Annotated in this window: 48 protein-coding genes (1 of these 48 running past the window's edge); 36 read left to right on the top strand and 12 right to left on the bottom strand. The window is 75.0% G+C overall.

The annotated features are described in order from the left end of the window. The 3 genes in view from ACFQ8Y_RS15555 to ACFQ8Y_RS15545 are tightly spaced (each overlapping or abutting the next) and all read left to right on the top strand, a layout consistent with a single transcriptional unit that may run on beyond the window. On the top strand, window positions 1–969 hold the 3' portion of the coding sequence (locus tag ACFQ8Y_RS15555) for an MFS transporter (RefSeq protein WP_430552063.1). Its footprint begins 390 nt before the window's first position; 969 of the gene's 1,359 nt are visible here — the last part of the coding sequence; its start codon lies off the left edge, out of view; it ends in the stop codon at window positions 967–969. Continuing rightward, window positions 966–3,230: a molybdopterin oxidoreductase family protein gene (locus ACFQ8Y_RS15550; RefSeq protein WP_430586070.1), complete on the top strand. Its 2,265-nt coding sequence runs from the start codon at window positions 966–968 to the stop codon at window positions 3,228–3,230. The genes ACFQ8Y_RS15555 and ACFQ8Y_RS15550 overlap by 4 nt, the downstream gene beginning before the upstream one ends. Further along, window positions 3,227–4,912, top strand: coding sequence for an FAD-dependent oxidoreductase (locus tag ACFQ8Y_RS15545; protein WP_430586069.1), 1,686 nt, complete (start codon window positions 3,227–3,229; stop codon window positions 4,910–4,912). Before ACFQ8Y_RS15550 ends, ACFQ8Y_RS15545 begins: the two co-directional genes overlap by 4 nt. Here ACFQ8Y_RS15545 and ACFQ8Y_RS15540 read toward each other — a convergent pair. Further along, window positions 4,879–5,604, bottom strand: a complete 726-nt coding sequence (locus ACFQ8Y_RS15540) for a class I SAM-dependent methyltransferase (RefSeq protein WP_430586068.1) — start codon at window positions 5,602–5,604, stop codon at window positions 4,879–4,881. The two genes, ACFQ8Y_RS15545 and ACFQ8Y_RS15540, sit on opposite strands and share 34 nt — an antisense overlap. Here ACFQ8Y_RS15540 and ACFQ8Y_RS15535 point away from each other — a divergent pair. From ACFQ8Y_RS15535 to ACFQ8Y_RS15515, 5 genes are all read left to right on the top strand, one after another. After that, entirely contained in the window at window positions 5,603–6,100 is a 498-nt protein-coding gene (locus tag ACFQ8Y_RS15535) for an AAA family ATPase (protein ID WP_430586067.1), read from the top strand. The genes ACFQ8Y_RS15540 and ACFQ8Y_RS15535 overlap by 2 nt on opposite strands. Window positions 6,101–6,204: 104 nt before the next feature. Next, complete coding sequence (gene nirB / locus ACFQ8Y_RS15530) at window positions 6,205–8,889, top strand: nitrite reductase large subunit NirB (RefSeq protein ID WP_430552068.1); 2,685 nt, start codon at window positions 6,205–6,207, stop codon at window positions 8,887–8,889. Then, window positions 8,886–9,308 (top strand): nitrite reductase small subunit NirD, encoded by a 423-nt coding sequence (nirD, locus tag ACFQ8Y_RS15525; RefSeq protein WP_430552069.1) that lies wholly within the window; start codon window positions 8,886–8,888, stop codon window positions 9,306–9,308. Before nirB ends, nirD begins: the two co-directional genes overlap by 4 nt. After that, window positions 9,305–10,108, top strand: a complete 804-nt coding sequence (cobA, locus tag ACFQ8Y_RS15520; protein WP_430586066.1) for a uroporphyrinogen-III C-methyltransferase — start codon at window positions 9,305–9,307, stop codon at window positions 10,106–10,108. Before nirD ends, cobA begins: the two co-directional genes overlap by 4 nt. A 37-nt stretch (window positions 10,109–10,145) precedes the next feature. Beyond that, the gene (locus ACFQ8Y_RS15515; protein WP_430586092.1) at window positions 10,146–11,252 is read left to right on the top strand and encodes a uroporphyrinogen-III synthase; all 1,107 of its coding nucleotides are present in this window, start codon (window positions 10,146–10,148) and stop codon (window positions 11,250–11,252) included. A gap of 3 nt (window positions 11,253–11,255) precedes the next feature. Here ACFQ8Y_RS15515 and ACFQ8Y_RS15510 read toward each other — a convergent pair whose 3' ends face one another. Genes ACFQ8Y_RS15510 through ACFQ8Y_RS15495 form a run of 4 tightly spaced genes read right to left on the bottom strand, consistent with a single transcriptional unit; the run spans window position 11,256 to window position 14,374 of the window. Beyond that, the gene (locus tag ACFQ8Y_RS15510) at window positions 11,256–12,308 is read right to left on the bottom strand and encodes a sulfate/molybdate ABC transporter ATP-binding protein (protein ID WP_430586065.1); all 1,053 of its coding nucleotides are present in this window, start codon (window positions 12,306–12,308) and stop codon (window positions 11,256–11,258) included. Beyond that, the gene (locus ACFQ8Y_RS15505; RefSeq protein ID WP_430586064.1) at window positions 12,305–13,135 is read right to left on the bottom strand and encodes an ABC transporter permease; all 831 of its coding nucleotides are present in this window, start codon (window positions 13,133–13,135) and stop codon (window positions 12,305–12,307) included. The genes ACFQ8Y_RS15510 and ACFQ8Y_RS15505 overlap by 4 nt, the downstream gene beginning before the upstream one ends. Window positions 13,136–13,172: 37 nt before the next feature. Then, window positions 13,173–13,955 carry a molybdate ABC transporter substrate-binding protein gene (modA, locus tag ACFQ8Y_RS15500; protein WP_430586063.1) on the bottom strand — a complete coding sequence of 261 codons (783 nt, stop codon included), beginning with the start codon at window positions 13,953–13,955 and terminating at the stop codon, window positions 13,173–13,175. Between the two features lie 23 nt (window positions 13,956–13,978). Beyond that, a complete protein-coding gene (locus ACFQ8Y_RS15495) occupies window positions 13,979–14,374 on the bottom strand; it encodes a TOBE domain-containing protein (RefSeq protein WP_380241837.1) in 396 nt (131 codons plus the stop codon). Between the two features lie 91 nt (window positions 14,375–14,465). Between ACFQ8Y_RS15495 and glp the strand changes: the two genes are divergently transcribed. The 6 genes from glp to mnmA all read left to right on the top strand — a co-directional run bounded on the left by glp (window position 14,466) and on the right by mnmA (window position 22,306). Then, window positions 14,466–15,749, top strand: a complete 1,284-nt coding sequence (gene glp / locus ACFQ8Y_RS15490) for a gephyrin-like molybdotransferase Glp (protein WP_430586062.1) — start codon at window positions 14,466–14,468, stop codon at window positions 15,747–15,749. Beyond that, a complete protein-coding gene (moaC, locus tag ACFQ8Y_RS15485; RefSeq protein ID WP_430586061.1) occupies window positions 15,746–16,291 on the top strand; it encodes a cyclic pyranopterin monophosphate synthase MoaC in 546 nt (181 codons plus the stop codon). Before glp ends, moaC begins: the two co-directional genes overlap by 4 nt. Beyond that, window positions 16,288–17,319 (top strand): molybdenum cofactor biosynthesis protein MoaE, encoded by a 1,032-nt coding sequence (locus tag ACFQ8Y_RS15480; protein WP_430586060.1) that lies wholly within the window; start codon window positions 16,288–16,290, stop codon window positions 17,317–17,319. The genes moaC and ACFQ8Y_RS15480 overlap by 4 nt, the downstream gene beginning before the upstream one ends. Before the next feature lie 154 nt (window positions 17,320–17,473). After that, window positions 17,474–19,729 carry a PhoX family protein gene (locus ACFQ8Y_RS15475; RefSeq protein WP_430586059.1) on the top strand — a complete coding sequence of 752 codons (2,256 nt, stop codon included), beginning with the start codon at window positions 17,474–17,476 and terminating at the stop codon, window positions 19,727–19,729. Window positions 19,730–19,955: 226 nt separating this feature from the next. Further along, on the top strand, window positions 19,956–21,194 hold the full coding sequence (locus ACFQ8Y_RS15470; protein ID WP_430586058.1) for a cysteine desulfurase family protein: 1,239 nt from the start codon (window positions 19,956–19,958) through the stop codon (window positions 21,192–21,194). After that, complete coding sequence (gene mnmA / locus ACFQ8Y_RS15465) at window positions 21,191–22,306, top strand: tRNA 2-thiouridine(34) synthase MnmA (protein WP_430586057.1); 1,116 nt, start codon at window positions 21,191–21,193, stop codon at window positions 22,304–22,306. The genes ACFQ8Y_RS15470 and mnmA overlap by 4 nt, the downstream gene beginning before the upstream one ends. 20 nt (window positions 22,307–22,326) lie before the next feature. On the opposite strand, the gene ACFQ8Y_RS15460 is transcribed toward mnmA, so the two are convergent. Then, window positions 22,327–23,139 carry a TrmH family RNA methyltransferase gene (locus ACFQ8Y_RS15460; RefSeq protein ID WP_430552079.1) on the bottom strand — a complete coding sequence of 271 codons (813 nt, stop codon included), beginning with the start codon at window positions 23,137–23,139 and terminating at the stop codon, window positions 22,327–22,329. A 51-nt stretch (window positions 23,140–23,190) separates the two neighbouring features. Further along, window positions 23,191–23,685 carry an ester cyclase gene (locus ACFQ8Y_RS15455; RefSeq protein WP_430586056.1) on the bottom strand — a complete coding sequence of 165 codons (495 nt, stop codon included), beginning with the start codon at window positions 23,683–23,685 and terminating at the stop codon, window positions 23,191–23,193. 155 nt (window positions 23,686–23,840) lie between these two features. On the opposite strand from ACFQ8Y_RS15455, the gene ACFQ8Y_RS15450 reads away from it, so the two are divergent. The 9 genes from ACFQ8Y_RS15450 to ACFQ8Y_RS15410 all read left to right on the top strand — a co-directional run bounded on the left by ACFQ8Y_RS15450 (window position 23,841) and on the right by ACFQ8Y_RS15410 (window position 34,532). Then, window positions 23,841–24,890 carry a hypothetical protein gene (locus ACFQ8Y_RS15450; RefSeq protein WP_430552081.1) on the top strand — a complete coding sequence of 350 codons (1,050 nt, stop codon included), beginning with the start codon at window positions 23,841–23,843 and terminating at the stop codon, window positions 24,888–24,890. A gap of 173 nt (window positions 24,891–25,063) precedes the next feature. Further along, window positions 25,064–25,810: an HAD family hydrolase gene (locus tag ACFQ8Y_RS15445; RefSeq protein WP_430552082.1), complete on the top strand. Its 747-nt coding sequence runs from the start codon at window positions 25,064–25,066 to the stop codon at window positions 25,808–25,810. After that, window positions 25,807–28,284, top strand: coding sequence for a glycoside hydrolase family 65 protein (locus tag ACFQ8Y_RS15440; protein ID WP_430586055.1), 2,478 nt, complete (start codon window positions 25,807–25,809; stop codon window positions 28,282–28,284). Before ACFQ8Y_RS15445 ends, ACFQ8Y_RS15440 begins: the two co-directional genes overlap by 4 nt. Window positions 28,285–28,426: 142 nt before the next feature. Next, window positions 28,427–29,437 (top strand): LacI family DNA-binding transcriptional regulator, encoded by a 1,011-nt coding sequence (locus ACFQ8Y_RS15435; protein WP_430586054.1) that lies wholly within the window; start codon window positions 28,427–28,429, stop codon window positions 29,435–29,437. Window positions 29,438–29,533: 96 nt separating this feature from the next. Then, window positions 29,534–30,784, top strand: a complete 1,251-nt coding sequence (locus tag ACFQ8Y_RS15430) for an extracellular solute-binding protein (RefSeq protein ID WP_430586053.1) — start codon at window positions 29,534–29,536, stop codon at window positions 30,782–30,784. Further along, window positions 30,781–31,740: a carbohydrate ABC transporter permease gene (locus ACFQ8Y_RS15425; protein WP_430552085.1), complete on the top strand. Its 960-nt coding sequence runs from the start codon at window positions 30,781–30,783 to the stop codon at window positions 31,738–31,740. Before ACFQ8Y_RS15430 ends, ACFQ8Y_RS15425 begins: the two co-directional genes overlap by 4 nt. A 5-nt stretch (window positions 31,741–31,745) precedes the next feature. Continuing rightward, window positions 31,746–32,558, top strand: coding sequence for a carbohydrate ABC transporter permease (locus tag ACFQ8Y_RS15420; RefSeq protein WP_430586052.1), 813 nt, complete (start codon window positions 31,746–31,748; stop codon window positions 32,556–32,558). 73 nt (window positions 32,559–32,631) lie between these two features. Then, window positions 32,632–33,444, top strand: a complete 813-nt coding sequence (locus tag ACFQ8Y_RS15415; protein WP_430586051.1) for a ThuA domain-containing protein — start codon at window positions 32,632–32,634, stop codon at window positions 33,442–33,444. 32 nt (window positions 33,445–33,476) lie between these two features. Then, on the top strand, window positions 33,477–34,532 hold the full coding sequence (locus ACFQ8Y_RS15410; RefSeq protein ID WP_430586091.1) for a Gfo/Idh/MocA family protein: 1,056 nt from the start codon (window positions 33,477–33,479) through the stop codon (window positions 34,530–34,532). A 39-nt stretch (window positions 34,533–34,571) separates the two neighbouring features. Here the strand turns inward: ACFQ8Y_RS15410 and ACFQ8Y_RS15405 are convergent, their stop codons facing one another. Further along, complete coding sequence (locus ACFQ8Y_RS15405) at window positions 34,572–36,818, bottom strand: prolyl oligopeptidase family protein (RefSeq protein WP_430586050.1); 2,247 nt, start codon at window positions 36,816–36,818, stop codon at window positions 34,572–34,574. Window positions 36,819–37,008: 190 nt separating this feature from the next. On the opposite strand from ACFQ8Y_RS15405, the gene ACFQ8Y_RS15400 reads away from it, so the two are divergent. The 5 genes from ACFQ8Y_RS15400 to ACFQ8Y_RS15380 are packed head-to-tail and all read left to right on the top strand — an operon-like array spanning window position 37,009 to window position 41,041. After that, the gene (locus tag ACFQ8Y_RS15400; RefSeq protein ID WP_430586049.1) at window positions 37,009–38,403 is read left to right on the top strand and encodes an ATP-binding protein; all 1,395 of its coding nucleotides are present in this window, start codon (window positions 37,009–37,011) and stop codon (window positions 38,401–38,403) included. Beyond that, on the top strand, window positions 38,400–38,870 hold the full coding sequence (locus ACFQ8Y_RS15395) for a roadblock/LC7 domain-containing protein (protein ID WP_430586048.1): 471 nt from the start codon (window positions 38,400–38,402) through the stop codon (window positions 38,868–38,870). Before ACFQ8Y_RS15400 ends, ACFQ8Y_RS15395 begins: the two co-directional genes overlap by 4 nt. Further along, the gene (locus tag ACFQ8Y_RS15390) at window positions 38,867–39,217 is read left to right on the top strand and encodes a DUF742 domain-containing protein (protein ID WP_430586047.1); all 351 of its coding nucleotides are present in this window, start codon (window positions 38,867–38,869) and stop codon (window positions 39,215–39,217) included. The genes ACFQ8Y_RS15395 and ACFQ8Y_RS15390 overlap by 4 nt, the downstream gene beginning before the upstream one ends. Further along, window positions 39,198–39,815, top strand: coding sequence for an ATP/GTP-binding protein (locus tag ACFQ8Y_RS15385; RefSeq protein ID WP_430552092.1), 618 nt, complete (start codon window positions 39,198–39,200; stop codon window positions 39,813–39,815). The genes ACFQ8Y_RS15390 and ACFQ8Y_RS15385 overlap by 20 nt, the downstream gene beginning before the upstream one ends. Further along, the gene (locus ACFQ8Y_RS15380; protein WP_430586046.1) at window positions 39,812–41,041 is read left to right on the top strand and encodes a hypothetical protein; all 1,230 of its coding nucleotides are present in this window, start codon (window positions 39,812–39,814) and stop codon (window positions 41,039–41,041) included. Before ACFQ8Y_RS15385 ends, ACFQ8Y_RS15380 begins: the two co-directional genes overlap by 4 nt. Before the next feature lie 9 nt (window positions 41,042–41,050). Here the strand turns inward: ACFQ8Y_RS15380 and ACFQ8Y_RS15375 are convergent, their stop codons facing one another. Further along, entirely contained in the window at window positions 41,051–42,538 is a 1,488-nt protein-coding gene (locus tag ACFQ8Y_RS15375) for a flavin-containing monooxygenase (RefSeq protein ID WP_430586045.1), read from the bottom strand. A 144-nt stretch (window positions 42,539–42,682) separates the two neighbouring features. Between ACFQ8Y_RS15375 and ligA the strand changes: the two genes are divergently transcribed. Together ligA and ACFQ8Y_RS15365 are read left to right on the top strand one after the other, a co-directional pair. Then, window positions 42,683–45,148, top strand: a complete 2,466-nt coding sequence (gene ligA, locus ACFQ8Y_RS15370; protein WP_430586044.1) for an NAD-dependent DNA ligase LigA — start codon at window positions 42,683–42,685, stop codon at window positions 45,146–45,148. Window positions 45,149–45,170: 22 nt separating this feature from the next. Then, on the top strand, window positions 45,171–46,283 hold the full coding sequence (locus ACFQ8Y_RS15365) for a hypothetical protein (RefSeq protein WP_430586043.1): 1,113 nt from the start codon (window positions 45,171–45,173) through the stop codon (window positions 46,281–46,283). Window positions 46,284–46,297: 14 nt separating this feature from the next. Here the strand turns inward: ACFQ8Y_RS15365 and ACFQ8Y_RS15360 are convergent, their stop codons facing one another. Both ACFQ8Y_RS15360 and ACFQ8Y_RS15355 read right to left on the bottom strand, forming a co-directional pair. Continuing rightward, the gene (locus ACFQ8Y_RS15360) at window positions 46,298–47,176 is read right to left on the bottom strand and encodes a dihydrodipicolinate synthase family protein (protein WP_430586042.1); all 879 of its coding nucleotides are present in this window, start codon (window positions 47,174–47,176) and stop codon (window positions 46,298–46,300) included. Between the two features lie 25 nt (window positions 47,177–47,201). Beyond that, entirely contained in the window at window positions 47,202–48,383 is a 1,182-nt protein-coding gene (locus ACFQ8Y_RS15355; protein WP_430586041.1) for an ROK family transcriptional regulator, read from the bottom strand. A 76-nt stretch (window positions 48,384–48,459) separates the two neighbouring features. On the opposite strand from ACFQ8Y_RS15355, the gene ACFQ8Y_RS15350 reads away from it, so the two are divergent. From ACFQ8Y_RS15350 to ACFQ8Y_RS15325, 6 genes are all read left to right on the top strand, one after another. Next, entirely contained in the window at window positions 48,460–50,013 is a 1,554-nt protein-coding gene (locus ACFQ8Y_RS15350) for a sugar ABC transporter ATP-binding protein (protein ID WP_430586040.1), read from the top strand. Then, window positions 50,010–51,014, top strand: coding sequence for an ABC transporter permease (locus ACFQ8Y_RS15345; protein WP_430552100.1), 1,005 nt, complete (start codon window positions 50,010–50,012; stop codon window positions 51,012–51,014). Before ACFQ8Y_RS15350 ends, ACFQ8Y_RS15345 begins: the two co-directional genes overlap by 4 nt. 94 nt (window positions 51,015–51,108) lie before the next feature. Further along, on the top strand, window positions 51,109–52,176 hold the full coding sequence (locus tag ACFQ8Y_RS15340; protein ID WP_430552101.1) for a substrate-binding domain-containing protein: 1,068 nt from the start codon (window positions 51,109–51,111) through the stop codon (window positions 52,174–52,176). Between the two features lie 67 nt (window positions 52,177–52,243). Beyond that, window positions 52,244–53,437: a Gfo/Idh/MocA family protein gene (locus ACFQ8Y_RS15335; protein WP_430552102.1), complete on the top strand. Its 1,194-nt coding sequence runs from the start codon at window positions 52,244–52,246 to the stop codon at window positions 53,435–53,437. A 72-nt stretch (window positions 53,438–53,509) separates the two neighbouring features. Continuing rightward, on the top strand, window positions 53,510–54,511 hold the full coding sequence (locus tag ACFQ8Y_RS15330) for a sugar phosphate isomerase/epimerase family protein (RefSeq protein WP_429766845.1): 1,002 nt from the start codon (window positions 53,510–53,512) through the stop codon (window positions 54,509–54,511). 66 nt (window positions 54,512–54,577) lie between these two features. Beyond that, a complete protein-coding gene (locus ACFQ8Y_RS15325) occupies window positions 54,578–55,555 on the top strand; it encodes a sugar phosphate isomerase/epimerase family protein (protein ID WP_430562864.1) in 978 nt (325 codons plus the stop codon). 80 nt (window positions 55,556–55,635) lie between these two features. Here ACFQ8Y_RS15325 and ACFQ8Y_RS15320 read toward each other — a convergent pair whose 3' ends face one another. After that, window positions 55,636–56,256, bottom strand: coding sequence for a GNAT family N-acetyltransferase (locus tag ACFQ8Y_RS15320; RefSeq protein WP_430552104.1), 621 nt, complete (start codon window positions 56,254–56,256; stop codon window positions 55,636–55,638). Between the last annotated feature and the right edge of the window lie 398 nt (window positions 56,257–56,654).

The following is a 56,654-nucleotide window of genomic DNA, read 5'->3' as shown; positions in this document are numbered from 1 at the left end:
GCGCTGGCGGTCGTCGTGCAGCGGCCGGAGACGTCGTTCGGCGTGCTGCTCGCCGTCGCGGCGCTCGCGGGCTTCGGCGGCGGCAACTTCGCGTCGTCGATGGCGAACATCTCCTTCTTCTTCCCGGAGAAGGAGAAGGGCGCGGCCCTCGGCTGGAACGCCGCGGGCGGGAACCTGGGCACCGCCGTCGTGCAGCTCGTCGTGCCGCTGGTGATCGTGACCGGCGCGGGCGTGGCGCTGGAGCGGGCGAGCCTCGTGTTCGTCCCGTTCATCGTGCTGGCGGCGTTCCTCGCCTGGCGGTTCATGGACAACCTCGCGGCGGCGAAGGCCGACCCGCGCTCGTTCGCGGTGGCCGTCCGCCAGCCGCACACGTGGGTCATCTCGTTCCTCTACATCGGCACGTTCGGGTCGTTCATCGGCTTCTCGGGTGCTTTCCCGACGCTCCTGGCGGGGCAGTTCCCGGAGGTGAGCCTGTCGCTCGCCTTCCTGGGCGCGCTCGTGGGGTCGGTGGCCCGCCCGCTGGGCGGCATCCTCGCCGACCGCGTCGGCGGCGCCGTGGTCACGGTGTGCTGCTACGCCGTGATGATCGTCGGGGCGCTCGGCGCCATCTCCGCGCTGGGGAGCCACCGGTTCGGGCTCTTCTTCGCGTCGTTCCTCGTGCTGTTCGTCGCGACCGGCGTCGGCAACGGGTCCGTGTACCGGATGATCCCGGCGGCCTTCCGGGTCGCCGGGGCGGGGCGGGAGGCGTCGGCGACGGCCCGAGCGGCGGCCGGCTGCATCGGCATCGCCGGGGCCGTCGGAGCGCTCGGCGGGTTCTTCGTGCCCCGCGGGTTCGCGATGTCGACGTCGCTGACGGGCTCGCTGGTCGCCGCGCTGTGGGTGTTCGTCGGCGCGTACGCCGTGATGGCCGTCGTCACCTGGGCGGTGTACGCGCGCCGCGGCACCGCGATGCGGGCGGCGCGCGTATGACGACGGCGGGGGCCGCGGTCGCCACCCACTGCCCGTACTGCGCGCTGCAGTGCGGCATGGACCTCACGCCCGCCGGCCCCGCCGGCCCGGCGTCGGCGGGCCGGGCGGCGCTGCCCGTGTCGGTGGCGCCCCGGCAGTTCCCCACGAACGGCGGCGGGCTGTGCCAGAAGGGGTGGACCAGCGCGACCGTGCTGCGCGCGACCGACCGGCTCACGACGCCGCTCGTGCGCGGGGCGGACGGCGCGCTGGCTCCGGCGTCGTGGGACGACGCGCTCGACCTCGTGGCAGGGCGGCTCTCCGCGCTGGCGGCGGAGCACGGCCCTGCCGCCGTGGCCGTGTTCGGCGGCGGCGGGCTGACGAACGAGAAGGCGTACGCCCTCGGCAAGTTCGCCCGCACCGTGCTGCGCACGCCGTTCATCGACTACAACGGCCGGTTCTGCATGTCGTCGGCCGCCGCCGCGGGGAACCGGGCCTTCGGCCTGGACCGCGGGCTGCCGTTCCCGGTGACCGACCTGGCGGGGGCCGACGCGATCCTGCTGCTCGGCTCGAACGTGGCCGAGACGATGCCGCCGTTCGTGCAGCACCTCGCCGGCGCGCGCGCCGCGGGCGGGCTCGTCGTCGTCGACCCGCGCCGGTCGGCCACCGCCCGCCTCGCCGGTCCCGGCGAGGGGGTGCACCTGCAGCCTGTGCCCGGCACCGACCTCGTGGTGCTGCTGGCGCTGGTGCACGTGCTGGTGGCCGAGCGGCTCGTGGACCGCGCGTACGTGGAGGAGCGCACCACGGGGTTCGACGACGTCGCGCGGTCGGCCGCCGCCTGGTGGCCCGAGCGGGCGGAGACGGTGTGCGGCGTCCCCGCCGAGGAGCTGCGCCGGGTGGCGCGGCTGCTGGCCGCGGCGTCGCCGTCGCGCGGCGGGCGGGGCGCCTACGTGCTCACGGGGCGCGGCGTCGAGCAGTCGGCGCAGGGCACCGCGACCGTGACGGCGGCGATCTCCCTGGCGCTGGCCCTCGGGCTCCCCGGGCGCGTGGGGTCGGGGTACGGGTGCCTCACCGGGCAGGGCAACGGCCAGGGCGGGCGGGAGCACGGGCAGAAGTGCGACCAGCTGCCCGGCTACCGCAGGATCGACGACCCGGCCGCCCGCGCGCACGTCGCCGGGGTGTGGGGCGTGGACCCGGGGTCGCTGCCCGGGCCGGGCGTGCCCGCCGTGGAGCTGCTCACCTCGCTCGGGACGCCCGGAGGGCCGCGCGCGCTGCTGGTGCACGGCTCGAACGTCGTCGTGTCCGCGCCGAACGCCGACCGCGTGCGCGAGCGCCTCGCCGCCCTCGATCTGCTCGTGGTGTGCGACGTCGTACCGTCCGAGACCGCGCTGCTCGCCGACGTCGTCCTGCCCACCACCCAGTGGGCGGAGGAGGAGGGCACGATGACGAACCTCGAGGGCCGCGTGATCCGTCGCCGCCGCGCCACCGACGCCCCGGGCGACGCGCGCTCGGAGCTGTGGATCCTCGCGGAGCTCGCGCGCCGCCTGGGCTCCGACGTCGCCTTCCCGACCGACCCCGCCGTCGTGTTCGACGAGCTGGCGCGCGCGTCGGCCGGCGGCGTCGCGGACTACTCCGGGCTCAGCCACGCCCGGCTCGACGCGCACGACGCCGCCGGCGGCCCGGGACTGTACTGGCCGTGCCCGGCTGCCACCCCCGCGCTGTCAGGACCAGCGCGGGGCATACCCGCCGCGCATCCTGACAACTCGGGGGAGCACCCCGGGACGCCGCGCGTGTTCCTCGACCGGTTCGCGACGCCGGACGGTCGCGCCCGGATGGTCGCGGTCGACCATGCCGGGCCGTCGGACGACGTGCGCCCCGACGCGCCGACGTACCTCGTCACCGGGCGCGTGCTGCAGCACTACCAGTCGGGCGCGCAGACGCACCGCGTGCCCGAGCTGGAGCGGCTGGTGCCGGAGCCGTACGTCGAGCTGCACCCGCTGCTCGGGCTGCGGGTCGGGGTGCCGGACGGCGGCCGGGCGCGGCTCGTCTCGGCCCGCGGCGTCGTCGAGGCGACCGCCCGCTGGACCGACGCCGTCCGCCCGGACACCGTCTTCATGCCCTTCCACTGGAGCGGCGCGGGCAGCGTCAACCGCCTCACGAGCGACGCCGTCGACCCGGTCTCCGCGATGCCGGAGTTCAAGGTCTGCGCGGTGTCGGTGACACCGGCCGTGCCCGCCCCGGCCGTGGAGGCCCAGCACGTCGAGACCGTGGAGGTCCCCGCATGAGCGATCCGCAGCAGGACCCGCAGCAGGGCCTGCGCGTGCCGCACCGGGTGGTCGTCGTCGGCCACGGCATGGTGGGCGCGCGCCTCGCCGACGAGCTGTCCCGGCGCGACGCCGACGGCGCGCTCGACGTCACCGTGCTCGGCGCCGAACCGTACGAGCCGTACAACCGGGTGCTGCTGTCCGACGTCGTCGCCGGGCGCACGGACGTGGCGGCGATCGGCATGCCCCTGGTCGACGACGGCCGCACCCGGGTGCTGCGCGGCACCACCGCGGTGACCGTCGACCGGGTCGCCCGCGTCGTCCTGGCCGACGACGGCACCCGCCACCCCTACGACCACCTGGTCCTCGCCACCGGCGCGGCCGCACGCCTGCCCGACGTGCCCGGCCTCGGCACGGACGCCACGGCCCTGCCCGCCGGGGTGCACGCGCTGCGCACGCTCGACGACGCCCGCGAGGTGGTCGCCGCCACCGTGAACACCCCGCGCGCGGTGGTCGTCGGCGGCGGCGTGCTGGGCGTGGAGGTGGCGCTCGGTCTGGCCGGGCGCGGGCTGCCCACGACCCTCGTGCACGGCGCGGGCGCCCCGATGGACCGGCAGCTCGACGACCAGGCGGGCGCCGTGCTGCGCGGGGGCCTGGAGGCGGCGGGCGTGGCGGTGCGCACGGGGGTGCGGCCGCAGGAGGTGCTCGTCGTCGGGGGCCGGGCGGTCGGGGTGCGGCTCGACGGCGCGACCACCGAGCCGGGGGAGACGCTCGGCGCGGGCCTGGTCGTGCTGGCGTGCGGCACCGCGCCGGAGACGGCGCTGGCGCGGCGGTCCGGGCTCGCCGTCGAGCGGGGCGTCGTCGTGGGCCCCGACCTGGCGACCGTCACCGACCCCCGGGTCTTCGCGGTCGGCGACTGCGCGCAGCCGCCGGAGGGGTCGCGCGGGCTCGTCGCGGAGGGCTGGGACCAGGCGCGGCGGCTCGCCGAGCACCTCGTGGCGCTCGCGGCACGACCGCGCCCCGCCGCGGCGGTGCCCGCCGGGCCGCGCGAGCACCTGCGCCTGCCCGGCGACGGCGCGGGGCCGTCGATGGCGGTGCGCCTCGGCACGCTGCTGTCGTCGCGGGCCCCCGGGGCGCGTGCCGGCGGCGTCGACGCCCGGGGCACCGACGTCGTCAAGGTCAAGGCCGGGCCGCTCAGCGTGGTCGCGATGGGCCGCTGCGGCTCCGGGCGCGTCGCGGCCCCGGGGGAGCGGGCCGTGCGCCTCGCCGACCCCGCCGCGGGCCGCTACGTCGAGGCCGTGGTGGCGGACGGCGTCCTGGTCGGCGCGACGTGCGTGGGCGACGCCCGCGTGGCGGCCGACCTCACCGCCGCCTACACCCGCCGCACCCCCGTGCCCGCCGACCCGGCGTTCCTGCTGCTCACACCGGTCATGCCCGCCGCCGAGCCGGCGACCAGCCCGGAGCACATGCCCGACGACGCCACCGTGTGCCGCTGCAACGGCGTCACGAAGCACGACATCGCCGCCTGCGTGGCCGGCGGCGCGTCGACCCAGGACGACGTCGCGCGCGCCACCCGCGCCACCACCGGCTGCGGCAGCTGCACCGAGGCCGTGTGCGGGCTGGTGGAGTGGCTGGCCCGGGCGCGACCGGCGGGGCCGGAGACGGAGGATCAGGCGGTCGGGGAGGTCCACTCGAGCGTGTAGCGGAAGAACAGCCGCCGCCGGAACCGGGCGCCCGGCAGCACGCGGCGCGCGGTCTCGCGGACCTCGCCGTACGTCTCGCGCGCGTCGCGCACCGGCGCGGGCGGGCCGTCGTCGACAGGGGATCGGACGTCGCGGGCCGGTCGCGCGTTCTTGACCAGCCCGACGACCGGGTTGGCGAACGACGAGACCAGGTCGACGGCCAGGTCACGCGGTGCGCCGATCCGCGCCAGCCCGACCACCAGCAGCCGGCCGCCGGGCGCGAGCACCCCGGCGGCGTGCCGCAGCGCGGGCTCGAGGTCCATGTGGTGCAGGGAGGCGACCATGGTCACGACGTCGAACGAGCCGTCGGCGGGGACGTCCGCGAACCGCCCGTGCCGCACGCTGGTGCCGGGGTCGCCCGCGAACCGGGCGCGGGTGGCCTCGACCATGGGCCCGTCCACGTCGAGGCCCACCACCGTGGCCCCCGAGGCCCGCAGGCGGCCGACGAGGGCGCCGAGGCCGCACCCGACGTCGAGCGCGCGGTGCCTCCGGCGCGGCAGCCGTCGCAGGATCCAGCCGTGGAAGTGGTCGTTGTGGTTCCACGGGTGCCGGTCGTTGACCCGGCCGAGCCATCCCCCGACGGCGCGGACCAACGGGTTCGTCGTGGTGCGCGGGTCGAGCTGCGGCGTCGTCGTCGGCATCGTCGTCGGCATGGTCAGCGAGGGTAGCGTCACGACCGTGTCGCACCTCGTCCTGCTGTGCGGGCCCGCCGGCGCGGGCAAGTCCACGCACGCCCGCCGGTTCGCGGCCGACGGCTACGCGGTCGCGGCGGTCGACGAGATCGCGTGGGCGGCCGGGCACCCCGCCGTGCACCCGCTGCCCGACGACGACGCCCGCCGGGTGGCGGACGCCCTGCGGTGCCGGGTCGCGACGCTCCTCGACGAGGGCCGCGACGTCGTCGTCGACTCGTCGTTCTGGTCGCGCTCCGCGCGCGACGAGTACCGGGCCCTCGGTGCGGCGCACGGCGCGAGCACGCTCGTCGTCCTCGTCGACACGCCGCGCGACGTCGCCCTCGCCCGCGTGGCCGCCCGGGCCGCCGCGCACCCGCACGACGTCGTGCTCACGCCGGAGGTCGCGGCGGCGTACCACGACGGCTTCGAGGTCCCGACGCCGGACGAGGGGCCGCTGGAGGTCGTCCCGGGATGGTGAGCACCCGACCCTCTCGCGCGGGATGTTTCGCGCGTGAGGCAGATGTTCCCGTGAGGTAACCGTGGCCTGACGGCGGCGACACGGCGGCTCCCTACGTTCGGGTCATGAGCAGCGAGCCCCCCACCCCAGGCAGCGTCGACCGGCGGCACGTCGTCGTCGTGGGCGGCGGCATGGTCGCGCAGCGGTTCGTCGAGGCCCTCCGGGCCCGTGACGAGGCCGGCGCGTGGCGCGTGACCGTCTTCGCCGAGGAGCCGCGCAAGCCGTACGACCGCGTGGGCCTCACCCGCTACTTCGAGGTGCGCGACGCCGAGGAGCTGACGCTCGGCGACCCGGCGCTGTGGGACGACCCTCTGGTCGACCTGCACCGGGACTGCGCGGTCGCGTCGATCGACCGCGAGGCCCGCACCGTGACGGACCGCCTCGGCCGGGTGCACGCCTACGACGAGCTGGTGCTCGCCACGGGATCGAGCGCCGCGATGCCGCCCATCGACGGCAACGACCTGCCCGGCGTCTTCGTCTACCGCACCATCGACGACGTCGCCGCGCTGCGCGGCTGGGTGGAGGCGAAGCGCGAGGCGGGGCGCGTCGAGACGCGGGGCGGTGTGGTCGAGCGGCCGGTGCGGGGCGCCGTGGTCGGCGGCGGCCTGCTCGGGCTGGAGGCGGCGGGCGCGCTCAAGGCGCTCGGCGCGCAGGCCACGGTCATCCAGTTCGGCACGCACCTCATGGACGTGCAGATCGACCTCGGCGGCGGGCACGCGCTGAAGCGGCTCATCAACGACAAGGGCATCTCCGTCCGCACCGACACGGCGACGAAGGCGATCCGCCCGCACCGCCGCACCGGGCACGTGGGCCGGATGGACTTCGCGGACGGCGGGCGGCTCGACGTGGACGTCGTCGTGATGGCCACCGGGGTGCGGCCCCGCGACGAGCTCGCCCGCGCGGCCGGCCTGGAGGTCGGCGGTCGCGGCGGCGCCGTCGTCGACCTCACCTGCCGCACCGCCGACGAGCACGTCTGGGCGATCGGCGAGGTCGCGTGCATCGAGGGCCGCTGCCTCGGCCTGGTGGCGCCCGGCAACACGATGGCGGAGGTCGTGGCCGACCGGCTGCTCGGCGGCGAGGCGACGTTCCCCGGCGCGGACACGGCCACCAAGCTCAAGCTGTCGGGCGTCGACGTCGCGAGCTTCGGCGACGCGCACGGCCGCACCGAGAAGTCGGTCGAGATCGTGTGGGCCGACCCGCTGCGGGGCGTCTACAGCAAGCTGGTGATGGCCGACGACGCGCGCACCCTGCTGGGCGGCGTCTTCGTCGGCGACGCCGGTCCGTACGCCTCGCTGCGGCCGATGCTCGGCGCCGAGCTGCCGGGCGACCCGAGCGCGTTCCTGCTGCCCGAGGGTGCGGGCGGCGCGCCCACCCTCGAGCTGCCCGACGACGCGAACGTCTGCTCCTGCAACAACGTCTCGGCGGGCACGATCCGCGGCGCCGTGACGGAGCACGACTGCACCGACGTCGCGGGGGTCAAGGCGTGCACCCGCGCCGGCACCACGTGCGGCGCCTGCCTGCCGCTGGTCACCAAGCTGACGAAGACGGAGCTGGCCAAGGCCGGCGTCGAGGTGAGCAACGCGCTGTGCGAGCACTTCGAGCTCTCCCGCGCCCAGCTCTTCGACGCCGTGCGCGTGGCCGACCTGCACACGTTCAGCGAGATCATCGCCCGCTTCGGGCGGGTGCCCGACGCCCGCGGCTGCGACATCTGCAAGCCCACCGTGGCGTCCATCCTGGCCAGCCTCGGCAACGGGCACATCCTGGCGGGCGAGCAGGCGACCCTGCAGGACACCAACGACCACATGCTCGCCAACATGCAGAAGGACGGCACGTACTCGGTGGTGCCGCGCATGCCGGGCGGCGAGGTGACGCCCGAGGGGCTGATCGTCGTCGGGCAGGTCGCGAAGGACTTCGGCCTCTACACGAAGATCACCGGCGGGCAGCGGATCGACATGTTCGGCGCCCGCGTCGAGCAGCTCCCGGAGATCTGGCGGCGGCTCGTGGACGCCGGGTTCGAGTCCGGGCACGCCTACGGGAAGTCGCTGCGCACGGTGAAGTCGTGCGTCGGGTCGACCTGGTGCCGGTACGGCGTGCAGGACTCCGTGGGCATGGCCGTCGAGCTCGAGCTGCGGTACCGCGGCCTGCGCTCGCCGCACAAGCTCAAGCTCGGCGTCTCCGGCTGCGCCCGCGAGTGCGCGGAGGCGCGCGGCAAGGACGTCGGCGTGATCGCCACCGACCAGGGCTGGAACGTCTACGTGGGCGGCAACGGCGGGCAGACGCCCAGGCACGCGCAGCTCTTCGCCGAGAACCTCTCGTCGGCCGAGCTGCTGCGCACCATCGACCGCTTCCTCATGCTGTACATCCGCACCGCCGACCGGCTCCAGCGCACCGCCCCCTGGGTGGAGGAGTACGAGGGCGGCCTCGAGGCGATCCGCCAGGTCGTCGTCGAGGACTCCCTCGGCATCGGCGCGGACCTCGACGCGGCCATGGCGCAGCACGTCGAGGGGTACGAGGACGAGTGGAAGGCCGTGCTCGAGGACCCCGAGAAGCTGGCCCGGTTCGGTTCCTTCGTCAACGCCCCGACCACGCCCGACCCGACGCTCGCGTACGTGCCGGAGCGCGGGCAGAAGCGTCCGGCCACCGCGGACGAGGTCGCGTCCGGCGCTGACGGCCCTGTCGACCCCGAGCTCGTCTCCGCCCTCACCAGCCCCGTCCTCGTCGCCGGCCCCACCCTGGAGGTGCGCGCATGACCGCCCTGACCCCGAGCCCCACCGAGACGAGCACCGTCACGACCCTCGTCGACGGCCCCGGCTGGACCGCCGTCTGCCGGCTGGACGCGCTCGCCCCCGAGCGCGGCGCCGCCGCCCTGGTGACCGGCTCCGACGGCGAGGAGCTGCAGGTCGCGCTGTTCCGCCTGCTCGACGGCACGGTCTGCGCCGTGCAGCAGCTCGACCCGTACTCGGGCGCCCACGTCATGTCGCGCGGCATCGTCGGGACCCGCGGCGGCACGCCCACCGTGGCGTCGCCGGTGTACAAGCAGGTCTTCGAGCTGCACACGGGCCGCTGCCTCGACGCGGCGGGCAAGGAGCCCCGCGGCGGGCTGGCAGGTGACCTCGCGTCGTACCCGGTCGTCGTGTCCGGCGGCGTCGTGCACGTGGGAATCGGATGACGACGTCCGGCGCGGCCCCCGGCCGCGTCACCCTGGTCGGCGCCGGACCGGGCGCCGCCGACCTGCTCACCTACCGCGCGTGGCGCGCGCTGACGACGGCCGACGTCGTCGTCACGGACCGCCTGGTGCCGCGCGAGGTGCTCGACGACCTGGGCCCCGGCGTCGAGGTCGTCGATGTCGGCAAGACACCGGGCCGGCACACGCTGCCGCAGGAGGAGATCGACGCGCTGATCGTGGCGCGCGCCCTCGCCGGCCAGCGTGTGGTGCGCCTCAAGGGCGGCGACCCCTTCGTCTTCGGCCGCGGCGGGGAGGAGGTCGCGGCCTGCCGCGCCGCCGGGGTGCCGGTCGAGGTGGTGCCCGGGGTCTCGTCCGCGCTCGCCGCGCCCGCGCTGGCCGGGGTGCCGCTGACGCACCGGGGCACGACGACGGCGTTCCACGTCGTCACGGGCCACACCCGCGACGGCGGGGCGGGCGGCGACGTGCTGGACGACGTCTCCGTGGCGTGCGTGACCTCGCGGGCGGCGACGCTGGTCGTGCTCATGGGCGTGGCCGCGCTGCCGGGGATCGTCGCCCGCCTGCTGGACGCGGGCGCCGCGCCGGGAACGCCCGTCGCTATCGTGGAACGCGGTTCGCTGCCCGACCAGCGGGTCACGCGCGTCGCCCTCGACCTGGCCGCCAAGCGTGCCGAGGAGGTCGGGGTCCGCGCGCCGGCCGTGGTCGTGATCGGCGACGTGGCCCACGAGGAGCTGCTGGAGGTCGTGCGTGACGCAGGAGGAGCCGCAGGGCAGGCCGGTGGCTGACACCGCGCCGGGCCCCCGGCCGGCGCTGGGCCAGGTGATGGCGGGCTGCACGGTGCTCGTCACGGCCGACCGCCGCTCGGGCGAGCTGGCCGCCGCCCTGGAGCGCCGCGGCGCCTCCGTCCGGCACGCTCCGGCGCTGAGCATGATCCCGCACGTCGACGACGACGCCCTGATCGCCGCGACGCGCACCCTCGTCGCCGACCCGCCGGACGTCGTCGTCGCGACCACCGGCGTCGGGTTCCGCGCGTGGATCGAGGCCGCCGACGCGCACGGCCTCGCCGACGACCTGCTCGCCGTCCTGGGCCGGTCGCGGATCGTCGCCCGCGGCCCCAAGGCGCGCGGCGCGATCCAGGCCGCGGGGCTGCAGGCCGACTGGGTCGCGGAGTCGGAGACGTCGGCCGAGGTCGCCGAGGTGCTGCTCAGCGAGGGCGTGAGCGGGCTGCACGTCGCCATCCAGCACCACGGGGCGGGCGCCGACGGGCTGGACGTCGTGTTCGAGAAGGCGGGCGCGCGAGTGTCCGCGCTGGTCGTGTACCGGTGGGGGCCGCCGCCCGACCCGGCCGCCGTCGAGGCCTCCGTGCGTGCCGCCGCGGCGGGGGAGATCGACGCCGTCGCCTTCACGTCCGCGCCCGGCGCCGAGGCGTGGCTGCGCGCCGTCGAGAGCCAGGGCCTGCGCGACGCGGTCGTGGCGCGCTTCGCCGACGGGTCGATGGTCGCCGCCGCGGTCGGGCCCGTCACCGCGCGCCCGCTGGAGTCGCGCGGCATCCCGACCCTGCAGCCCGAGCGCGGCCGCCTCGGCGCCCTCGTGCGGTCGATCGTCGGCCACTACGAGCACCTGGAGTCGGTGGCCCTCGCCACCGTCGCGGGGCCGCTCGTCATCCGGGCCCGCGTCGCCGTCCTGGACCAGCAGGTGCTGCCGCTGTCGCCCACCGGCGTCGAGGTGCTGCGGCTGCTCGCCTCCGCGGGCGGCGACGTCGTGGGGCGCGAGCGGGTGCTCGACGTGCTGCCCGGCAGCTCCCGCGACCCGCACGCCGTCGAGGTCGCCGTCGCCCGCCTGCGCGACGCCACCGGCCGCCGCGACCTGGTCAAGACCGTCGTCAAGCGCGGCTACCGGCTGGAGCTCGCGCACGACGACGCGGTCTGAGGGTCACGCCGGGTAGACGTCGACCTCGGCCGCCTTGACCGACAGCCACACCCGCGCGCCGGGCACGAGGGACAGCTCGGCGGCGGCCTGCGGCGTGACGTCGGCGGCGAGGTGGTCGGTGCGCACGCGCACGAGGTCGCCCCGCGGCTCCAGCGAGGTCACCGTGCCTCGGAAGGTGTTGCGCGGGGAGCCGTGCCGCTCGTCGAGGTAGACGGCGACCGCGGCGGGGCGGAAGACGGCGGTCATGGGCGCGCCGACCGCGGCGTCGGGATCGCCGTGCCCGTGCACCATCTCCCCGGCGGGCGTGCGGACGCCGTCGCCGGTCCACGTCCCGGCCAGGAGGTTGAGCCCCGCGATCTTCGCCGCGAACGCGCTGCGCGGGCGGCTGAGCACCTGGGCGGTGGGGCCGCGCTCGACGACGCGCCCGCCCTCGACGACGGCGACCTCGTCGGCCAGCAGCAGGGCGTCGAGGACGTCGTGGGTCGTGATGATCGCGGTCTGGTCGGCGAGGAGCTGCTTGAGCGCCTGGCGCAGCGCGGGCGTGACGTCGACGTCGAGCGCGGCCATCGGCTCGTCGAGCAGCAGCAGCCGGGGCTCGGCCGCGAGCGCCCGCGCGACGGCGACGCGTTGGGCCTGTCCGCCGGACAGGGTCGACGGCGGGCGGTCGGCGAGGTGCGCGAGCCCGATCTGCTCCAGCCAGCGCCCGGCGGCGTCGTCCGCGTCCCGGCGTCGCACGCCCTGAGAGCGCGGGCCGAACGCGACGTTCTGCCGCACGGTCAGGTGCGGGAACAGCAGGGCCTCCTGCGCGAGCAGCGCGACCTGCCGGGCGTGCGGCGGCACCCAGGTGCGCGTGCGGCCGGCCTCGGCGCGCACCAGGGGGCGCCCGTCGAGCACGATCTCGCCGTCGTGCGGCCGCAGGGTCCCGGCCGCGAGGCCGAGCGCGGTGGACTTGCCCGCGCCGTTGGGGCCGAGCAGCGCGAGGGTGCGGCCCTCGGGGACGTCGAGCTCGACGTCGAACCCGCGGGCCGGCAGCGTGGCGGCGAAGGTGAGCGTCACAGCGGGCTCCGGTCCCGCTGACCCTGCCTGGTGGCGGCGATGACGAGGACGGCGACGACGACGAGCAGCAGGGAGAGGGCCACCGCGGCGTCGGGGTCGGTCTCGCGCTGCAGGTAGATCTCCAGCGGCAGGGTGCGCGTGACGCCCTGGAGGCTGCCGGCGAACGTGATGGTGGCGCCGAACTCGCCGAGGGCGCGGGCGAACGACAGCACCGCGCCCGACAGCAGCCCCGGCCACACGAGGGGGAGCGTCACGCGCCGCAGCACCGTCGTGGGACGCGCGCCGAGCGACGCCGCGACCACCTCGTAGCGGGCGCCGGCCGTGCGCAGCGCACCCTCGAGGCTCGTGACGAGGAACGGCAGCGCGACGAACGTCTGGGCGAGCACCACCGCCGTCGTCGAGAACGCGATCTGCAGGCCGGCGACCTCGAGGGTCTCCCCGAGCAGCCCGCGGCGGCCGAACGTGTAGAGCAGCGCGATGCCGCCGACCACGGGCGGCAGCACGAGCGGCACCATCACCAGCGAGCGCAGCAGGTCGATCCCGGGGAAGCGGCACCGCGCCAGCACCAGCGCCATCGGGATGCCGAGCACCAGGCACACCACCGTGCTGGCCGCCGACGTCTGGAGACTCAGCAGCAGCGCGGCCCGCGCCGACTCGCTGGTGATCAGCGACCAGTAGCTCGACCAGTCGACCCGCGTGGCCATCGCGACCAGCGGCAGCAGCACGAACAGTCCGCCCACCGCGGCGGGCACGAAGGCCCACCGCGGCAGGCCGACGGCCGCCTCCGGGCTGTGGCGGAGGCGGCGGTCGGTGCGGGTCGTGGTCATGCGCGTGTCACGGAGGTGTCAGGGCCGCGAGGGGCGGTCAGGGTGCCGCGAAGCCGAAGCCGGACAGCGTCTGCTGCCCATCGTTGGACAGCACGAGGGCGACGAACTCCTGCGCGAGGTCGGCGTGGTCGGTGTCGGCCACCGTCGCGATCGGGTAGGTGTTCACCGCGCTGGTGGACTCGGTGAACTCGATGCCCTCGACGGCGTCGCCCGCGGCGGCGACGTCCGTGACGTACACCAGCCCGGCGTCGGCCTCGCCCGCGGTCACCTTGCCGAGCACGTCGGTGACGCTCTGCTCCTCGCTCACCGGCGTCAGGTCGAGCCCCGCGGCGTCGGCGACCTTCGCGGAGGCGGCCCCGCACGGCACCTCCGGCGCGCAGAGCACCAGCTTCACCGCGGGGTCGGCCAGGTCGTCGAGCGTCTCGACACCGGCCGGGTTGCCCGGCGGGACGGCGATCTCCAACGTGTTGGTGGCGAAGTCCTGGGGGTCCGTGACCAGGTCGTCGGCGACCAGCTTGTCCATGTTCGCGGTGTCCGCCGAGGCGAACACGTCAGCCGGCGCGCCCTGCTGGATCTGCGCCACCAGGTCCGACGACCCGGCGAAGCTCAGCTGCACGTCCACGCCCTCGTGGGCCGCCTCGAACTGCTCGGCGAGGTCCTCGAACGAGCCCTTGAGCGACGCGGCGGCGAACACCGTGAGCGTCGTCGTGCCGGCCTCCGCGCCGTCGTCCCCCGACGCCGTCGTGCCGCAGCCCGCCAGCGCCGTCACGGCAGCGCCGATCGACAGGGCCGCCACCCCGGCGGCGATGTGCTTCCTCATGCGTCTCCTCGGTCGGGGGCCGGTCATGCCTCGGCCTCGATCACGACGGTCGTCGACTTGATGACCGCCACCGCCACGGAGCCGCGCTCCAGCCCGAGGTCGCGCACGGCCTCGCTGCTCATGAGCGACACCACGCGGAACGGGCCGCACTGCAGCTCCACCTGCGCCATCACCGTGTCCACCTGCAGGTCCGTGACGAGCCCGACGAAGCGGTTGCGCGCCGAGCTCTTCATCCCGCCCGGCAGCGCCGGGACGGTCGCGTGCTCGCGCGCGACCATCGCCACCTCGTACCCGTCGACGACCTTGCGGCCCGACGCGTCCGTCGTGGACCCGAGCAGCCCGCGATCGATCCACCGGCGCACCGTGTCGTCGCTGACGCCGAGGTACACGGACGCTTCCGAAACTCGCATGTGCGGCACGATCGGAAGCATAGCCCCGCATCTGCGGGGAGTGCTGCGGGGGCGGAGCTCGCCGGGGACCGCGGGCGGTGGAGAACATAGGCTGACGCCCGTGCATGACGACGTGACGCGGCGACGGTCGGTGGCCGACCACGCCGCCGCGGTGGCGGAGCTGGTCGAGCCCGCGCTGGCGGCGGCGCGCGGGCGGGCGTCCGCGCGGGTCGACATCTCGACCCTGCTGACGCAGGTCGGCGCCGGCGCCGGGCTCTCGCCCCGGGTGCTGGCGCGCGACGCGACGGCCGCCGTCGCGCTGCCCGGCTTCGACAACTCCCAGATGGACGGCTACGCGGTGCGCTCGGCGGACCTGGACGGCGCGTCCGGCCCGGTGGTCCTGCCCGTCGTCGCGCCCGTCCCCGCCGGCACGCAGCCGCCGCCGCTCGAGCCGGGCACGGCGGCTCCCGTGATGACCGGGGCGCCGGTGCCCGCGGGCGCCGACGCCGTCGTCCGGATCGAGGACGCCGACCCGCCGCGCTTCCCGGACCCGGAGACCGTCGCGACGGTCCGGTTCGCCGCCCCCGTCTTGCCGGGCACGTTCGTGCGCGCCGCGGGCTCCGACGTCGCGGCGGGCGACGTGCTGGTCGCTGCCGGGACGCCGCTCGGCGCACCCCAGCTCGGCGCGCTCGTCGCCGCGGGCGTCGCGACCGTCGACGTCGCCGCACCGCCGCACGTGCTGCTCGTCTCCACCGGGTCGGAGCTGGCCCCAGCGGGCGCGCCGCTCGGCCCGGCGCAGGTGCACGACGCCAACGGTGCCGCGCTCACCGCCGCGCTCGGGCAGGCCGGCGCCCGCGTCACGACCCGCGTCGCGCCGGACCGGCCCGACGCGCTGCTCCGGGTGCTCGCGGACGCGCCGGGCGACGTGGCCCTCGTCGTCACGACCGGCGGTGTCTCCGCCGGGGCGTACGAGGTGGTGCGCCAGACCCTCACGGGCGCCTGGTTCGGGCACGTCGCCGTCCAGCCGGGCGGGCCGCAGGGCCTCGGCACGGTGACCCTCGGCTCCGGGCAGGACGTGCCGCTCGTCGCGTTCCCCGGCAACCCGGTCAGCGCGTACGTGTCGTTCGAGCTGTTCCTGCGCCCGGTGCTCGCCGCGGCGACGGGCGCGGCGCCCGCCCGCCGGGCCACCGGTCGCGCAGCCCTCGCCGAGCCGCTCGACTCACCCCCCGCGCTGCACCAGGTGCGGCGGGGCGAGCTCGACGCCGACGGTCGCGTGCACATGACCGGCGGCCCCGGCTCGCACCTGCTGACCCACCTCGCCGCCGCGACGGTCCTCGTGCACGTGCCGCCCGGCGTCGCGCACCTCGACGCCGGCGAACCCGTCGACTACCAGGAGCTCCGTTGACCGATCCCTCGACCGACCCGGCCGACCCGACGCAGGGCCTGACCCACTACCGTGCCGACGGCGCGGCGCACATGGTCGACGTCTCCGCCAAGGACGTGACGAAGCGCGAGGCCACCGCGGCCGGGGTGCTGCGCACGCGGGCCGACGTCGTCGCGCGGATCGCATCGGGCGACCTGCCGAAGGGCGAGGCGATCGCCACCGCCCGCATCGCGGGGATCCTGGGCGCGAAGCGCACCCCGGACCTCGTGCCGCTGTGCCACCCGCTGCCGATCTCCGGCGTGGAGATCGACGTCGTGCCCGCCTCCGACGGCTCCGGCACGGTGGCGATCACCGCGACCGTGCGCACCACCGGCCGCACCGGCGTCGAGATGGAGGCGCTCACCGCGGTCACCGTCGCCGGGCTGACGCTCTACGACATGATCAAGGCGGTCGACAAGGCGGCCGTGCTCACGGACGTGCAGGTGGTGGCCAAGTCGGGCGGCAAGTCCGGCGACTGGTCGCGCCCGGCGACGTCCTCCGAGACGCACGGGCAGGACGCATGACCGGCACGCGCGAGCACCACGAAGGGCACGGTGGCGGGCACCCCGAGCGCCGCGTCGCCGTCGTCGTCGCCTCCGACCGGGCCGCGGCGGGGGAGTACGAGGATCGGTCGGGCCCGGCGGCCGTCGCGTGGTTCGCGGCCCGCGGCTGGCGCACGTCGCCGCCCGTCGTCGTGCCCGACGGCGAGCCCGTGCGGGAGGCGTTGGCCGACCTGCTGGTCGCTGCCCCCGACGACGTGCCGCACCTGATCGTCACCAGCGGGGGCACCGGCCTCGGCCCGCGCGACCGCACCCCGGAGGCGACCCGCGCCGTCCTGGACCGCGAGGTGCCGGGGATCGCCGAGCTCGTCCGCGCGCGCTCGCTCGCGCCCACGGACCCCACGAAGCGGGCCGTCCCGGCGGCGGCCCTGTCCCGCGGCGTGGCCGGGGTGGCCGGCCGCACGTTGGTCGTCAACCTGCCCGGCTCCGTCGGCGGCGTGACCGACGGCCTCGACGCGCTCGCCGAGGTGCTCACCCACGCCGTCGACCAGCTCGCGGGCGGCGACCATCCCACGCCGGTGGGCCAGGAGCCTGACGCGCCCGCGGATGTCGCCGTGCTGCGCGCCGACGTCGTCGACGCGCCCCTGGACCCGCTGCTCGCGGAGCTGAGCGCGCTGGTGCGCGACGACGCGTGCGGCGCGGTGGCGACGTTCACCGGGTACGTCCGTGACCACGACGGCGGTCGCGGCGTCGCGCACCTGCACTACGAGGCGCACCCGGACGCCGCGACGGTGCTGCGGACGGTGGCGGAGCGCGTCGCGCACCGCACGGCCGCGGCGACGGGGGACCGCGTCCGCGTCGCCGTCGTGCACCGCACGGGCGACCTGACGATCGGCGACGTCGCGGTGGTGGCGGCCGTGGCCGCGGGGCACCGCCAGGCGGCGTTCACCGCCGCGTCGGACCTGGTCGAGGAGCTCAAGGCCGAGGTGCCGATCTGGAAGGAGCAGGGCTTCGACGACGGCACGTCGGAGTGGGTCGCCTCGCTCGGCTGACTCGTCGCGGAGGGGCCGCGACGGCGACGAGCCAGCAGGTCACCTGCTGTTCACCTGAGGGTCGGTGTCACGACGACGTGACGCCATCGGTGCTCCCTACCGTCGGGCTCGTCACCCCCGGTCCCGTCACCGCCCTATCTCAGGAGTGCCACCGATGACGATCGCCCCCGAGTCGCGCCCGCTGCTGGAGCTCGCGGCCACGCCTCACACCCCCCACTACGCCCGCGGCAAGCGCAGCGCGGTCACGTGCCGCCTCAAGTGCGCCGACGCGTGCTCGCACCCCGCGCCCAACGAGTCCGCCAACGAGTACTTCCGCGACGTCGCGGCGCGGGCCCTGTCCCGCCGCGTCATGCTCGGCGGCCTCGCCGCCGCGGCCGCCACCGTCGTCGTCGGCGCGCAGGTCGCCGGCGCGCCCGGCGCGGGCGCCGTCACGTCTTCCGGAGCTGCCGCGGGCCGCGGCTCCGGCAAGGGCCTCGCCTTCGGCGCCATCGCGCCGCAGGACGCCGGCGTGGACGCCTTCGTCGTGCCCGAGGGCTACGAGTGGTCGCCGATCATCCGCTGGGGCGACCCGATCCTGCCCGGCGGCCGCGCGTTCGACGCGGCGAACCAGACGCCGGAGCAGCAGGCCAAGCAGTTCGGCTACAACGTCGACTACCTCGACATCCTGCCGGCCGACCCGGACGACGTCCGCCCCCGCGGCGGCAAGACGAAGCGCGGCACGCGCGGGCTGCTCGTGAGCAACCACGAGTACACCAACGCCGGGATCATGTTCGACGCGTCGTACGACGCGGCCACGCGGCGCGCGATCGAGCGCGCCGCCTGGGGGCTGTCGGTCGTCGAGGTGCGTCGCGACCGCGAGGGCTCGCCGTGGACGTACTCGCGGATCAGCCGCTACAACCGCCGCATCACGGTGGAGACCGAGTTCCGGGTGGACGGCCCGGCGGCAGGCTCCTACCTGATGAAGACGGTCGAGGACCCGAGCGGCACCCGCGTGCGCGGCACCCTCAACAACTGCGCGGGCGGCACCACGCCGTGGGGCACGGTCGTCTCCGGCGAGGAGAACTACAACGCGAACTTCCGCGTCAGCGGCAAGGACCCGCGGGACGCGCGGTACGGCCTGGCCGACAAGGCGACCAGCTACGGCTGGGAGCTCGACGACCCGCGGTTCGACGGTCGCAACCCCGGCTACGAGTACGAGAGCCACCGCTTCGGCTGGATCGTCGAGGTGGACCCGTACGAGCCCGACGAGGCGCCGGTGAAGCACACGGCGATGGGCCGCTTCAAGCACGAGGGAGCCAACGTCATCCTGTCGAAGCGCGGCCACGCCGTGGCGTACATGGGCGACGACGAGCGCTTCGACTACGTGTACAAGTTCGTGTCGAAGAACCGCTTCCGCGAGGGCAGCAGCCGCGGGGCGCGCCGGCACAACAAGACCCTGCTCTCCGAGGGCGACCTGTACGTCGCGCGGTTCCGGGGCGACTCCCCGGCGTCCGAGATCGACGGCACGGGCGCGGTCCCGTCCGACGGCGCCTTCGACGGCACGGGCGAGTGGGTGGCGCTGGTCAAGGACGGCGAGTCGCAGGTGCCGGGCATGACCACGGAGGAGGTGCTCGTCTTCACGCGGCTGGCCGCGGACGCCGTCGGCGCCACCAAGATGGACCGACCGGAGGACGTGGAGCCCAACCCGCTCACCGGCCGCATCTACGTGGCGTGCACCAACAACACCGACCGCGGTAAGGAGGGCAAGGAGGGCGCCACCGAGCCCAACCCGCGCACCACCAACCGCGACGGCCACGTCGTGGAGATCATCGAGGACCGCGGCGACCAGACCGCCACCACGTTCACGTGGAACCTGCTGCTCGTCGCGGGCGACCCGTCCGTGAACGACTCGACGTACTTCTCCGGCTTCCCCGCCGACAAGGTGTCCCCGATCTCGTGCCCGGACAACCTCGCGTTCGACGCCGAGGGCAACCTGTGGATCTCCACCGACGGCGCGCCGTCGACGATCCAGAAGTGCGACGGGCTGTTCAAGGTCACGCTCTCCGGGCGCCAGCGGGGACGCGTCGAGCAGTTCCTGTCGGTGCCGCGAGAGGCCGAGACGTGCGGGCCGGTCGTGGACTCCCGCGACGCGATGGTCTACGTCAACGTCCAGCACCCGGGCGAGAACGGCAGCACCGCCGCCCAGAACTCCTATTTCCCGGACTACCTCGCCGAGGGCGAGCGGGTTCCGGCCGGCGCCTGGCGCGGCCCGCGGCCGTCCACGATCCAGGTCTACAAGGCCGGCCGCGGCGAGCACCCGGGCAACGGCCACGGCAACGGCAACGGTCACGGGAACGGCAACGGTCACGGGAACGGCAAGGGCGACGGCTGGGACGGCCCCGGCCCGTTCCCCTGGCCCCGCCACCGCTGACCGCGAGGTAGTTCCGGTCTCGCCGAGGTAGTTCCGGTCTCGCCGAGGTAGTGGACCAGACCACTACCTCGGCGAGAGCTGGACTACCTCGCGGGTTCTCGAACTACCTCGCGGGGGCACGGACCACCTCGGCACGGGCGGACCACCTCGTGGTGACTCGGACCACCTCGTGGTGACTCGGGCCCCCTCGCGGAGCCCGGGGGAACAGTTCGTAGACTGGGGGACCGTGACCACCCCCGAGGCTCCCGCGGGCGCCTACCTCGACCACGCCGCCACGACCCCCATGTCGCGGGCGGCGCTCGAGGCGTACGTCGCGGAGGCCGGCCGGACCGGCAACGCGAGCTCGCTGCACTCCGCGGGGCGGGCGGCCCGCCGGGCCGTCGAGGAGTCGCGCGAGTCCGTCGCGGCGTCGCTGGGCGCCCGGCCCAGCGAGGTGATCTTCACCGGTGGCGGCACGGAGTCCGACAACCTCGCCATCAAGGGGATCTTCTGGGGCCGGCGCCGCACCGACGCGCGCCGCACCCGCGTGCTGGTCTCCGCCGTCGAGCACCACGCGGTGCTCGACCCGGCGTTCTGGCTCGCGGGGCACGCGGGCGCGGAGATCGTCCTGCTGCCGGTGGACGGCGACGGCCGCGTGGACCTCGCGGCCCTGCGCGCCGAGCTGACGGAGCACGGCGACGAGGTCGCGCTCGTCTCGGTGATGTGGGCCAACAACGAGGTGGGCACGCTGCAGCCGGTGCGCGACGTCGTCCGGCTCGCGCACCAGCACGGGGTGCCCGTGCACACGGACGCGGTGCAGGCCGTGGGGCAGGTCGAGGTCGACTTCGCGGCCTCCGGCGTGGACGCCATGACGGTGACCGCGCACAAGCTGGGCGGCCCGCTCGGCGTGGGCGCGCTGCTCGCCCGCCGCGACCTGCCGCTCGAGGCGGTGCTGCACGGCGGGGGCCAGGAGCGCGGGGTGCGCTCCGGCACCCTCGACGTGCCCGGGATCCGGTCGTTCGCCGTCGCGCTGGCGGAGACCGTCGCCGCGCGGCACGAGCGCGCCGCGGCCCTGAGCGCCCTGCGCGACCGGCTCGTCGCCGGCGTGCGCGCCGCGGACCCGGAGGCGGTGCTCCGCGGGCCCGACCCGGCCTCGGACGACGGCGCCGCCGCCCGGCTGCCCGGCAACGCGCACTTCACCTTCCCCGGCGCCGAGGGCGACTCGCTGCTCTACCTGCTGGACTCCGCGGACGTGCAGGCCTCCACCGGGTCCGCCTGCCAGGCGGGCGTGCCGCAGCCGTCGCACGTGCTGCTCGCGATGGGCGTGCCGGAGCTCGACGCGCGCGGCGCCCTGCGCTTCTCGCTCGGCGCGACGTCGACCGCCGACGACGTCGATCGCCTCGTCGCCGCGCTGCCCCAGGTGGTCCAGCGGGCGCGCGCGGCCGGGCTGGTCTCCGCGCCGGCCGGCGCGGGGGGCACGGCATGAGGGTGCTGGCCGCCATGTCGGGCGGCGTGGACTCGGCCGTGGCCGCGGCGCTCGCCGTGGAGGCGGGCCACGAGGTCGTCGGCGTGCACATGGCGCTGAGCCGCAACCGCGACCAGTTCCGCACGGGCTCGCGCGGCTGCTGCTCCATCGAGGACGCCGGCGACGCGCGCCGGGCCGCGGACGTGCTCGGCATCCCGTACTACGTGTGGGACCTGTCCGAGCGGTTCGAGGAGACGGTCGTCGCGGACTTCCTGTCGGAGTACGAGGCGGGCCGCACCCCGAACCCGTGCGTGCGCTGCAACGAGCACATCAAGTTCGAGGCCCTGCTCGACAAAGCCACGGCCCTCGGGTTCGACGCCGTCGCGACCGGCCACTACGCGCGGGTCGTGACGCACGAGGCCCCCGACGGCACGGTGACCCGCGAGCTGCACCGGTCGCCGAACGACGAGAAGGACCAGTCGTACGTGCTGGCCGTGATGGGCCCGGACCGGCTGGCGCGCGCGATGTTCCCGCTCGGCGGCTTCGCCTCCAAGGCCGAGGTGCGCGCGGAGGCCGAGCGCCGCGGCCTGTCCGTGAGCGCCAAGCCCGACTCCTACGACATCTGCTTCGTGGCCGACGGCGACACCCGCGGGTTCCTGCGCGACCGGCTCGGCTCGCGCCCGGGGGAGGTCGTGGACACCGACGGCGCCGTCGTCGGGGAGCACGACGGCGCGTACGCGTTCACGGTCGGCCAGCGCAAGGGGCTCGGCCTCGGTACCCCCGCCGCCGACGGGCGCGCGCGGTACGTCGTGGACGTGCAGACGTCGACCAACACCGTCGTCGTGGGCCCGGCCGAGCTGCTGAGCGTGGACCGGGTCGCCGCCGGGAAGGCCGTCTGGCTCGCCCCGCCGCCCACCGCCTGGGTCGACGACGTCGAGGTGCAGGTCCGCGCCCACGGCGCACCTGTCCCTGCGCGGGTGCGCACGACGACCGCCGCCGACGGCACGACCGGGATCGACGTGGAGCTGACGGGCCGCCCGCTGCGCGGGGTCGCCGCCGGGCAGTCGCTGGTCGTGTACCGCGGCACGCACGTGCTCGGCCAGGGCACGGTCGCGCGGGCCTGGCGCGGCTGACGCGGCGCCCGGCCGGAGGGTCAGCCCCGGGCGAGCCGCTGCCGGTGCGCCTCGTACAGCACGATCGACGCGGCGTTCGACGCGTTGAGCGAGCTGGCCGAACCGGCCATGGGGATCGCGACGGTGACGTCGGCGGCCTCGCGCCACCCCCTCGACAGCCCGGCCGTCTCGTTGCCGACGGCGAGCAGGACGGGGCCGGTGAGGTCGACGTCGGCGGGCGCGGCGTCGCCGTCCTCGTCGGTCGCGACGACGGTCACCGGGCGCCCGGCGGCGCGGTGCGCACCCACCCAGTCCATGACCTCGCCGTGCGAGGCCGCCCGCACCACGGGCAGCGCGAACAGGGAGCCGGTCGTCGCGCGCACGGCCTTCGGGTCGTACGGGTCGGCGGCGTGGCCGGTGACGACGAGCCCGTCGGCGCCGAACGCGTCGGCGGAGCGCACCACCGCGCCGATGTTGCCCGGCTGGGTGGGCCGGTCGAAGACGACGCCCAGGAACGCCGGCCCGACCGGGACGCGCGCCAGGTCGTCGTCCGGCATCGCGACGACCGCCAGCAGCTCGCTGGCGCCCTCGTCCTTCTCGGCGAGCTCGGCGAGCAGGTCGGGGGACATCGCGATCGTCTCGGCGCCCGTCGCCTGCAGCATCTCCTGGGCCCACGACGACAGCCGGCGGTCCGTCTCGTGCAGCAGCGTGCGCACCTGCCAGCCGTGCTCGACGGCCATCGTGATCGGGCGCACGCCCTGCACCAGGAACTCCCCGGCGCGGCCACGCTTGGTGCGGTTCGTGAGCAGCGTCTGCAGCTGCTGGAAACGGGCGTTGCGCACGGTGATCCGCATGGGCGCAGTCTCCCACGGGTAGCCGGACGGCCCGACGTGCGGCGGCTCCGGTCAGCGGCGCAGCTCGTGCTCCCACCACACCTGGTCGCGCATCACCCAGTGCTCGGCCTCGAGCCCGTCGGCGACGCGGACCAGGTGCATCTCGCGCACGGTGAAGCGCCGGTGCGACGGCGCGACGCCGAGGAAGAACCCCGAGTGCAGGGCGCTGAACGCGACGTGCAGGGCCACCAGGTCACCCTCCGTGACGGCGTGCAGCACCTCGACCCGCTGCTCGTCGAAGGCGTCGTGGAACCAGTGCATGGTCGCCACCAGCGCGTCGGGCCCGCCGGCGCAGCCCGGCAGCACGTCGTGGTTGCGGAAGCCGGGCGCGAGCTGGCGTCGCAGCACCGCCTCCGCGCCCGACGGCATCGCGTTGGCGTGCACGCGCGTCGCGACCGCCCGCGGGGTGGACAGCACGGCCCGTGACCCGCCCGAGGGTTGCGCGAGCGGTGACGCGGAGGCCCGGCCCGCGGGTGCGGCGGGCGCCTGGTCGAGGATGACGGACATCGGGACTCCTTCGTCGGACCGTTACCGTGCTCCTACCCTTCGAGAGCGGCGGTGGGCCGCTGCATGACGGGGTGGGAGAGGTGACATCGGGTGACATCGGGTGACAGCGTGGTGGACGTCGTGGACGGACGACCGGCCGGGGCGGGGGCGGACGCGTGACCGCGGTCTCCGGGCACGGACCCTGGCCCGGCGGCGTGCGCGACGAGCTCGTGGCGCAGCAGACCGTGCTCGACGACCTGGCGTCGTCGCCCACCGGGGTCGATCCTGTGCCGTTCCTCGCCCAGCTCACCGGTCGCGGGCCGGGGGCCGACGCCGTCGGGCGGACGGCGTCGCTGCTGGCGGAGATGCCGGTCGAGCTGGGCCCGCACGGCTGGAAGCTCACCGACCACCCCGGCGCCGACCTGCGCCGCGCGGAGTCCCTGCTGCGGGAGGACCTGTCCGCGCTGGCGGTCGCGGCCGTCGGCCACGACGGCCCGCTCGCCGTCGAGCTCACGGGCCCGTGGACCCTCGCCGCGCAGCTGTGGTCCGCGCGCGGCGACCGGGTGCTCGCCGACGTCGGCGCCCGCCGCGACCTGTCGCTCGGGCTGGCCGAGGCCGTGCGCCGGCACCTGGCGGAGGTGCGGGCCCAGGTACCCGGCGCGACGCCGGTCGTGCAGCTCACCGAGCCGCTGCTGGGACAGGTGCACGCGGGCGTGCTGCCCAGCTTCTCCGGCTACTCCCGGCTCCGGGCCGTGCCCGGGCCCGACGTCGTCGAGGGGCTGCGGCCCGTCGTCGACGCCGCCCACGACGCCGGCGCCCGCGTCGTCGTGCACCTCGGCGCCACCTGGGTGGGCGTGCCGCCCGTCGCGCTCGCGGGGGCGGACGCCGTCGGGCTGGATCTCGCCGACGTCGGCGGCGCGGGGGAGTCGGCGGGCTGGAACGAGCGCGCCTGGGAGCTGCTCGCCCGCGCCACCGAGCGGGGCATGGGCCTGTGGGCCGGGCTGCCGCCCGCCACCGTCTCGCAGTGCTCGGGGCCGCAGCTCGGCGAGCTGGTCCGCCTGGTCGCCGAGCCGTGGCGCCGCATCGGGCTGCCCGCGGCCGGGCTGGCCGACGTGACGCTGCTCGCGGCGCCGCGACGGAGCCTCGCCGACGTCGACACCCATCGCGCGGAGCTGGCGAACCTCGGGCGGGTGGCGGAGGCGCTCGCGGAGCGCGCGGCGTCCTGAGCCGGCCCTGCGTGCGGGACGGATCGGGGGCGGTCGAGGGACCGATCCGCGAAGATCTCACCGAGGCGCGGCGCGTGCTCCCGGTGCACCCCGGTGACTGCGTAGGCTGAACCTCGGCGTCGGCCCGCAGGGGGCACGGTGCCCGACCCGACCCCGACCCGCGAAGGACTCCCGTGACCAGCCTCCGAGCCGTGCTGTTCGACCTCGACGGCGTGCTCACCCCGACCGCCGAGGTGCACATGCGGGCGTGGGAGCGCCTGTTCGCGCCGTGGTGCGAGGCCCGCGGCCTCGCGCCGTACACGTCCGCGGACTACTTCGCGCACATCGACGGCAAGCCGCGCTACGACGGCGTGGCGACGTTCCTCGCGTCGCGCGGCGTCGAGCTGCCGCGCGGCACCGCCGACGACGCGCCCGGGGAGGACACCGTGAGCGCCCTCGGCAACCGCAAGGACGCGATCGTCAACCGCATGTTCGACGAGGAGGGCATCGCCCCGTACCCGGGCTCGGTGCGCTTCCTCGACGCCGTGACCGCCGCGGGCGCGCAGGTCGCCGTCGTCTCGTCGTCGCGCAACACGCCCGCCGTGCTCGCCGCGGCCGGGCTGACGGAGCGGTTCGGGGTCGTCGTGGACGGCAACGTCGCCGCGCGCGAGCACCTGGCGGGCAAACCCGCGCCCGACACGTACCTCCGGGCCGCCGAGCTGCTCGGCGTCCCGGCCGCGGAGGCGGTCGTCGTCGAGGACGCCCTGTCGGGCGTGCAGGCCGGCGCGGCCGGGCCGTTCGGCCTGGTGCTCGGCGTCGACCGCGGTGTCGGGGCCCGCGCCCTCGCCGCGCACGGCGCGGACCGCGTGGTCGCCGACCTGGGCGAGCTGGACGCCTCGATCCTGGACGCGCCCGCCGACCGGCAGGAGGGGCGGGCATGATCCGCCGCACCGCCGACGAGCAGCGGTCCGTGGACCGCCTGCGCTTCCCCGCCGAGCCGTGGCGCCTCGTGGAGGCCGAGTTCTCCGCGGAGGACCTCGGGGTCACCGAGTCCCTCTTCGCGGTGGGGAACGGCTACCTCGGGATGCGCGGCAACGTCGAGGAGGGCCGCGAGTCCCACTCGCACGGCACGTTCGTCAACGGCTTCCACGAGACCTGGCCGATCCGGCACGCCGAGGAGGCGTACGGCTTCGCCAAGGTGGGGCAGACCATCGTCAACGCGCCGGACACCAAGGTGATCCGGCTGTACGTGGACGACGAGCCGCTGCTGCTGCCGGTGGCCGACCTGATCGACTACGAGCGCGCGCTCGACCTGCGCGACGGCGTGCTGCGGCGCGAGATCCTGTGGCGCACGCCGTCGGGCAAGCGGGTCAAGGTGACCTCGCAGCGCATGGTGTCGTTCGTCGAGCGGCACCTGGGCGTCATGACGTTCGAGGTCACGCTGCTGGACGCCGACGGACCCGTGGCCATCTCGTCGCAGATCCTCAACCGGCAGGACGGCCAGGACGAGTACCACGTGCCCGCCGCGTCGCTGGGGGAGGGCTTCGACCCGCGCAAGGCGGAGGCGTTCGCCGGCCGGGTGCTGCAGCCGCAGACGCGCTGGGGCGACGACGAGCGGCTCGTGCTGTCCTACCGGTCCACGAACTCGGGCATGACGCTCGCCGTCGCGGCGGACCACCGCCTCGAGACCGTGGACGACTGGGACGTGCGCACGCAGGTGGACGACGACCTCGCGAAGCACGTGTTCCGCGTCGACGCGAAGGCGGGGCACACGATCCGCCTCACCAAGGTCGTCACGTACCACACGTCCCGCGGCGTCCCGACGCGCGAGCTCGTCGACCGGTGCCGGCGCACCCTGGACCGGGTGCGCGCCGGCGGCATCGAGGAGCAGTTCACCCACCAGCGCACCTGGCTGGACGACTTCTGGGCGCGGTCGGACGTCGAGATCTCGGGCCGCCCGGAGATCCAGCAGGCGGTGCGGTGGAACCTGTTCCAGCTCGCCCAGGCGACCGCGCGGGCCGAGGGGTCCGGCGTCCCTGCCAAGGGCCTGACCGGCAGCGGGTACTCGGGGCACTACTTCTGGGACACGGAGATCTACGTGCTCCCGTTCCTCACCTACACGAGCCCGCGGTACGCCCGCAACGCCCTGCGGTTCCGTTACCAGATGCTCGACGCCGCACGACGCCGCGCCAAGGAGCTGTCGCAGAAGGGCGCCCTGTTCCCGTGGCGCACCATCAACGGCGAGGAGGCGTCGGCGTACTACGCGGCCGGCACCGCGCAGTACCACATCGACGCGGACATCAGCTTCGCCCTGGTGCAGTACGTGCGCGCCACGGGCGACACGGACTTCCTGCGCCGCGAGGCGGTGGACGTCCTCGTCGAGACGGCGCGCATGTGGGAGGACCTCGGCTTCTGGCGCGCCAACGGCGACGACAACTTCCACATCCACGGCGTGACCGGCCCCGACGAGTACACGACCGTGGTGAACGACAACCTGTTCACCAACGTCATGGCGCGGTTCAACCTGCGTGCCGCGGCGTTCGTCGTGGAGACGATGCGCGAGGAGTTCCCGGAGGACTACGAGCGTCTCGCGGACCGCCTGTCCCTGGGCGTGCACGAGACCACCGAGTGGACCCGGGCCGCGGACCACATGTCCATCCCGTACGCGGACAGCATCGGCATCCACCCCCAGGACTCCCACTTCCTCGAGCGGGAGATCTGGGACCTGGCCGCGACGCCGGTGACCAAGCGCCCGCTGCTGCTGCACTACCACCCGCTCGTGATCTACCGGTACCAGGTGCTCAAGCAGGCGGACGTGGTGCTCGCGCTGTTCCTGCAGGGGCAGCACTTCTCGGCCGAGCAGAAGCTGGCCGACTTCGAGTACTACGACCCGCTGACCACCGGTGACTCGACGCTGTCGGGCGTGGTGCAGTCGATCGTCGCGGCCGAGGTCGGGTACCACGAGCTCGCGCTCGAGTACTTCGTGTCCTCGCTGCTCGTGGACCTGGCGAACCTGCACGACAACGCGGCCGACGGCGTGCACGTGGCGTCCGCGGGCGGCACCTGGTCGGCGCTCGCGTTCGGCTTCGGCGGCTTGCGGGACCACGACGGCGTGCTGTCGTTCGACCCGCGCCTGCCGCAGGGCTGGGAGGCGCTGACGTTCCGCGTGCAGTGGCACGGGTCGCGGCTGCGCGTCACGGTGCGTCCCGACGAGCTCGAGCTCGTCGCCGAGACGGGCGACGGCGCGAAGGTCCTGGTGCGGGGCGAGCAGGTGGCGGTCACCGCCGGCGAGCCCGTCGTCGTCCCGCTCGACGGCCAGGGCCCGGTGCGGCCCGGCCGGCCCAGCCTGCGGGCGCTGTCCGGCAACCGCCGGGACGACGGCACCCTCATCACCGCGACGGTGCCGCACTCCTGACGATCGCTCGTCGAGCCTGCCGGCACCCGGTGCGGACCAGGCCCGGGGCGTGACGCTTGTCACGCCCCGGGCGCTGACGGTACATTCGTCGGCGATGCGCGTCGATGCGCATCGATGACCGACGGCGCGGACGGGGGGCCCGATGGCGAAGATGCCCACGAGCGCCGACGTCGCGCGTGAGGCCGGCGTGTCGCAGAGCACCGTCTCGTACGTCATGAGCGGCAAGCGCCCGATCTCCCCGGAGACCCGTCGGCGCGTCCAGGACGCCATCGACCGCCTGACCTACGAGCCGCACGCCGGGGCACGCGCCCTGGCGGGGCACCGCACGAGCACCATCGCGGTCGTCGTGCCCGTCAACCCGGAAGCCGGCGCGCGGCAGCTCATGATGTTCGTCGAGGAGATCCTGCTGGCGGCACGGCGTCGCGACCATGACGTCCTCCTCGTGACCGCCGACGAGGGCCCGGCCGGGCTGCGCCGCGTCGCGGGCCGCTCGCTGTGCGACGCCCTCGTCGTCATGGAGGTCGGCACCCACGACGACCGCGTGGACGTGGCGCGGGGCCTGCCGCTGCCCGTCGTGTTCATCGGGATCCCCGACGACGCCGAGGGCCTCGACTGCCTCGACTTCGACTTCGAGGCGGCGGGCCGGCTGCTCGTGGCCGAGCTGGCCGACCTGGGGCACCGGACGGTGGACGTGCTGGGCTGGCGGCCGGACGTCGCGGCGCAGGGCATCAACTACGTGCCGCGCTTCGAGCGCGGGGCGCGCGCGACGGCCGCGGAGCGCGGCGTCGAGCTGCGCTGGCACCGGCCGACCGGCGAGGCGGACGTGCGGCGGGCGGTCGACGGCGCCCTCGCGTCCGGCGGGGTGCCCGGGCTCGTGGTCGCCAGCCCGATCCCCGAGACGCTGCGCGCGCTGGCAGACCGGGGCCGTGTGCCCGGCCGGGACGCCGACGTCGTGGGCCTCGCCATCGACAGCGAGGCCGCACCGTACGGCCTCACCGCCACGTCGCCGCAACCGCGCGACGTCTCCCGGCGCGTGATGGAGCGTGTCTTCGCCCTGCTCGACGGCGAGACGCCCCGCGGCCGCGAGCAGGAGCTCGTGCCGGCGGCGCTGGTGCGGCGCGCGTCGACGCGCACCGCACGACCGGCGGGCTAGCCCTCCCGGCACCCGTACCCGCACCACTACCCGAACCGATGACGAGGAAGGTGGAGACTCATGCATCATCGATGCGCATCGACGACGACCGGAGGGGTGCCCACCCGGGCACCGGCCTGGCCGGACCGCCCGGTCTCGCGCCGGGCCGTCACCACCGCCGGGCTGCTGGCGCCGCTGGCCGCGCTCCTGGCCGGGTGCGGAGCCGAGGGGGCGGCGACGTCGCCGCGGACCCTGCGCGTCCTCGACACGTACACCAACGACCCCGACCGCACCGTGATCGGCGGTGCGCTCGACGCGGCGGCGTCCAAGGTCGGCGTCACGCTCGAGCGCGTCTCCGTCGCCGGCGACTCGCTGATCCAGCGGGTGCTCCAGCAGGGGTCGTCCGGGACGCTGCCGGACATCCTCATGCTCGACAACCCGGACCTGCAGCAGATCGCCGCCACCACGGCCCTGCGCCCGTTCGACGAGGTCGGCGTGCCCACCGACGGGTACACCGAGGGCGTCACCTCGGCGGGCACCTACGACGGGCGGGTCTACGGGCTCGCCCCGACGGTGAACACCATCGCGCTCTTCTACGACGTCCGTGCCCTGGACGAGGCGGGCGTCGCGCCGCCGACCACCTGGGCCGAGCTCCGCGCGGCGGCGGCCGCGCTGACCCGGGGCTCGCGCTACGGCCTCGCCTTCTGCGGCAACGCGACCTACGAGGGCACCTGGCAGTACCTGCCGTTCTTCTGGTCGAACGGCGCCGACGAGCGGCGCATCGCCACGCCGGAGGCCGCCGCCGGGCTCGACCTGCTCGCCGGGACGGTCGCCGACGGGCACGCGTCCACGTCGGTGCTGAACTGGAGCCAGGCGGACGTCAAGGACCAGTTCGTCGCCGGGCGCGCCGCCATGATGGTCAACGGGCCCTGGCAGATCCCCGAGCTGGAGGCGATCGACGGCCTCGAGTACGACGTCGTCACCCTGCCGGTGCGCGACCCGGCCAGCCAGCGTCCCGTCGCCCCGCTCGGGGGCGAGGTGTGGTGCGTGCCCGCCACCGGGGACCGCGCCAAGGAGCGGCTCGCCGGTCAGGTCCTCACGGAGTTCCTCTCGGACGAGAGCCTCGTGTCCATGGCGGCGGAGCGCTCCACCGTGCCCGGCAGGCCGGCCCTCATCGAGCCGTTCCTCGAGCGCCGTCCCGAGATGGCCGCGTTCGCGGAGCTCGTCCGTGGGGCCCGCGCCCGCACGGCCGAGCTCGGCGCCGAGTGGCCGGCGACGGCGACCGCGCTGTACACCGCCGTCCAGCTCGCGGTCTCCGGCCAGGCCTCGGCGCAGGACGCCCTCGCGGAAGCCCAGGAGTACGTATGACGACGACGACCACCCCCGCCGCCCCGCCCCGGCTCGCGCCGGCGCCCGCCTCGGGCCGGCGTCCCGGGGCCCGGCACCGCAACCGCCGCCTGGTCACGCTCCTGTTCCTCGGCCCGGCGGTGCTGTACCTGCTGCTGTTCTACGGATACCCCGTGGTCCAGAACGTCGTGATGGGCTTCCAGCACTACACGATCTCGACCTTCTTCACGGGCGCGGCGCCCTGGGCCGGCCTCGACAACTACCGCGAGGTCGTCGGCAGCCCGCTGTTCCGCACGGCCCTGCTCAACACGGTCCTGTTCACCGTGGGGTCCATCGCCGGGCAGTTCGTGCTGGGCCTGGCGGTCGCGCTGTTCTTCCGCCGCCGGTTCCCGCTCTCCGGCTTCCTGCGGTCGCTGATCCTGCTGCCCTGGCTCATCCCGCTCATCGCCGCCAGCGCCGTGTGGAAGTGGATCCTCGACACCGAGTCCGGCGCCCTCAACCGCGTCCTCGTCGGCACCGGCCTCGTGGACACGGGCGTCCCCTGGCTGAGCAGCACCTCGCTGGCCCTGGTCACCGTCATCGTCGTCAACGTCTGGATCGGCATCCCCTTCAACGCCGTCATCCTGCACGGCGGCCTGCAGGGCATCCCCGACGAGCTCTACGAGGCGGGCGCCCTCGACGGCGCCACCCGCTGGCGCGCCTTCCGGCACATCACGTGGCCCATGCTGCGGCCGGTCGTCACCGTGGTGCTGGTGCTCGGCGTCGTCTACACGCTCAAGGTGCTCGACATCATCCTCGGGCTGACGGGCGGCGGGCCCGCGAACGCCACCCAGACGCTGGCCACGCAGTCCTACCAGCTGTCGTTCGCCACCTTCGACTTCGGTCAGGGGGCCGCGGTGAGCAACATCCTCATCGTGATCTCGCTGATCTTCGCTGCCGTCTATCTGCGCCTGAACCGGCGCGCCGTGGATGAGTGAGGCCCATGAACACCGTCCGACACCCCTGGCTCCACACCGCGGCGGGCATCCTCGTGATCGCGGTGCTGCTGTTCCCGATCTACTGGATGGTCAACGCGTCGCTGCAGCCGAACGGCGCGACCGTCGACACGGGCTGGCTGCCGCTGTCGCCCGACCTCAGCGGCTACCGCACGGCGCTCGCGGACCAGGGCGCCAACCTGGTCACGAGCCTCGTGGTCGCCGTCGGCAGCGTCGCCCTGAGCCTGCTGATCGCGGTCCCGGCGGCCTACGCGCTGGCCCAGTTCCGGCTGCGCTGGGCCGGCCTGGTCCTGTTCGGCATCCTCATCAGCCAGATGATCCCGGGCATCGTCATCGCCAACGCCCTGTACGCCGCGTACGCCGACCTCGGCCTGCTGAACTCGATCCCCGGGCTGATCCTCGCGGACTCGACGGCGGGCATCCCGTTCGCGATCCTCATCTGCCGCGCCTTCATGCAGTCGCTGCCGCCGGCCGTCGTCGAGGCCGCCCTCGTCGACGGCGCCGGGCCGGTCCGCGCGTTCGTCTCGGTCGTGCTGCCCATCAGCCGCAACGCCCTCATCACGGCGGGCCTCTTCACCTTCCTGTTCACCTGGAGCGACTTCCTGTTCGCCCTGACCCTGACCACCACCGAGGACGTCCGGCCGGTCACGCTCGGCATCTACAACTACCTCGGCGCCTACGTCAACGACTGGAGCGCGGTGATGGCGACCGCCGTCCTCGCGTCGGTCCCCGCGATCGTCCTCCTCGTCGTCGCGCAGAAGTACGTCGCCGCCGGCGCCACCGGCGGGGCCGTCAAGTGAGGCCCGGCGGCACGCCCCGGCACCTCCCCGAGAACCTGTCCGCAGAACCCTCCCCGAGAAACGGAGCACCCTCATGACCACCACCCCCGCACCGATCCGCGTCACCGTCTGGGGCGAGAACCGCCACGAGCAGCTCGAGCCGTCCGTCGCCGCCCGCTACCCCGACGGGATGCACGGCGCCGTCGCGCAGGGCATCGAGGAGAACCTCGGCGCCGGCGTGCGCGTGCGCACCGCGACGCTCGACGACCCCGAGCACGGGCTCACCGAGGAGGTGCTGCGCGACACCGACGTGCTCACCTGGTGGGGGCACGCCGCGCACGGCGAGGTCTCCGACGAGGTCGTCGAGCGGGTGCACCGCCACGTGCTCGAGGGCATGGGGCTCGTCGTCCTGCACTCCGGCCACTGGTCGAAGATCTTCATGAAGCTCATGGGCACCACCTGCACCCTGCGCTGGCGCGCCGAGCACGACCGGGAGCTGGTGTGGACGGTCGACCCGACCCACCCGATCGCCCAGGGGATCCCGCACCCGATGATCATCGAGGAGGACGAGATGTACGGGGAGTTCTTCGACGTCCCCGCCCCGGACGAGACCGTCTTCCTCAGCACCTTCTCCGGCGGCGAGGTCTTCCGCTCCGGCATCACCTACCGGCGCGGCTTCGGCAAGATCTTCTACTTCCGCCCGGGCGACCAGGAGTACCCGACGTACTTCCACGACGGGGTCCGCAAGGTCATCTCCAACGCCGTCGAGTGGGCCGTGACCCTGCGCCCCGAGCGCACCACCCCCACCCTGCTGCGCTACGAGACCGAGGACTTCTACCGCGGCCAGGGCTACGGCGGCGCGCTGAACGACGACGCTCGTGCCGCCGCGGCGGAGGCCGGGCTGTGAGCACCCCGCTGGTCCTCGTCGGCGCCGGGGGCATGGGCCGGGCGTGGCTGTCCGCCATCCGGGCCGAGCCGGGGGCGGAGCTGGCCGGCGTCGTCGACCTCGACCTCGACGCGGCCCGCGGGGCGCTCGCGGAGGCCGGGCTGGCGGACGTCCCGGTCGGGACGGACGCCGTCGCGCTCGCCCGGGAGACCGGGGCGCGCGCGGTCGTGAACGTCACCGTCCCGGCCGCGCACCACCCCGTCACCACGGCCGCGCTGTTCGCGGGGCTGCCCGTGCTCGGCGAGAAGCCGGTGGCCGAGTCGGTGCCGCGCGCGCTCTCGCTCGCCGCGGCCGCCGAGGTGACCGAGGAGCTCTTCGTGGTGAGCCAGTCGCGCCGCTACAACCGGCAGCTCTTCGCCTTCCGGGAGCAGGCGCGCACGCTGGGCGACCTGGGGGTGCTCACCACGGAGTTCTTCAAGGCGCCCCGCTTCGGCGGGTTCCGCGACGCGATGGCGCACCCGCTGCTGCTCGACATGGCGATCCACCCCTTCGACACCGCCCGGTTCCTGCTGGGCGCCGAGCCCGTCTCGGTGTACTGCGAGGAGTTCAACCCGTCGTGGAGCTGGTACGCCGGCGACGCCGCGGCCACCGCGGTGTTCGAGATGACGGGCGGCGTCCGCTACTCCTACACGGGCAGCTGGTGCAGCCCCGGCCGGGAGACGTCGTGGAACGGGGCCTGGCGGCTCTCCGGGCGGGACGGCACCGCCCTCTGGGACGGCGACCACGAGCCGGTCGTCGAGGGGCCGAGTGACAGGCCGCACGACGCGGCGCAGGGCGTGGACCCCGGTGACGGGATCGCCGGGTCGCTGGCGACCTTCCTGGCGGCGCTCGACGGCGGTCCCACGCCCATGGGCGAGGTGCACGAGAACGTGCTCAGCCTCGTCATGGTGGCCGCGGCCGTCGAGTCGGCCGCCACCGGCGCGAAGGTCCTCGTCGACGACCTGCTCGAGCGTGCCTACGCCGAGGCCCTGGCCACGGAGTCGCGGGAGGACGTGCGCGCGCAGCTCGCGTCGTGGACGTCCGTGCGCGCGGCGCTCGGGCCGGCCTGACGCCGGGTCCCGGCGGGCTCGCCCGCCGGGACCGGCCGGTCAGGCCAGGCGCTCGCGCAGGAACGTCCAGGCCAGGGCGGACATGTGCGCGGCCTGCGCGTTGTTGGCGGCGCCCCCGTGGCCGCCCTCGACGTTCTCGTAATAGGTCACGTCCCGCCCGGCCGGCCCGCCCGCGGCCAGCATCAGCGCCGCCATCTTGCGCGCGTGGCCGGGGTGCACGCGGTCGTCCTTCGTCGACGTCGTGAACAGCACCGGCGGGTAGCTGCGGTCGCCGTCGAGCAGGTGGTACGGCGAGAAGGTGCGGACGAACTCCCAGTCCTCGGTGTCGGGGTCGCCGTACTCGGCCACCCACGACGCGCCGGCGAGCAGGTGGGAGTACCTCAACATGTCGAGCAGCGGCACCTGCACCACGACCGCGCCGAACAGGTCCGGGTACTGCGTGAGCATGTTCCCCGCCAGCAGGCCGCCGTTGGACCCGCCCTGCGCACCGAGGTGCTCGGGCGTGGTGATGCCGCGGGCCACGAGGTCGCGCGCGACGGCGGCGAAGTCCTCGTAGGCCTTGTGCCGGCGCTCGCGCAGCGCGGCCTGGTGCCACGCGGGGCCGTACTCGCCGCCGCCGCGGATGTTCGCGACGACGTACACGCCGCCGCGGGCGAGCCACGCCCGCCCCACCGTGCCGGAGTAGCCCGGCAGCAGCGGGATCTCGAAGCCGCCGTACCCGTAGAGCAGCGTGGGCGCGGTGCCCGGCCCTGTCCCCGGCGTCGTCGGGTCGGCGGGCTCGACCAGGTCCTGGCGGCCCACGACGAAGTACGGCACGCGGGTGCCGTCGTCGGAGGTGGCGAAGTGCTGCACCGCGACCATGCCGTCCGCGTCGAAGTAGGCCGGCGCGGCCTTCAGCGGCTCCGGCTCGCCCGGCTCCGCGCCGGGACCGGCGACGGTCGCCAGCGCGAGCGTGGACGGCGTGAGGTACCCGGTGGTCGTGACCCAGACGTCGTCGCCGTCCAGGGGGTCGACGGCGCGCACCCCGACGGTGAGCAGCCCGCCGCCGAGCGGGAGCTCCGAGCGGGTCCAGGGCACGCCGGCCGCCGCGTCGAGGGACGTGCCGGCGGGCGGGGTGAGCACGTGCACGGCGTTCTTCACGTCGTCGAGCACGTTGACGACCAGGTGGTGGCGCGTCCACGAGGCACCGACCAGCGACGTCGACGGCGTGGGCGCGAACAGGACCGTGAGGTCGCGCGAGCCGGCGAGGAACGCGTCCGCGGGCGCGGCCAGCAACGACCCGGCGGCGTAGGTGGTGGCCGCGGGCGTCCAGTCGTCGCGCAGCTCCACCAGCAGCCACTCGCGGTGGAATCCGACCTCCGCCGACTCGGGCACCTCGATCCTCACCAGGCGCTGCTCGGGCGTCCCGACCGCCTCGACGAGGAACGTCTCCGACCGGTAGAAGGCGATCGAGCGGCTCACGAGGTCGCGCTCGAAGCCGGGCGTGCGCGAGCGGCGCGCGGAGATGTACATGTCGTCGTCGGCGCCCTCGTACACGAGCGGCGCGTCGTCGAGCGCCGTCCCGCGCCGCCACAGCCGCACGGTCCGCGGGTAGCCGGACGGCGTCGTCGTGCCCGGGCCGAAGTCGGTGAAGACGTACACCGTGTCCTCGTCGGCCCACGCCAGGCCGCCCTTGGCGCCGGTGCGACCGTCGTCGCGCGCCGTGTCGCGCTCGAACCCGCCCTCGGCGGCGGGGACGAACCGCTTGTCGACGAGGTCGAACTCGCGCGTGACGTCCGCGTCGGAGCCGCCGGGGGAGAGGTCGACCAGCGCGCGGCGCCAGGGCTCGCCCGCCGCGAGCTGCGCGGGCGTCGGGCGCAGCAGCGACGCGCCGTGCCACACCCAGCTCTCGCCCTCCGCCGCGGCGAGGGCGTCGAGGTCGAGCACCGTCTCCCAGGCGGGGGAGTCGGTCCGGTACGAGTCGAGGGTGGTGCGGCGCCACAGCCCGCGCTCGTGCTCCGCGTCGCGCCAGAAGTTGTACAGGTGGTCGCCGATCCGGGAGACGTCGGGGATGCGCTCGTCGGAGTCGAGCACCTCGCGGACCGCCGCCTCCGTCGCGGCGAAGCCGGGGGCGCCTCCGACGGTCGCGTGCGCGTGGTCGTTGCGGCCGCGCACCCACGCCAGCGCCTCGGCGCCCTCGACCTCCTCGAGCCACGCGAACGGGTCCGGGCGGGTCGGGTCGAGCGGGGTCGGCGGTGCGGCGTCCAGGGCTGACGGTGGTGCGGGCTCGAGTCGCTCGGCGGTCATGTCCGGCACCCTAGCCGCCGGGCGCGCCGAGGGGTGGCGGTGCCTTTCACCCGGGGGGTGCCCGTGGTAGAAACTCCTGGTCAGGGCATTGATCCCGCTATGGACGATCCAAGGGTTTCGCGGAGAAAGCCGCTTTCGCGCGGCACGGTCACCGCCGCCGGGACCCGACCCTTCCACCCACGGGGGTGCGGTGAGCACGACGACCTCTGCCGGCTCGCGCGCGACGGCGCGCGTCCCGGCCCAGCTCTGCGCGGCCGCGGCCGTCCTGTGCCTCGCGGCGGTGCCGGTGCTCGGCGACCGGCTCCCGCCCGAGGGGGCGGCGGCGCTGTCGGGAGCCGCCGCGCTGCTCGTCGTCGTCGCGGTGGTGGCGCTGTCCCGCGCCGTCGCGCGCGGGGACCGCGACCGCGCCGTGCTGCGGACGGAGCGTGACGCGCGCGCGGCGGAGCTCGCCGCCGCCGCCGGTGCGCTGGACGACGCGACGGCCGAGCTCGCGCGCACCCGCGAGGCCCGCGACGACCAGCGCTCCGCCGTGGAGACCGCCGTCGTCGCCCTGGGGCGCAAGGTGCAGGCGTCGGCGCACCGCATCCAGGAGGAGGCGGCGCGGATGGTGCAGCGGCACGCGGCCGACCCGGACGTCCTGCAGACCTCCATGCGGATCGACCACGCCGCCGCGCAGCACGCGCGCCAGGCGCAGAACCTCGTCGCGCTGTGCGGCCGGCGGCCCGGGCAGACGTGGGACGACCCGCTCGCCCTGCCGGACGTCGTGCGCGCGGCCGCCGGCCGGATCACGGCGTTCCAGCGCGTCGAGGTGTCCGGCGACCCGGGGCTGGCCGTGGTCGGCCGCGCGGTCGAGCCTGTCGTGCACGTCCTCGCCGAGCTGCTCGCCAACGCCACCCAGTGCTCGCCCCCCAGCACCCAGGTGCTCGTCGCGATTCGGCAGGTGCAGCGGGGCGCGGTCGTCGAGGTCGACGACTGCGGCGTCGGGATGGCCGCCCGCGAGCTGGAGCGGGTGCGCGCCGTCGCGTCCGGCGCGCGGCCCGTCGGCATCGCCGACCTCGGCGAGGTGCCGCAGACCGGCCTCGCGGTCGTGGGCTCGTACGCCCGTGCCCTCGACCTGCGCGTGGACCTCACGGAGTCCGTGTACGGCGGTCTGCGCGCCGTGGTCATGGTGCCGGCCGAGCTCGTCACCGCGGCTGCCGCGGCGCCCGACACCCTCGCCCCGAGCGTCGACGAGCCCTGGCCGCAGCAGCCAGCCCCGGAGGTGCGGCCCGGGCCGGCGGCGCCCGAGGCACACGGCGGCGGGACGACGGGGCCGGACGGCGCCCCGACCCTGCCGCAGCGGCGCTCGCGCCGCGGCCCCGCCACGGGGACCCAGCGCGCGGTGCCCGGCGCGCCGCCGACCGCCCCGACCGCGGCGGTCCCGGCACAGACGGCGGAGGAGGCCGGCGCGTGGATCGGCGCGTTCTTCTCCGCCGACCGGGACGCCTCCGCCGGCGCACCCGACGACGCCGCCGGGACCCCGACCACCGACCAACCCAGCCAGCAGCCGTCCGCCGTGCCGGACGTGACCTCGGAGGACACATGACGACCCCGACCACCGACGCGACGCCCGCGCCCGCGCACCCGGACAGCTGGATGCTCGACCTCGTCGCGGGGGTGCGCGGCGTGCGGCACGTCGTCGTGCTCAGCTCGGACGGCCTGGTGAAGGTCCGCACGGACGTCACGCCGCCGGACACGGCCGACAAGGTCGCGGCGGCGTGCGCCGGCCTCGTGGCGCTCGGCATGAGCATGGGCCGGGAGTTCGGCGCCGGCGACGCGCTGCGGCAGGTGCTCGTCGAGTTCGACGGCGGCTTCCTCTTCGTGCGCGGCGCGGGCGACGGCTCGCGGCTGGCGGTCGTCACCGACGCGGCGGTCGACCCGGGGCTCGTGGCCCAGCAGATGCAGGCCCAGGTGCTGATGATCGGCGAGCGGACGCTCGGCACGGACGTCCTGCGCCCCGCCGCCACGCCCGCCGGCGTGCCCGCCGTTCCCGTTGCGGAGGGGACGCGATGACGGGCGGCTACCGCGACCACCCGGTGCGCTCGTACGTCCTCACGGGCGGGCGCGCGCACCCCAGCCGCAACACGCTGCGGCCCGAGACGCTGCTGTGCGCGGTGGACGACGGCCGCGAGCTGCCCGTCGGCGCGGGCCGGCACGAGCGCGCCCTGCTCGAGACGTGCCGCGGCACGCTCGCCCTGGCCGAGCTCGCCGCGTACCTGCACCTGCCCACCAGCCTGGTCGCCGTCCTCGCCTCCGACCTGCTCGACGCCGGCTACCTGGCGGTCCGGTCGTCGGCGCATCACGACCTGCCGGGCGTCGACCTGCTGGAGGAGGTCCTCGATGGTCTCCGGCGGTTCTGAGGCACCGCCCGTCGACCCGGCCTCCCTGCACCTGGCGCCCACGGTCGAGCGGTCGGTGAAGGTGCTCGTCGTGGGCGCGTACGGCGTCGGCAAGACGACGCTCATCGGCGCGGTGAGCGAGATCCCCGTGCTGAGCACGGAGGAGACGATCACGGCGGCCAGCGTCGGCGTCGACCCGCGGCTGGGGGAGAAGAGCACGACGACGGTCGCGATGGACTTCGGGCGCGTCACGGTGGGCGGCACCACGGCCCTCTACCTGTTCGGCACGCCCGGGCAGAAGCGCTTCTGGGACCTGTGGGCGGGGCTGGCGGACGGCGCGGTCGGCGCGCTCGTCGTCGTGGACACGCGCCGCCTGGAGGAGAGCTTCGAGGTGCTGGACCAGCTCGAGGAGCACACGGCGCTGCCGGTCACGGTCGTCGTCAACGAGTTCCCGGACGCGCCGCGGCACGGGACCGACGCGGTGCGCGCCGCGCTCGACCTGCCGCCGGACACCCCCGTCGTCGCCGGCGACCTGCGCGAACGGCGGCAGGCCGTCGAGGCGCTCCAGGCGCTCGTCGCGCACGCGGTGCGCCTCGCCCGCGCGGGCGCCGCGGCATGAGCCTCACCGGCGCGGTGCGCGTGGTGCGCCTCGAGGACGTGGCCGACCGGCCGCTGCTCGCCGACCTGGTCGGCGCGCCCGACCCGCCGGCGCGGTACGAGGCGCTGCGCTCGCGCTGGGGGGCCCTCGCGCCCGTCGACCTCGAGCCGGGCGTGCCCGCGTGGCTCGCGCTCGGCCACTCGGAGGTCGCCGCCGTCCTGCGCAACGAGGCGATGTTCTCCCGCGACGCGCGGCACTGGCGGTACGAGGCGGAGGGACTCGTCGGGCGGCGCTCGGCGACCCGCGCGCTGCTCGCCTCGCGCGACGGCGCCCACGACCGGGACGGTGCGGAGCACCGGCGCCTGCGCACGCCTCTGGCCGACGCGCTCGACGCCGTGGAGGACAAGCGCGTGCGCCGGACGGCGGACGTCGCCTGCACCTCGGTGCTCGACCGCCTGGCCGCCCGCGGCACGGCGGACCTGGTGGCGGAGTACGCCGTCGACGTGCCGGTGCGGGTGCTGGCCGACCTGCTCGGCATGACGCTCGCGGACGCCCGCCGGATGCACGAGCTCACCGTCGCCCAGCGCTCCGGCACCGACGACGCGTACCCGGCGTCCCTCGAGGCGGAGGACCTGCTCGCGGGCTTCGTCGCCGGGCGTCGCGCGGAGCCGAGCGACGACCTGACGTCCGCGCTGCTCGCCCACCCCGCCCACGAGAACGACCTCGAGGTGATGGCCGCCGTCGCGCTCGTGTTCGCCACGGCGCACGATGCCGAGATCGCGTGGATCGCGACCGCGGTGCAGCGGCTGCTCGCCGACCCGGGGTTCGCCGGCCGTCTGCACGGCGGCCGCCTCTCGCTCGACGACGCGCTCGACGAGGTGGCGCGGGACGCGCCCCCGCTGCCGCACCTGCGGCCGCGCTACGCCCTCGCGGACGGCGAGCTGGGCGGCCAGGCGATCGCGGCGGGCGACGCCGTCGTGCCGGCGGTGGCGGCGGCCAACGCCGACCGCACCGTCCGCGCCGCGGACCCGTGGGAGCAGGCCGACGCGCGCTTCCACCTCACGTGGGGGACCGGCGCGCACGCGTGCCCGGCGCACCGCACGGCGCCGCTGATCACCCGGACGGTCGTGGGGCACTTCCTCGCCCGGGTCGCGGACGTGGAGCTGACCGTCTCGCCGGCCGACGTCGTGCCCGTGCGCTCCGCGTGGGTGCGCTACCCGAGCGCGCTCCCCGCGCGCTTCAGGTGACCGGCCGCGTCAGCCGATCCGCTCGCGCAGCCGGCCGGGCAGGTGCCGGTACGCCTTCGGGTCCACCGGCAGCAGCCACTGGCCGGCGCGGGTGGCCGCGGGCAGCTGCAGGTCGAGGTCCGTCAGCATCTCGTCGATCTGGTGCAGCGAGAACGGGATGACGTTGGTGCCGCGGGCGTGCTTGCCCTCGGTGCGCTTCTCCATCCAGTCCACGCGGCTCGCGACGAGCTCGCGGCGCTCCTCGACCGGGGGGACGTCGACGGCGCCGGCCAGGTGGGCGGCGGTCCACAGCGCGGCGACCTCGGCCGACAGCGGGCTGAACAGCGACGAGTTGTACCCGGCGAACGTCAGGTGCGGCACGTCGTGCGGCAGCACCTGCCGGTAGAGCTGGAAGTTGCCGCGGTCGTCGAGCAGCCGCGCCTGGAGGTCGTCGTCGAGGAACGGCACGCGCTGGTGGAAGCCGGTGCCGCACACCACGAGGTCGGCGCGCACGGTGGTGCCGTCGTCGAGCACGGCGACGGGGGCGCCGTCGTCGTCCACGGCGAAGCGCTCGATCTCGGACTCGCGGTGCACGTCGATCCGTCCCTCGGACACCTGCTCGAAGAAGCTGTCGGTGGCGAGCGAGACCGTCGAGCGGGCGATGTCGGCGAACTCGCCGCGCGGCACGAGCCCGAGCTCCTTCAGGCGGAACTGCTTGACCGAGACCGCGCCGACGCTGGCGAGCATCGACCTGCGGACGCCGTCGCCCGGCCCGTGCAGGAACTTCTCCACGCCCCCGGACAGCGTCTCGTAGCGGAACAGCCCCTCGCCCATGCGGGTGAGCAGGAGGTACTTGTAGTTGAGCGCGTTGCCGAGCCGCTTGGGCAGCTTCCACAGCAGGTGCCGCGCCACGACCTGGGTGCTCGCGGCGACCGGGGCGATCTCGGCGGCGACGTCGCACGCGGACTTGCCGTAGCCGACGACGACGACGTGCTTGCCGCGCGCGTCCTCGAGGGACGTGAGCTGGCTCGAGGCGACCACCTTGCCGCCGGCGCGCAGCAGCTGCGCCAGGCCCTCGAAGCGCGGGATCACCGGGTCGGAGAAGATGCCGTTCGCGACCACGACGTGGTCGAAGCGCTCCGGCTCGCCGACCGGCTCGCCCGTGCGCCGCGCGGTGACGGACCAGCCGTCCTCCGCGGGCGTGAGCTCCGCGCGCACGACCTCGGTCGACAGCCGGAGCGAGCCGCGCAGGTCGTGGAGGTCGACGTACCGCTCCAGGTACGCCTGCACCTGCTCGCCGCTGGGCCACTCGGGGTAGTCCTTCGGCATGGGCAGGTCCGAGAAGGCGTACGAGCCCTTGTTGTTCTGCGTGGTCAGGCCCGAGTAACGGCGGCTCGCGCTCCACACGCCGCCGACGTCGGGGGCCTTGTCGAGCACGGTGACGTCGTGCCCGAACTCGCGGAGCACCTTGGCGCTGGCCAGGCCGGCGAAGCCGGCGCCGACGACGGCGATCTTCATGAGCGTCCTTGCTGTCGGTCGAGAGGGGCCAAATCGCCAGAATCGTAGCGGTTCGGACAGAGATCGGGACAGGCCTTCTCGCAGGTCGGGCGGGACGGGGCGCCCGACCCGGCCGGTGTCGGCGGCGCGCGGCAAGATGGGCCCGTGACGGACACCGAGAACACCGGCCTCGACTCAGGGCCGGACACCCTGCTCGACGAAGCCGCCGCCCAGCGTCGCTGGGCCGAGCTGGTCGCCCTCGTCGAGGAGGACCAGCGCGCCTACTACGAGGACGACGCCCCCCGGGTGTCCGACGCGGAGTACGACGCGCGGATGCACGAGCTGGAGGCGATCGAGGCCGCGCACCCGGCGCTCCAGACGCCCGAGTCGCCGACGCAGCGGGTGGGCGGCGCGGCCGCCGCCGGCTTCGCGACGGTCGAGCACGTCGAGCGGATGCTCAGCCTCGACAACGTGTTCTCCGTCGACGAGCTGCGGGCGTGGGACGCGCGCGTGGCCCGCGACCTGGGCGCGGAGCACGTCGGCTACCTGTCCGAGGTGAAGATCGACGGGCTCGCCATCGCACTGCTGTACGAGAAGGGGCGCCTGGTGCGCGCGGCGACCCGCGGCGACGGCCGCACGGGCGAGGACGTCACGCAGAACGCGCTGCGGATCGCCGACATCCCGCGGCGGCTGGCGGGCGACGGACACCCCGACCTCGTCGAGGTCCGCGGCGAGGTCTTCATACCCGTCGCCTCCTTCGAGCGGCTGAACGAGCTGCAGGGGCAGCTGCGCGAGCGCGTCGTGGCCGAGTCGCGGGCGCGGCACGAGGGCCGGGCCGCCGCCGCCCGCCCGTTCGACGAGGAGCGGGCCCGCGTCGCGGCGCTCCGCCGCTTCCCGCAGTTCGCCAACCCGCGCAACGCGGCGGCCGGCGGGCTGCGCCAGCTGCTCGACAAGAAGGAGGGCATGGAGCTCGAGGCGGGCGTCGCCCGCGTCGAGTCCCTGCGCCTGTACGTGCACGGGATCGGCGCGCTGCAGTGGACGGCGGGCGAGCACACGGAGCTGGCCCGGCAGTCGGAGGCGTACGAGCACTTCGCGCGGTGGGGGCTGCCGGTCTCCCCGCACAACCGGGTGGTCGAGGGTGTCGACGGCGTGGTCGAGATGATCGAGTGGTTCGGCGCCCACCGGCACGACATCGAGCACGAGCTGGACGGCATCGTCGTCAAGGTCGACGCCCTCGACGACCAGCGCCGGCTCGGCGCGACGAGCCGCGCCCCCCGCTGGGCGATCGCCTACAAGTACCCGCCCGAGGAGGTCACGACCCGCCTCGTGGCGATCCAGGTGGGCGTGGGGCGCACCGGCCGCGCCACCCCGTACGCGGTGATGGAGCCGGTCCTGGTCGCAGGCTCCACCGTGCGCCAGGCGACCCTGCACAACCAGGACGTGGTGAGGGCGAAGGGCGTGCGCATCGGCGACATGGTCGTGCTGCGCAAGGCGGGCGACGTCATCCCCGAGATCCTCGGCCCGGTGACGGCGCTGGCCGATGACGGCTACCCGCGCGAGGAGTTCGTCATGCCCGCCGAGTGCCCCGAGTGCGACACCCCGCTGCGGGCGATGAAGGAGGGTGACGTCGACCTGCGCTGCCCCAACGCCGAGACGTGCCCGGCGCAGGTGCGCGGCCGGGTGGAGCACATCGGCTCGCGGGGCGGGCTGGACGTCGAGGCGCTCGGCGAGGTCACGGCATCGGCCCTCACGCAGCCCGAGGTGCCCGAGGTGCCTCCGCTGCGCACGGAGGCGGGCCTGTTCGACCTCACGCTGGAGCAGCTGCTGCCCATCGAGGTCGTCGTGCGCGACGCCGAGACGGGGCTGCCCAGGGCGGACGACGACGGCGTCGCGCGGCGCCGCACCCCGTTCCGCAAGAAGGTCACGGTCACCAGGGCCCGCCGCGCCGAGGCCGAGGCGGCGGGCGAGGCCCTGCCCGAGTTCGAGCCCACCGCTGCGGCCACCAAGCTCCTCGAGGAGCTGGAGCTGGCCAAGACGAAGGACCTGTGGCGCATCCTCGTCAGCCTCAACATCCGCCATGTCGGGCCCGTGGCGGCCCGGGCGCTCGCGGGCTGGTTCGGCTCGCTCGACGCGATCCGGGCGGCGTCGCGCGAGGAGCTGGCCGCCGTCGAGGGCGTGGGCCCGATCATCGCCGACGCGCTGCTGGCCTGGTTCGACGTCGGGTGGCACCGCGAGATCGTCGACCGCTGGCAGGCGGCCGGGGTGCGCACGTGGATCCCCGACCACCCGGGCCCCGAGGCGATGGCGGCAGCGGCCGACAAGGGCCCGACCGGGCCGCTCGCCGGGCTCACGGTGGTGGTCACCGGCTCGCTCGAGGGCTACAGCCGCGACGGCGCCAAGGAGGCCGTCCTGGCCGCGGGCGGCAAGGCGGCCGGGTCGGTGTCGAAGAAGACGGACTACGTCGTCGTCGGCGCCAACGCCGGGTCGAAGGCCGCGAAGGCGGAGGAGCTCGGCCTGCCGATCCTCGACGAGGCGGCGTTCACGCGCCTGCTGCAGGGCGGTCCGGCCGCGCTGGGCGATGGTGCGCAGGACGGCGCAGAGGAGAGCGCGGACGCCGCCGAGGAGGTCTGACGCCCGGGGCTACGATGCGCGGGTGCCCGACACGCTCTCCTCGCACCAGACCGCCTCGACCCTGACGCTGCGCGGCGCCCACCTGGTGGGTTCCGTGAACCTCCCCTCGGCGCGCGACACGCTGCGCACGGTCGCGACGCGGCTCGGCCCCCACGCCCGCCGCATCCCGGACGGCGAGGTGGGCGAGCGGTTCCACTGGATCCTGTTCCAGGGCGCGCGGTTCGAGGCGGTCGACGGGCTGGTGCGCGTGGGCGACGCGCCCGTCGTCGTGGCCGGTTTCGACGTGCGGCCGCACGTGCTCGACGGCTCGGTGCCGGCGGACGAGCTCCGGTTCGGGCCGCTGGGCTACGCGGAGGCCGCGCTCGCGTCGTACGCCGACTTCGCGGCCCTGCGCGCCGAGGGCGTGATCGCGCCCGGCACGCGGTTCCAGGTCTGCCTGCCGTCGCCGCTGGCCGCGGTCACGACGTTCGTCGCGCCGGCCGACCGTGCCGCGGTGCACCCGGTCTACGAGGCGGCGCTGGTGCGCGAGCTCGACGAGATCGTCGCCGCGATCCCCGCCGAAGACCTCGCGGTGCAGGTGGACCTGGCCACCGAGTTCGCGTTCGTCGAGGGCGCGAACCTCGGCGGCGGCGCCGCGCGGGCCTGGTTCGATCGCGACGCCGGCGGGGACGAGGACGTCGTGCGCGGCTGTGCCGCCCGCGCGGCGCGGTTCGCGGCGCACGTGCCCGAGGGCGTCCAGCTCGGCTTCCACCTCTGCTACGGCGACGTGGCCGAGAAGCACTTCGTCGAGCCGGCCGACACGGGACACCTCGTGGAGATGGCGAACGCCCTGGTGTCGGCCCTCCCGCGCCCGATCACGTGGGTGCACCTGCCCGTCCCGATCGACCGCGACGACGTCGCGTACGTCGCGCCGCTCGGCGACCTCGCGCTCGACCCGGCCACCGAGCTCTACCTCGGCGTCCTGCACCACGAGGACGGCGTCGAGGGGGCCGCGCGCCGGCTGGCCGCGGCCACGCAGGTGCTGGGCGACCGGACCGTCGGCGTCGCCACGGAGTGCGGCTTCGGCCGCGGCCCGAGCGAGCGCACCGCGGCCCTGCTGGACCTGCACGTCGCGGTCCTCGGCCGCACCGCCTGACGTCCGGCGGTGCGTCAGGGGCGTCGCGCGACGACGGCCTGCAGCGCGGCGTCGTCCGCGGCCGTGAGCGGCACGAGCGTGTCGCGCGGCGGCGCGGTCGGCGTACCGAGCAGGGCGGCGACGGCGTGCAGCGCGGCGACCGGGCGCCCCGTGTCCGCCACGGCCCGCGCGACGTCGAGCAGCCAGTCCCGTGCCGCGTCGGCGGCAACGGTCCCCGCGACCCGGGCCCGCCGGACGGCGACGTACTCGGTCGGCGCGAGCGCCGCGAGCCCGGTGTGCCAGGCGTCCGCGGGCTCGGCGTCGCCGATCAGCGCGGTGTCGCCGCTGAGCCCCACCGCGACCCCCGCCGTCCGCAGCGCGGCCACGCGTCCGCCCGGTCGGGACGGCGGCGACGCCGGGTCCTTCACCGCGATCACGGAGCCGTCGTCGTGCAGCGCCGCGAGCATCTCGGCAGAGACGTCGAACCCGAGCTGCACGGGCTTGTTGTAGAAGCACACCGGCGTGCCCGGCACGGCGGCCGCGACCCGTGCGTACAGGGCGCGCACCTCCGCGTCGTCGAGCGGGAGGTACGCGAACGGGGGCAGCACCAGCCCGGCGGCACCGGCCTCGCGGGCGCGGCGTGCCCGCGCGACGACCCGGTGCGCCGACTCCGCGGCGGCGCCCACGTGCACCGGCGCGCCGCCCGCGGCCGCCACGGCGACCCGGACCACGGCGTCGCGCTCGTCGTCGTCGAACGACACCCCGGAGCCGGAGGTCGCCAGCACGACGACGCCGTCCGCGCCGGCGGACACGGCCGCGCCGACGAGGGCCTCCAGGCCGTCCAGGTCCACCTCCCCGTCCTCGGCCAGCGGGGTGATCGGGTAGGCGAGGAGTCCGGTGAACGCCGAGGTCATGCCGCGCATCGTACGGACGGCGGCGTCAGGCGGTCAGCGCGTCCACGGCGTCGGGCGACAAGGCGTGGTCGGCCGCCATGGCGGCCGCTCCGAGCACGCCCGCCTGCGCGCCGGTGCGCGCGACGGCGATGCGCAGGTGCTGGGTGGCCAGCGGCAGCGACCGTCGGTAGACGACCTCGCGGATGCCGGCGAGGAGGTGCTCGCCCGCCTCGGCGAGGATGCCGCCGAGCACGATGACGGAGGGGTTGAGCAGGCTGACCGTCGCCGCGAGGACGCTGCCGATCTCGCGCCCGGCCTGGCGCACGGCACGGCCGGCGGTGACATCGCCGCCGCGGACCAGCGCGACGACGTCCGCGGGGCCGGACACGTCCAGGCCCTCGGCGCCGAGCCGCACGGCCAGGGCCTGGGCGCTCGCGATCGCCTCGAGGCAGCCGACGTTGCCGCACCGGCACACGATGTCCTCCGCCCCGGGCACGGCGATGTGCCCGACGTCGCCGGCGGCGCCCTGGGCGCCACGCCGCAGCGCGCCGTCGGCGATGATGCCCGCGCCGATGCCGGTGGCGACCTTGACGAGGATCAGGTCGGAGACGTCGGGCCAGGCGATGCGGTGCTCGCCGAGCGCCATGATGTTCACGTCGTTGTCGACCAGCGCGGGGGCGTCGAAGTGGCCGCGGAGGATGCCGGGCACGTCGGCGTCGTCCCAGCCGGGCATGATCGGCGGGTTGTTCGGGTGCCCGGTCGCGTGCTCGACGGGGCCCGGCAGGCCGACGCCCACGCCGGCGAGGTCGCCGACGGAGCGCCCCGCGGTCTCGAGCAGCTTGCGCCCGGTGTCCGCGACCCAGCCGAGCACGGGCTCCGGTCCGTCGGCGATGGCGAGGGGCGCGTCGAGCTCGGCGAGCACGGTGGACGCGAGGTCGGTCACGGCGAGCCGGGCGTGGGTGGCACCGAGGTCGACCCCCAGCACCACCTGCGACGACGGGTTGAACGCGAAGGTGGCGGGCGGGCGCCCCCCGGTCGACGTGGCCTCGCCGGCAGGGGCGATGAGGCCCGCCGCCATGAGCGCGTCGATCCGCCCCGCGACGGTCGACCGGGCCTGGCCCGTGAGGCTCGCGAGCTCGGCGCGGGTGCGGGCCCGGCCGTCGCGCAGGAGCTGGAACATCTCGCCGGCCCCGGGCGTGCGAGGTCCGGCCGCTGCGCCTTCCGTCATGACCGTAGTCAATCACGATCGAATAACACCCGTCTTTTGCTTGACGATCGACAGAAGTGCGTCCTAGGTTCGAGCCATGGTCGACGTGGACCGCGACGACGCGGCACCGCCGGAGGGCAGCGACGCCCCCGCCCCTCTGCTGCGCATGGAGGGCATCGTCAAGCACTTCCCGGGCGCCAAGGCGCTCGACGGGGTGGACCTCGACGTGCTGCCGGGCGAGGTGCACTGCCTGCTCGGGCAGAACGGCGCCGGGAAGTCCACGCTCATCAAGGTCCTCGCCGGGGCGCACCAGCCCACCGCGGGCCGGATCGTGCTCGACGGCGAGGAGGTCGTCGTCCCGCACCCGGTCGCGGCCCTGCAGCGCGGGGTCGCGACGATCTACCAGGAGCTCGACGTCGTCGACGGGCTCACCGTCGCGGAGAACGTGTACCTCGGGCACGAGCTCGCGCGCGGCGGGTTCACCCAGCGCCGCGAGGTCGCCACCCGTACCCGGGAGCTGCTGGCACGCCTCGGCCACCCCGAGATCTCGCCCCACCGCGAGGTCGGCCAGCTCTCCGCCGCGGGCAAGCAGGTCGTGTCCATGGCGCGGGCGCTCTCCCACGAGGCGCGCGTCATCGTCATGGACGAGCCGTCCGCCGTGCTCGACGCCGGGGAGGTGCGGAACCTGTTCCGCGTCGTCCGCGCGCTCACGGCCCAGGGCGTCGCGGTCGTGTACATCTCCCACCGCCTCGAGGAGATCCGGGAGATCGGCGACCGCATCACGGTCCTCAAGAACGGGCGCACGGTGGGCCGCGACCTCCCGGCCGCCACGACGCCCACGACCGAGCTCATCCGGCTCATGACCGGCCGCAACGTCGAGTACGCGTTCCCCGAGCGCCCCGGCGTCCCCGACGACGCGCCCGTGGTGCTCGACGTCGAGGGACTGGGCCTCGCGGGCACGTTCGAGGACGTGTCGTTCCAGGTCCGGGCCGGAGAGATCGTCGGCCTGGCCGGGCTCGTCGGCGCCGGGCGGTCGGAGATCCTCGAGACGCTCTACGGCGCGCGCCGCCGGTCGTCGGGCACCGTCACGGTCAAGGGCCGCGCCCTGCGCGCGGGCTCGGTCGACACCGCGGTCGCCGCCGGCATCGGGCTGTGCCCGGAGGAGCGCAAGAGCCAGGGCCTCGTCCTCGACGAGCCCGTCTACCGGAACGTCACCCTCTCGACGTTCGCCCGGTTCGCCCGCGGCGGCTGGCTCGACGAGCGCGCCGAGCGCACGGCGGCGCGCGAGCAGGTGGCCGCCCTCGACCTGCGGCCCACCGACGTCGACCGGGCGGCCCGCACCCTCTCCGGCGGCAACCAGCAGAAGGCCCTGCTCGGGCGATGGCTCGTGCACGGCTGCGACGTGCTGCTCCTCGACGAGCCCACCCGCGGCGTCGACGTCGGCGCGCGGTCCGAGCTGTACGCGCTCGTGCGCCGCCTCGCCGACGCCGGGACGGCGGTGGTCGTCGTCTCCAGCGAGATCCCCGAGGTCCTCGGGCTCGCCGACCACGTGCTCGTGGTCTCCGAAGGGCGCGTGGTGCACCGGGCACCCGCGCAGGACATCGACGAGCACGGCGTGCTCGACCTCGTCATGGAAGGAACCACCGCATGAGCACCCAGGTGGAGTCGCCGGCCGCCGGCACGTCGCGGCCCTCGTGGCTGTCGGGACCGGCGGGCCGCACGATCGGGCTCGTCGTGGCCCTGGCTCTCGTCGCCGTCGTCGGCGTGATCACGGGCGGCGAGCGCTTCGCCAGCCTCGACAACGTCATGACCATCCTCCGGCTCGCGTCCGTGACCGGGGTCCTCGCCATCGGGATGACGTTCGTCATCACGGCCGGGGGGATCGACCTCTCGGTGGGCTCCCTGACGGGGCTCGCCTCGGTGTGGGCCAGCACGCTCGCCACGCAGACGATGGCCGAGGACGTGCACTGGACGGTCATGGTGCTCACGGCGCTCGTGGTCGGCACCGCGGCGGGCATCGTCAACGGCCTGATCATCGCGTACGGGAAGGTCGTGTCCTTCATCGCGACGCTGGCGATGATGATCGCCGCCCGCGGCCTCGCGGAGATGATCTCGGGCCGCCAGACGCAGGTCGTCAACGTGGACGGCTTCCTGGACTTCTTCCGCGCCGACTTCATCGGCGTGCCGGTGCTCGTGTGGATCTTCGCGGTGGTCGCCGTCGCCGGCTGGTTCCTGTTCAACCGCACCACGTTCGGCCGCCGCACGGTGGCCGTGGGCGGCAACCTCGAGGCGTCGCGGCTCGCGGGCATCAAGGTGCAGCGTCACCTGCTGTACGTCTACGCGCTGTCCGGGCTGGCCGCCGGCATCGCGGGCGTGATGATGCTGGGCCGCACCACCGCGGGCACCTCCACGAACGGCCTGTACTACGAGCTCGAGGTGATCGCGGCCGTCGTCGTCGGCGGCACGCTGCTCATCGGCGGCCGCGGCACGATCGTGGGCACCGTCATCGGCGTCCTCATCTTCGCGATGCTGACCAACGTCTTCACGATCAACAACCTGTCGATCTCCGCCCAGAACGTCGCCAAGGGCGCGATCATCGTGGTCGCCGTCCTGCTCCAGCAGCGCTTCGCCCGGCGCTCCGCGTCCACCTGACGCACCGCCCTCCCGAACCTCCCCGCACCACCCCAGCACCATCCCGCACCGGGCCACCCGCCCGGGACGGCCGGACCGAATCGAGGATGATCACATGTCCGCACGCACCGCGCTGGAGCGTCCTACCCGTGGCCGTCGCGTCGTCGCGCTGGCCGCGACGGCCGCGACCGCCGTCCTGCTCGCCGCCGGCTGCACCAGCAACGAGCCGCCCGAGGACGAGGGCTCGGCCGCCCCGCAGGTCGCCGCCGAGGGCAACGACGAGCCGGGCGAGAAGGTCGTCATCGGCTTCTCCGCCCCCGCCGCCGACCACGGCTGGATGGGCGCCATCACCAAGTCGGCGGTCGACACCGCCGAGCAGTACTCCGACGTCGAGCTCCGCCAGGCCGAGGCGACGAACGACGTCAACGTGCAGATCAGCCAGATCGAGCAGTTCATCAACGACAAGGTCGACGCCATCGTGCTGCTGCCGTTCGACGGCGCCGCGCTCACCGAGGTCGCGACCAAGGCGATGGAGGCCGGCATCCCGGTCATCAACGTCGACCGCGAGTTCTCCAGCCCGTTCGCCGCGCGCGCCACGGTGCTCGGCGACAACTACGGCATGGGCGTGAGCGCCGGCACCTACATCTGCGAGCAGCTCGGCGACAACCCGGACGCGATCGTCGCCGAGATCCAGGGCATCGAGTCGCTCCCGCTCACCCAGGACCGCAGCAAGGGGTTCGAGGACGCGCTGTCCGACTGCGGGCTCGACGTCGACCGCCGGGTCGCGGCGGACTTCACGGTCCAGGGCGGGGAGACGGCGACGTCGAACCTGCTGCAGGCGGAGCCCCAGATCGACGCCATCTGGAACCATGACGACGACCAGGGTGTCGGCGTCCTCGCCGCGATCGAGAACGCCGGCCGGGACGAGTTCTTCATGGTCGGCGGCGCCGGGTCCCTCGACGTCATGGAGCACATCCAGGCGGACGACTCGGTGCTGAAGGCGACCGTCGTCTACCCGTCGACGCAGGCGGCCGACGGCATCAAGCTGGCCCGCCTGGTGGTGCACAACAAGAACATGGGAGACCTGGTCTCGGCCGGGGTCCCGCGCACCACCCAGCTGTACGCGCCGGTGGTCACGGCGGACAACGTCGACCAGTACATGTCCATCGGGTTCCGGTCCTGACGTCAGGCCCGACCCGCAGAGCACGCACGGAAGCACGACAGCCGCACGAGGAAACGGAGGTCGCTCGATGAGCGAGCACGCCACGGCAGGGGGCACGCCGACGCTGGGCGTCGGGATGGTCGGATACGCGTTCATGGGGGCCGCGCACTCGCAGGCGTGGCGGACGGCGCCGCGGTTCTTCGACCTCCCGCTCGCCCCGCGGATGCGGGTCGTGGCGGGCCGCAGCGCCGCGGGGGTGCGCGCGGCGGCGGACCGGCTCGGCTGGGACGACGCCGTCACCGACTGGCGCGAGCTCGTCACCCGGGACGACGTCGACCTCGTCGACGTCTGCACGCCGGGCGACACGCACGCCGAGATCGCCGTCGCGGCGCTCGAGGCGGGCAAGCACGTGCTGTGCGAGAAGCCGCTCGCGAACTCGGTGGCCGAGGCGGAGGAGATGGTCCGCGCGGCCGACGCCGCGGCCGCGCGCGGGGTGTTCGCGGCGGTGGGGTTCACCTACCGCCGCGTCCCGGCGATCCAGCTCGCGCGACGCCTGGTCGAGCAGGGCCGGATCGGCGAGGTGCGACAGGTGCGCGCGCAGTACCTGCAGGACTGGCTGTCCGACCCGGCCACGCCGCTGTCGTGGCGGCTCGACAAGGCCAAGGCCGGGTCGGGGGCGCTGGGTGACATCGGCGCGCACGTGGTCGACCTGGCCCAGTTCGTCACGGGGGAGCGGCTGGTCGGCGTGGCGGGCATGCTCGAGACGTTCGTGCGCGAGCGGCCGGTCCCGGCGTCCTTCTCCGGCCTGTCGGGGGAGGCGGGGGAGGGCACCGGCCCGGTCACCGTCGACGACGCCGCGATCTTCTTCGGCCGGCTGTCGGGCGGCGGGACGGCGACCTTCGAGGCCACGCGGTACGCGTGGGGGCGGAAGAACGCCATCCGGCTCGAGGTCAGCGGCACCCGCGGCTCGCTCGCCTTCGACTTCGAGGACATGAACCTCTTGCACTACTTCGACGCCGAGGACGACGCGGAGGTCGCGGGCTTCCGCCGCATCGTCGTCACCGAGCCGGAGCACCCGTACGGCGGGCACTGGTGGCCCGCCGGCCACGGTCTCGGCTACGAGCACGCGTTCACCCACCAGGTCGTCGACCTCGTCGAGGACCTGGCGGCGGGGAAGCAGCCGACCCCGTCGTTCGCCGACGGGCTCGCCGTGCAGCGCGTGCTCGACGCCGTCGAGCGCAGCTCGGACGCCGGCCACGCCTGGGTCGACCTGCCCGGCTGACCACGCCCCGCTCCCACGTCACCAGCTCGCCGCCACCACCCGCACCGCCGTCTCGACGAGGAGAACCGCACCATGGCACGACCGATCACCCTGTTCACGGGCCAGTGGGCCGACCTGCCCCTGGAGGAGGTGGCCCGCCTCGCCTCGGGCTGGGGCTACGACGGCCTCGAGCTCGCCTGCTGGGGCGACCACCTGGACCCGTGGCGGTGGGACGACGACGCGTACGTGCAGTCCCGTCTCGACCTGCTGGAGCGGCACGGGCTGAAGGTGTACGCCATCTCCAACCACCTCAAGGGCCAGGCCGTCTGCGACGACCCGATCGACGAGCGGCACCGCGACATCCTGCCGGACGTCGTGTGGGGCGACGGCGACCCGGAGGGGGTGCGGCAGCGCGCCGCGGAGGAGATGAAGCACACCGCCCGGCTGGCGGCGCGGCTCGGCGTCGACACCGTGGTGGGCTTCACCGGGTCGTCGATCTGGAAGTACGTGGCGATGTTCCCGCCGGCCACTGAGGCGATGGTCGAGGCGGGCTACCAGGACTTCGCCGACCGGTGGAACCCGATCCTCGACGTCTTCGACGAGGTGGGCGTGCGCTTCGCGCACGAGGTGCACCCCAGCGAGATCGCGTACGACTACTGGACCACCGTCCGCACGCTGGAGGCGATCGGGCACCGCGAGGCGTTCGGCCTCAACTGGGACCCGTCGCACATGGTGTGGCAGGACCTCGACCCGGTGAGCTTCCTGTGGGACTTCAAGGACCGGATCTACCACGTGGACTGCAAGGACACGAAGAAGCGGATGGGCAACGGCCGCAACGGGCGCCTGTCGTCCCACCTGCCGTGGGCCGACCCGCGGCGGGGGTGGGACTTCATCTCCACGGGGCACGGCGACGTGCCGTGGGAGGACGCGTTCCGGATGCTCAACACGATCGGCTACGCGGGGCCCATCTCGATCGAGTGGGAGGACGCCGGCATGGACCGCCTGGTCGGCGCGCCGGAGGCCCTGGAGCTGGTGCGCCGGCTCGCGTTCGACGCGCCCGAGGCCGCGTTCGACGCCGCGTTCTCCCAGCGCTGAGCCGCTCCCGAAGCTCGCGACAGCGTGGCGCCGGGTGGTCCGGCGTCCTGATCAAAGGGGATCAGCATGACCAGTCGTACCGAGCTCGACCGTCGGTCGTTCCTGCGCCTGGCGGGCTCCACCGTCGCGGTGGGTGCCGCGGCCGTCACGTCCGTGGGCCTGGGGGCGGCGACGGCCTCGTCGGCGCTCGCGGCCGGCGGCGGGCGCCGGCTCGTCCCGCCGGGCAAGCTGGGCATCCAGCTCTTCTCGATCCGGGACAAGGTCAACGCGCTCGGGTTCCGGGCGGTCTTCGAGCGGCTCTCCACCCTCGGGTACCGCGAGGTGGAGTTCGCCGGGTACACGCAGGGCGCGGTCGGCGCGATCACGCCGTCGGAGATCCGCACGCTCCTGGACGACAACGGCCTCGTGGCGGTCGGCGCGCACCGGGGCATCGCCGACTTCGTCCGCAACATGGAGGCCGAGCTCGACATCGCCCAGACCCTCGGGATGGCGCACGTCGGCACGGCCAACGCCCCGACCAACGACCGCACCGTCGGCGGCTACCTGGCGGCGGCGGAGCAGTTCAACGGGTTCGGCGCGGCGGCCGCGGCGCGCGGGCTGAAGTTCTACCAGCACAACCACCAGCACGAGTTCGGCTTCGCGGCCGACGACCCGGCGACGCGGCTGTACGACGTCTTCCTGGAGAACACCGACCCGGCGACGGTCTACCTGGAGATGGACGTGTTCTGGGCGTTCGTGGGCAGGCACCTCTACCCGGGGTTCGAGCCGGTGGAGTACGTCCTGGCGCACCGGAACCGCTACCCGATGTTCCACCTCAAGGACGGGCGGGTGAACCCGCAGTCGTCCAACGGCTACGACATCGTCGAGTTCGGGGTGGGCGACCTCGACTACCAGGCGTTCCTCGGCGCGCTGAACGGCTCGGGGCGCCAGCACGGCATCTGGGAGCAGGACAACGCGTCGACGGTCGCCGAGCCCCCGTTCCCCGTCGACTCCTTCGGCAACGCGGAGCGCAGCGCGGACGCGATCCTCGCGCTGCGGGGCTGAGGACCTCCGGGACACGCTGGACGACGACGACGGCGGGCGGGCGACACGCGTCGCCCGCCCGTCGTCGTCGGCTCGCGCGGTCAGGCCGCGCGGCGGACCATCACGACGTCGTCGTGCCGCACGCCACCCACGTCGTACGTGCGCGTGCCGGCGACCACGAAGCCGTGCTTGCGATAGAAGGCCTGTGCGCGGGTGTTCTGCGCGTTGGTGCCGAGCCACAGGGGAGCGTCCACCCCGGCGGCGGCGCCGAGCGCGCCCGCGGCCGCGGCAGCGGCCTCGAGGAGCTGAGCGGCGACGCCGCCGCCGAGCGCGTCCGGGTGCACGTAGATCTTGGACAGCTCGGAGTACGGGCCCGCGCCCACGACGGCGCGCAGCACCTCTCGTTCCTCGTCACCGTCCGGCTCGCCGAAGGACACGAGCGCGTAGCCGAGGGGCGTCGTCGAACCGTCGTCGGGTGCTCCGGGCCTGTCGTCGACGGCGACCAGGAGCGCGTGCCTGTCGGACGCGACCCAGGCGCGGACGGCACCCGGGGACAGATGGGCGGCCACGTGTGCGGCCATCGTGGCCACCGGGGTCCCCGGCGGGCACGCCAGCGGGAACGTGAGTGCGGCGAGCCATGCGACGTGCGCGCTCTCGTCGGCCCGGGCGGGCCGGACGACGACGGACGCCGGGGGCTGTGGTGCGGTCTGCGGGGTGGTCACGGCACGATTCTGGACCCCGTCCCGAGCCCTCGTCGGGGCCCGGGGAGCGGTGTGCCCCGCGTCACCGCGGGCGGAGTTGGCCGGGCGCTGCGGAGCGTGTAATGTTCTACGACGTCAGCCCGACAGGGAGACGGACACCAAAGAGCATGATCCGGGAGACCGGAGCTCAGGTGGCCGCGCGGGGCTGGAACTCACATCGAGGATCAGGTCGCATTCGTGCGCCCCGAGCACCGGTGTGGGGCTTTCCGACTTGCGTCGGGCAGTTCGATCGGCTGGAAACAGGCGGTCGGAACAGCCGAAAAAGTCTGGTAAGTTTGAGGGGTTGCCCCGGCGGGGTCGGAACGGTTGGTTCTGGTTCTGCGGTGTGCGTCGGTTGTTTGAGAACTCAACAGTGTGTT

Source organism: Isoptericola sp. NPDC056605 (assembly GCF_042792795.1).
Taxonomy (GTDB): Bacteria; Actinomycetota; Actinomycetes; order Actinomycetales; family Cellulomonadaceae; genus Isoptericola.
Note: the sequence above shows the minus strand (reverse complement) of the source record. Positions and strands in the feature narration are given on the sequence as shown.

Excerpts from the sequence above, each read along its gene's own strand:
- ACFQ8Y_RS15375 (WP_430586045.1), bottom strand. The coding sequence starts at position 42,538 with ATGAAGATCGCCGTCGTCGGCGCCGGCTTCGCCGGCCTGGCCAGCGCC.
- ACFQ8Y_RS15420 (WP_430586052.1), top strand. The coding sequence starts at position 31,746 with ATGAACACCGTCCGACACCCCTGGCTCCACACCGCGGCGGGCATCCTC.
- ACFQ8Y_RS15405 (WP_430586050.1), bottom strand. The coding sequence starts at position 36,818 with ATGACCGCCGAGCGACTCGAGCCCGCACCACCGTCAGCCCTGGACGCC.
- ACFQ8Y_RS15480 (WP_430586060.1), top strand. The coding sequence starts at position 16,288 with ATGACCGGCACGCGCGAGCACCACGAAGGGCACGGTGGCGGGCACCCC.
- ACFQ8Y_RS15535 (WP_430586067.1), top strand. The coding sequence starts at position 5,603 with ATGGTCAGCGAGGGTAGCGTCACGACCGTGTCGCACCTCGTCCTGCTG.
- nirD (WP_430552069.1), top strand. The coding sequence starts at position 8,886 with ATGACCGCCCTGACCCCGAGCCCCACCGAGACGAGCACCGTCACGACC.
- ACFQ8Y_RS15340 (WP_430552101.1), top strand. The coding sequence starts at position 51,109 with ATGTCCGCACGCACCGCGCTGGAGCGTCCTACCCGTGGCCGTCGCGTC.
- ACFQ8Y_RS15410 (WP_430586091.1), top strand. The coding sequence starts at position 33,477 with ATGGGCCGGGCGTGGCTGTCCGCCATCCGGGCCGAGCCGGGGGCGGAG.
- ACFQ8Y_RS15355 (WP_430586041.1), bottom strand. The coding sequence starts at position 48,383 with ATGACGGAAGGCGCAGCGGCCGGACCTCGCACGCCCGGGGCCGGCGAG.
- ACFQ8Y_RS15425 (WP_430552085.1), top strand. The coding sequence starts at position 30,781 with ATGACGACGACGACCACCCCCGCCGCCCCGCCCCGGCTCGCGCCGGCG.
- nirB (WP_430552068.1), top strand. The coding sequence starts at position 6,205 with ATGAGCAGCGAGCCCCCCACCCCAGGCAGCGTCGACCGGCGGCACGTC.
- ACFQ8Y_RS15540 (WP_430586068.1), bottom strand. The coding sequence starts at position 5,604 with ATGCCGACGACGATGCCGACGACGACGCCGCAGCTCGACCCGCGCACC.
- ACFQ8Y_RS15335 (WP_430552102.1), top strand. The coding sequence starts at position 52,244 with ATGAGCGAGCACGCCACGGCAGGGGGCACGCCGACGCTGGGCGTCGGG.
- modA (WP_430586063.1), bottom strand. The coding sequence starts at position 13,955 with ATGAGGAAGCACATCGCCGCCGGGGTGGCGGCCCTGTCGATCGGCGCT.
- cobA (WP_430586066.1), top strand. The coding sequence starts at position 9,305 with ATGACGACGTCCGGCGCGGCCCCCGGCCGCGTCACCCTGGTCGGCGCC.
- ACFQ8Y_RS15345 (WP_430552100.1), top strand. The coding sequence starts at position 50,010 with ATGAGCACCCAGGTGGAGTCGCCGGCCGCCGGCACGTCGCGGCCCTCG.
- ACFQ8Y_RS15515 (WP_430586092.1), top strand. The coding sequence starts at position 10,146 with ATGGCGGGCTGCACGGTGCTCGTCACGGCCGACCGCCGCTCGGGCGAG.
- ACFQ8Y_RS15350 (WP_430586040.1), top strand. The coding sequence starts at position 48,460 with ATGGTCGACGTGGACCGCGACGACGCGGCACCGCCGGAGGGCAGCGAC.
- ACFQ8Y_RS15415 (WP_430586051.1), top strand. The coding sequence starts at position 32,632 with ATGACCACCACCCCCGCACCGATCCGCGTCACCGTCTGGGGCGAGAAC.
- ACFQ8Y_RS15390 (WP_430586047.1), top strand. The coding sequence starts at position 38,867 with ATGACGGGCGGCTACCGCGACCACCCGGTGCGCTCGTACGTCCTCACG.
- ACFQ8Y_RS15395 (WP_430586048.1), top strand. The coding sequence starts at position 38,400 with ATGACGACCCCGACCACCGACGCGACGCCCGCGCCCGCGCACCCGGAC.
- ACFQ8Y_RS15550 (WP_430586070.1), top strand. The coding sequence starts at position 966 with ATGACGACGGCGGGGGCCGCGGTCGCCACCCACTGCCCGTACTGCGCG.
- ACFQ8Y_RS15440 (WP_430586055.1), top strand. The coding sequence starts at position 25,807 with ATGATCCGCCGCACCGCCGACGAGCAGCGGTCCGTGGACCGCCTGCGC.
- ACFQ8Y_RS15505 (WP_430586064.1), bottom strand. The coding sequence starts at position 13,135 with ATGACCACGACCCGCACCGACCGCCGCCTCCGCCACAGCCCGGAGGCG.
- ACFQ8Y_RS15545 (WP_430586069.1), top strand. The coding sequence starts at position 3,227 with ATGAGCGATCCGCAGCAGGACCCGCAGCAGGGCCTGCGCGTGCCGCAC.
- ACFQ8Y_RS15385 (WP_430552092.1), top strand. The coding sequence starts at position 39,198 with ATGGTCTCCGGCGGTTCTGAGGCACCGCCCGTCGACCCGGCCTCCCTG.
- ACFQ8Y_RS15460 (WP_430552079.1), bottom strand. The coding sequence starts at position 23,139 with ATGCGGATCACCGTGCGCAACGCCCGTTTCCAGCAGCTGCAGACGCTG.
- ACFQ8Y_RS15360 (WP_430586042.1), bottom strand. The coding sequence starts at position 47,176 with ATGACCTCGGCGTTCACCGGACTCCTCGCCTACCCGATCACCCCGCTG.
- ACFQ8Y_RS15455 (WP_430586056.1), bottom strand. The coding sequence starts at position 23,685 with ATGTCCGTCATCCTCGACCAGGCGCCCGCCGCACCCGCGGGCCGGGCC.
- mnmA (WP_430586057.1), top strand. The coding sequence starts at position 21,191 with ATGAGGGTGCTGGCCGCCATGTCGGGCGGCGTGGACTCGGCCGTGGCC.
- ACFQ8Y_RS15435 (WP_430586054.1), top strand. The coding sequence starts at position 28,427 with ATGGCGAAGATGCCCACGAGCGCCGACGTCGCGCGTGAGGCCGGCGTG.
- ACFQ8Y_RS15475 (WP_430586059.1), top strand. The coding sequence starts at position 17,474 with ATGACGATCGCCCCCGAGTCGCGCCCGCTGCTGGAGCTCGCGGCCACG.
- ACFQ8Y_RS15330 (WP_429766845.1), top strand. The coding sequence starts at position 53,510 with ATGGCACGACCGATCACCCTGTTCACGGGCCAGTGGGCCGACCTGCCC.
- ACFQ8Y_RS15325 (WP_430562864.1), top strand. The coding sequence starts at position 54,578 with ATGACCAGTCGTACCGAGCTCGACCGTCGGTCGTTCCTGCGCCTGGCG.
- ACFQ8Y_RS15380 (WP_430586046.1), top strand. The coding sequence starts at position 39,812 with ATGAGCCTCACCGGCGCGGTGCGCGTGGTGCGCCTCGAGGACGTGGCC.